The organism is Ralstonia pickettii (assembly GCF_030582395.1).
GTDB lineage: Bacteria > Pseudomonadota > Gammaproteobacteria > Burkholderiales > Burkholderiaceae > Ralstonia > Ralstonia pickettii_D.
The window spans coordinates 1,857,567-1,911,227 of sequence record NZ_CP104381.1 but is presented as its reverse complement, the minus strand read 5'-3'; the positions used below and the strand labels follow the sequence as shown (position 1 = coordinate 1,911,227).

At 62.9% G+C, this 53,661-nt stretch carries 58 protein-coding genes and 1 tRNA gene (2 of these 59 running past the window's edge); 15 read left to right on the top strand and 44 right to left on the bottom strand.

The window, feature by feature from the left end; translation table 11 throughout:
• The 4 genes from N5B55_RS09185 to N5B55_RS09170 form a co-directional block, all read left to right on the top strand.
• Window positions 1-288 carry the end of a hypothetical protein gene (locus N5B55_RS09185; protein ID WP_178960332.1) on the top strand. Its footprint begins 441 nt before the window's first position, so 288 of the gene's 729 nt are visible here — the last part of the coding sequence; its start codon lies off the left edge, out of view; it ends in the stop codon at window positions 286-288.
• 816 nt (window positions 289-1,104) lie between these two features.
• Window positions 1,105-1,503: a zinc ribbon domain-containing protein gene (locus N5B55_RS09180; RefSeq protein WP_304537977.1), complete on the top strand. Its 399-nt coding sequence runs from the start codon at window positions 1,105-1,107 to the stop codon at window positions 1,501-1,503.
• Window positions 1,504-2,003: 500 nt separating this feature from the next.
• Entirely contained in the window at window positions 2,004-2,561 is a 558-nt protein-coding gene (locus tag N5B55_RS09175) for a hypothetical protein (RefSeq protein WP_304537976.1), read from the top strand.
• Window positions 2,562-2,649: 88 nt separating this feature from the next.
• Window positions 2,650-3,105, top strand: a complete 456-nt coding sequence (locus N5B55_RS09170) for an OB-fold protein (protein ID WP_304537975.1) — start codon at window positions 2,650-2,652, stop codon at window positions 3,103-3,105.
• A 68-nt stretch (window positions 3,106-3,173) separates the two neighbouring features.
• Here N5B55_RS09170 and N5B55_RS09165 read toward each other — a convergent pair whose 3' ends face one another.
• From N5B55_RS09165 to N5B55_RS09155, 3 genes are all read right to left on the bottom strand, one after another.
• A complete protein-coding gene (locus tag N5B55_RS09165) occupies window positions 3,174-3,812 on the bottom strand; it encodes a hypothetical protein (RefSeq protein WP_304537974.1) in 639 nt (212 codons plus the stop codon).
• A 116-nt stretch (window positions 3,813-3,928) separates the two neighbouring features.
• Window positions 3,929-4,489 (bottom strand): hypothetical protein, encoded by a 561-nt coding sequence (locus N5B55_RS09160; RefSeq protein ID WP_304537973.1) that lies wholly within the window; start codon window positions 4,487-4,489, stop codon window positions 3,929-3,931.
• A gap of 332 nt (window positions 4,490-4,821) precedes the next feature.
• Complete coding sequence (locus N5B55_RS09155; protein ID WP_304537972.1) at window positions 4,822-5,517, bottom strand: hypothetical protein; 696 nt, start codon at window positions 5,515-5,517, stop codon at window positions 4,822-4,824.
• Window positions 5,518-5,757: 240 nt separating this feature from the next.
• Between N5B55_RS09155 and N5B55_RS09150 the strand changes: the two genes are divergently transcribed.
• Window positions 5,758-7,218 carry a HEPN domain-containing protein gene (locus N5B55_RS09150; RefSeq protein ID WP_304537971.1) on the top strand — a complete coding sequence of 487 codons (1,461 nt, stop codon included), beginning with the start codon at window positions 5,758-5,760 and terminating at the stop codon, window positions 7,216-7,218.
• Between the two features lie 84 nt (window positions 7,219-7,302).
• On the opposite strand, the gene N5B55_RS09145 is transcribed toward N5B55_RS09150, so the two are convergent.
• The 13 genes from N5B55_RS09145 to N5B55_RS09085 form a co-directional block, all read right to left on the bottom strand.
• Window positions 7,303-8,436: a phage late control D family protein gene (locus N5B55_RS09145; protein WP_304537970.1), complete on the bottom strand. Its 1,134-nt coding sequence runs from the start codon at window positions 8,434-8,436 to the stop codon at window positions 7,303-7,305.
• The gene (locus N5B55_RS09140; protein ID WP_304537969.1) at window positions 8,433-8,855 is read right to left on the bottom strand and encodes a phage tail protein; all 423 of its coding nucleotides are present in this window, start codon (window positions 8,853-8,855) and stop codon (window positions 8,433-8,435) included. The genes N5B55_RS09145 and N5B55_RS09140 overlap by 4 nt, the downstream gene beginning before the upstream one ends.
• Window positions 8,856-8,857: 2 nt before the next feature.
• Window positions 8,858-11,659, bottom strand: a complete 2,802-nt coding sequence (locus N5B55_RS09135) for a phage tail tape measure protein (RefSeq protein WP_304537968.1) — start codon at window positions 11,657-11,659, stop codon at window positions 8,858-8,860.
• Entirely contained in the window at window positions 11,656-11,757 is a 102-nt protein-coding gene (locus tag N5B55_RS09130; protein WP_065855593.1) for a GpE family phage tail protein, read from the bottom strand. Before N5B55_RS09130 ends, N5B55_RS09135 begins: the two co-directional genes overlap by 4 nt.
• On the bottom strand, window positions 11,754-12,080 hold the full coding sequence (locus N5B55_RS09125) for a phage tail assembly protein (protein WP_154207047.1): 327 nt from the start codon (window positions 12,078-12,080) through the stop codon (window positions 11,754-11,756). Before N5B55_RS09125 ends, N5B55_RS09130 begins: the two co-directional genes overlap by 4 nt.
• 53 nt (window positions 12,081-12,133) lie before the next feature.
• Window positions 12,134-12,643, bottom strand: a complete 510-nt coding sequence (locus N5B55_RS09120) for a phage major tail tube protein (RefSeq protein ID WP_178960319.1) — start codon at window positions 12,641-12,643, stop codon at window positions 12,134-12,136.
• Window positions 12,644-12,672: 29 nt separating this feature from the next.
• On the bottom strand, window positions 12,673-13,848 hold the full coding sequence (locus N5B55_RS09115; protein WP_304537967.1) for a phage tail sheath protein: 1,176 nt from the start codon (window positions 13,846-13,848) through the stop codon (window positions 12,673-12,675).
• 119 nt (window positions 13,849-13,967) lie between these two features.
• Complete coding sequence (locus N5B55_RS09110) at window positions 13,968-14,570, bottom strand: tail fiber assembly protein (protein ID WP_304537966.1); 603 nt, start codon at window positions 14,568-14,570, stop codon at window positions 13,968-13,970.
• A 17-nt stretch (window positions 14,571-14,587) separates the two neighbouring features.
• The gene (locus N5B55_RS09105) at window positions 14,588-16,138 is read right to left on the bottom strand and encodes a phage tail protein (RefSeq protein ID WP_304537965.1); all 1,551 of its coding nucleotides are present in this window, start codon (window positions 16,136-16,138) and stop codon (window positions 14,588-14,590) included.
• Window position 16,139: 1 nt separating this feature from the next.
• Window positions 16,140-16,694 carry a phage tail protein I gene (locus N5B55_RS09100; protein ID WP_304537964.1) on the bottom strand — a complete coding sequence of 185 codons (555 nt, stop codon included), beginning with the start codon at window positions 16,692-16,694 and terminating at the stop codon, window positions 16,140-16,142.
• Entirely contained in the window at window positions 16,675-17,580 is a 906-nt protein-coding gene (locus N5B55_RS09095) for a baseplate J/gp47 family protein (RefSeq protein ID WP_304537963.1), read from the bottom strand. Before N5B55_RS09095 ends, N5B55_RS09100 begins: the two co-directional genes overlap by 20 nt.
• 2 nt (window positions 17,581-17,582) lie before the next feature.
• Window positions 17,583-17,933: a GPW/gp25 family protein gene (locus N5B55_RS09090; RefSeq protein WP_304537962.1), complete on the bottom strand. Its 351-nt coding sequence runs from the start codon at window positions 17,931-17,933 to the stop codon at window positions 17,583-17,585.
• Window positions 17,930-18,547: a phage baseplate assembly protein V gene (locus N5B55_RS09085; RefSeq protein WP_304537961.1), complete on the bottom strand. Its 618-nt coding sequence runs from the start codon at window positions 18,545-18,547 to the stop codon at window positions 17,930-17,932. The genes N5B55_RS09090 and N5B55_RS09085 overlap by 4 nt, the downstream gene beginning before the upstream one ends.
• Window positions 18,548-18,816: 269 nt before the next feature.
• On the opposite strand from N5B55_RS09085, the gene N5B55_RS09080 reads away from it, so the two are divergent.
• Window positions 18,817-19,152: a hypothetical protein gene (locus tag N5B55_RS09080; RefSeq protein WP_304537960.1), complete on the top strand. Its 336-nt coding sequence runs from the start codon at window positions 18,817-18,819 to the stop codon at window positions 19,150-19,152.
• 7 nt (window positions 19,153-19,159) lie between these two features.
• Here the strand turns inward: N5B55_RS09080 and N5B55_RS09075 are convergent, their stop codons facing one another.
• From N5B55_RS09075 to N5B55_RS09025, 11 genes are all read right to left on the bottom strand, one after another.
• On the bottom strand, window positions 19,160-19,606 hold the full coding sequence (locus tag N5B55_RS09075; RefSeq protein WP_304537959.1) for a phage virion morphogenesis protein: 447 nt from the start codon (window positions 19,604-19,606) through the stop codon (window positions 19,160-19,162).
• Entirely contained in the window at window positions 19,603-20,037 is a 435-nt protein-coding gene (locus tag N5B55_RS09070) for a phage tail protein (RefSeq protein WP_304537958.1), read from the bottom strand. Before N5B55_RS09070 ends, N5B55_RS09075 begins: the two co-directional genes overlap by 4 nt.
• Window positions 20,034-20,534 carry a hypothetical protein gene (locus N5B55_RS09065; protein ID WP_304537957.1) on the bottom strand — a complete coding sequence of 167 codons (501 nt, stop codon included), beginning with the start codon at window positions 20,532-20,534 and terminating at the stop codon, window positions 20,034-20,036. The genes N5B55_RS09070 and N5B55_RS09065 overlap by 4 nt, the downstream gene beginning before the upstream one ends.
• Window positions 20,531-21,337, bottom strand: a complete 807-nt coding sequence (locus tag N5B55_RS09060) for an N-acetylmuramidase family protein (protein WP_304537956.1) — start codon at window positions 21,335-21,337, stop codon at window positions 20,531-20,533. Before N5B55_RS09060 ends, N5B55_RS09065 begins: the two co-directional genes overlap by 4 nt.
• A complete protein-coding gene (locus tag N5B55_RS09055; protein WP_304537955.1) occupies window positions 21,334-21,645 on the bottom strand; it encodes a phage holin family protein in 312 nt (103 codons plus the stop codon). Before N5B55_RS09055 ends, N5B55_RS09060 begins: the two co-directional genes overlap by 4 nt.
• Window positions 21,642-22,037: a phage holin family protein gene (locus tag N5B55_RS09050; protein WP_304537954.1), complete on the bottom strand. Its 396-nt coding sequence runs from the start codon at window positions 22,035-22,037 to the stop codon at window positions 21,642-21,644. The genes N5B55_RS09055 and N5B55_RS09050 overlap by 4 nt, the downstream gene beginning before the upstream one ends.
• 15 nt (window positions 22,038-22,052) lie before the next feature.
• The gene (locus tag N5B55_RS09045) at window positions 22,053-22,256 is read right to left on the bottom strand and encodes a tail protein X (protein ID WP_027681354.1); all 204 of its coding nucleotides are present in this window, start codon (window positions 22,254-22,256) and stop codon (window positions 22,053-22,055) included.
• The gene (locus N5B55_RS09040) at window positions 22,256-22,735 is read right to left on the bottom strand and encodes a head completion/stabilization protein (protein ID WP_304537953.1); all 480 of its coding nucleotides are present in this window, start codon (window positions 22,733-22,735) and stop codon (window positions 22,256-22,258) included. Before N5B55_RS09040 ends, N5B55_RS09045 begins: the two co-directional genes overlap by 1 nt.
• Before the next feature lie 96 nt (window positions 22,736-22,831).
• Window positions 22,832-23,542, bottom strand: coding sequence for a terminase endonuclease subunit (locus N5B55_RS09035; RefSeq protein WP_304537952.1), 711 nt, complete (start codon window positions 23,540-23,542; stop codon window positions 22,832-22,834).
• Window positions 23,539-24,576 (bottom strand): phage major capsid protein, P2 family, encoded by a 1,038-nt coding sequence (locus N5B55_RS09030; protein WP_304537951.1) that lies wholly within the window; start codon window positions 24,574-24,576, stop codon window positions 23,539-23,541. The genes N5B55_RS09035 and N5B55_RS09030 overlap by 4 nt, the downstream gene beginning before the upstream one ends.
• 42 nt (window positions 24,577-24,618) lie before the next feature.
• The gene (locus tag N5B55_RS09025) at window positions 24,619-25,449 is read right to left on the bottom strand and encodes a GPO family capsid scaffolding protein (protein ID WP_304539778.1); all 831 of its coding nucleotides are present in this window, start codon (window positions 25,447-25,449) and stop codon (window positions 24,619-24,621) included.
• Window positions 25,450-25,608: 159 nt separating this feature from the next.
• On the opposite strand from N5B55_RS09025, the gene N5B55_RS09020 reads away from it, so the two are divergent.
• From N5B55_RS09020 to N5B55_RS09010, 3 genes are all read left to right on the top strand, one after another.
• The gene (locus N5B55_RS09020) at window positions 25,609-27,378 is read left to right on the top strand and encodes a terminase ATPase subunit family protein (RefSeq protein ID WP_441295869.1); all 1,770 of its coding nucleotides are present in this window, start codon (window positions 25,609-25,611) and stop codon (window positions 27,376-27,378) included.
• Window positions 27,375-28,418: a phage portal protein gene (locus N5B55_RS09015; protein WP_304537949.1), complete on the top strand. Its 1,044-nt coding sequence runs from the start codon at window positions 27,375-27,377 to the stop codon at window positions 28,416-28,418. The genes N5B55_RS09020 and N5B55_RS09015 overlap by 4 nt, the downstream gene beginning before the upstream one ends.
• Window positions 28,419-28,669: 251 nt before the next feature.
• Entirely contained in the window at window positions 28,670-29,335 is a 666-nt protein-coding gene (locus N5B55_RS09010) for a hypothetical protein (protein ID WP_304537948.1), read from the top strand.
• Window positions 29,336-29,390: 55 nt separating this feature from the next.
• On the opposite strand, the gene N5B55_RS09005 is transcribed toward N5B55_RS09010, so the two are convergent.
• The 5 genes from N5B55_RS09005 to N5B55_RS08985 form a co-directional block, all read right to left on the bottom strand.
• Window positions 29,391-30,326 carry an SOS response-associated peptidase family protein gene (locus tag N5B55_RS09005; protein ID WP_304537947.1) on the bottom strand — a complete coding sequence of 312 codons (936 nt, stop codon included), beginning with the start codon at window positions 30,324-30,326 and terminating at the stop codon, window positions 29,391-29,393.
• 31 nt (window positions 30,327-30,357) lie between these two features.
• A complete protein-coding gene (locus tag N5B55_RS09000; protein ID WP_304537946.1) occupies window positions 30,358-30,888 on the bottom strand; it encodes a hypothetical protein in 531 nt (176 codons plus the stop codon).
• Window positions 30,889-31,301: 413 nt separating this feature from the next.
• Entirely contained in the window at window positions 31,302-32,561 is a 1,260-nt protein-coding gene (locus N5B55_RS08995) for a hypothetical protein (protein WP_304537945.1), read from the bottom strand.
• A 675-nt stretch (window positions 32,562-33,236) separates the two neighbouring features.
• Window positions 33,237-34,472 carry a tyrosine-type recombinase/integrase gene (locus N5B55_RS08990; protein ID WP_304537944.1) on the bottom strand — a complete coding sequence of 412 codons (1,236 nt, stop codon included), beginning with the start codon at window positions 34,470-34,472 and terminating at the stop codon, window positions 33,237-33,239.
• Window positions 34,473-34,616: 144 nt separating this feature from the next.
• Window positions 34,617-34,707, bottom strand: a tRNA-Ser gene (locus N5B55_RS08985).
• Window positions 34,708-34,889: 182 nt separating this feature from the next.
• Here N5B55_RS08985 and N5B55_RS08980 point away from each other — a divergent pair.
• Entirely contained in the window at window positions 34,890-35,357 is a 468-nt protein-coding gene (locus tag N5B55_RS08980; protein WP_065856583.1) for a (2Fe-2S)-binding protein, read from the top strand.
• Entirely contained in the window at window positions 35,354-37,651 is a 2,298-nt protein-coding gene (locus N5B55_RS08975; RefSeq protein ID WP_304537943.1) for a xanthine dehydrogenase family protein molybdopterin-binding subunit, read from the top strand. The genes N5B55_RS08980 and N5B55_RS08975 overlap by 4 nt, the downstream gene beginning before the upstream one ends.
• A 71-nt stretch (window positions 37,652-37,722) precedes the next feature.
• Here N5B55_RS08975 and N5B55_RS08970 read toward each other — a convergent pair whose 3' ends face one another.
• The 11 genes from N5B55_RS08970 to lpxO all read right to left on the bottom strand — a co-directional run bounded on the left by N5B55_RS08970 (window position 37,723) and on the right by lpxO (window position 50,457).
• Window positions 37,723-38,313, bottom strand: a complete 591-nt coding sequence (locus N5B55_RS08970) for a peroxidase-related enzyme (RefSeq protein WP_065856579.1) — start codon at window positions 38,311-38,313, stop codon at window positions 37,723-37,725.
• Complete coding sequence (locus tag N5B55_RS08965; protein ID WP_304537942.1) at window positions 38,310-40,202, bottom strand: CMD domain protein; 1,893 nt, start codon at window positions 40,200-40,202, stop codon at window positions 38,310-38,312. The genes N5B55_RS08970 and N5B55_RS08965 overlap by 4 nt, the downstream gene beginning before the upstream one ends.
• 5 nt (window positions 40,203-40,207) lie before the next feature.
• Window positions 40,208-41,776 (bottom strand): ABC transporter substrate-binding protein, encoded by a 1,569-nt coding sequence (locus N5B55_RS08960; RefSeq protein WP_065856665.1) that lies wholly within the window; start codon window positions 41,774-41,776, stop codon window positions 40,208-40,210.
• Window positions 41,777-41,825: 49 nt separating this feature from the next.
• On the bottom strand, window positions 41,826-42,827 hold the full coding sequence (locus N5B55_RS08955; protein WP_178960288.1) for an ABC transporter ATP-binding protein: 1,002 nt from the start codon (window positions 42,825-42,827) through the stop codon (window positions 41,826-41,828).
• Complete coding sequence (locus N5B55_RS08950; protein WP_304537941.1) at window positions 42,824-43,828, bottom strand: ABC transporter ATP-binding protein; 1,005 nt, start codon at window positions 43,826-43,828, stop codon at window positions 42,824-42,826. Before N5B55_RS08950 ends, N5B55_RS08955 begins: the two co-directional genes overlap by 4 nt.
• A complete protein-coding gene (locus N5B55_RS08945; RefSeq protein WP_304537940.1) occupies window positions 43,825-44,754 on the bottom strand; it encodes an ABC transporter permease in 930 nt (309 codons plus the stop codon). The genes N5B55_RS08950 and N5B55_RS08945 overlap by 4 nt, the downstream gene beginning before the upstream one ends.
• Window positions 44,751-45,734, bottom strand: coding sequence for an ABC transporter permease (locus N5B55_RS08940; RefSeq protein WP_304537939.1), 984 nt, complete (start codon window positions 45,732-45,734; stop codon window positions 44,751-44,753). The genes N5B55_RS08945 and N5B55_RS08940 overlap by 4 nt, the downstream gene beginning before the upstream one ends.
• Complete coding sequence (locus N5B55_RS08935) at window positions 45,731-47,230, bottom strand: NAD(P)-binding domain-containing protein (protein WP_304537938.1); 1,500 nt, start codon at window positions 47,228-47,230, stop codon at window positions 45,731-45,733. The genes N5B55_RS08940 and N5B55_RS08935 overlap by 4 nt, the downstream gene beginning before the upstream one ends.
• On the bottom strand, window positions 47,227-48,201 hold the full coding sequence (locus N5B55_RS08930) for a LysR substrate-binding domain-containing protein (RefSeq protein WP_304537937.1): 975 nt from the start codon (window positions 48,199-48,201) through the stop codon (window positions 47,227-47,229). The genes N5B55_RS08935 and N5B55_RS08930 overlap by 4 nt, the downstream gene beginning before the upstream one ends.
• A gap of 429 nt (window positions 48,202-48,630) precedes the next feature.
• Complete coding sequence (locus N5B55_RS08925; RefSeq protein ID WP_012762212.1) at window positions 48,631-49,248, bottom strand: BPSL1445 family SYLF domain-containing lipoprotein; 618 nt, start codon at window positions 49,246-49,248, stop codon at window positions 48,631-48,633.
• 306 nt (window positions 49,249-49,554) lie between these two features.
• Window positions 49,555-50,457 (bottom strand): lipid A hydroxylase LpxO, encoded by a 903-nt coding sequence (lpxO, locus tag N5B55_RS08920; protein ID WP_065856564.1) that lies wholly within the window; start codon window positions 50,455-50,457, stop codon window positions 49,555-49,557.
• 260 nt (window positions 50,458-50,717) lie between these two features.
• Here lpxO and N5B55_RS08915 point away from each other — a divergent pair, with 260 nt between their 5' ends.
• Window positions 50,718-51,275: a hypothetical protein gene (locus N5B55_RS08915; protein ID WP_304537936.1), complete on the top strand. Its 558-nt coding sequence runs from the start codon at window positions 50,718-50,720 to the stop codon at window positions 51,273-51,275.
• A gap of 28 nt (window positions 51,276-51,303) precedes the next feature.
• On the opposite strand, the gene N5B55_RS08910 is transcribed toward N5B55_RS08915, so the two are convergent.
• Window positions 51,304-51,699: a hypothetical protein gene (locus N5B55_RS08910; RefSeq protein ID WP_009240943.1), complete on the bottom strand. Its 396-nt coding sequence runs from the start codon at window positions 51,697-51,699 to the stop codon at window positions 51,304-51,306.
• Between the two features lie 104 nt (window positions 51,700-51,803).
• Here N5B55_RS08910 and N5B55_RS08905 point away from each other — a divergent pair, with 104 nt between their 5' ends.
• The 3 genes in view from N5B55_RS08905 to dnaQ are tightly spaced (at most 25 nt apart) and all read left to right on the top strand, a layout consistent with a single transcriptional unit that may run on beyond the window.
• A complete protein-coding gene (locus N5B55_RS08905; RefSeq protein ID WP_304537935.1) occupies window positions 51,804-52,658 on the top strand; it encodes an NUDIX hydrolase in 855 nt (284 codons plus the stop codon).
• Window positions 52,659-52,666: 8 nt separating this feature from the next.
• Window positions 52,667-53,533 (top strand): formyltetrahydrofolate deformylase, encoded by an 867-nt coding sequence (gene purU, locus N5B55_RS08900; protein ID WP_009240941.1) that lies wholly within the window; start codon window positions 52,667-52,669, stop codon window positions 53,531-53,533.
• Window positions 53,534-53,558: 25 nt separating this feature from the next.
• Window positions 53,559-53,661 carry the 5' portion of a DNA polymerase III subunit epsilon gene (dnaQ, locus tag N5B55_RS08895; RefSeq protein WP_012762207.1) on the top strand. The gene runs 626 nt beyond the window's last position, so only the first 103 of its 729 coding nucleotides appear in the window; the start codon lies at window positions 53,559-53,561; the stop codon falls past the right edge of the window.

Here is a 53,661-nt window from a genome sequence, read left to right as displayed (position 1 = left end):
GCTCGATTTATCGTTTCTCTATTTTTCTGGGCGGTCCCACTTCTTGCTGCTTACTCGGGCGAAAGTGATGCGCAAAAGATAAAGGAGGGAAGCGCCGCCACGCTTGTGGAAAAGGTCGGCGTTGCTTCGGGGTTGCTTGCTACCGAAGATCACCCGATCGCTTATGTAGGGTTTTTAGCCGGAACATTCGTTGTATTTGAGACTTATACCAAAAGTGTGGTGCTGTTAAAGCAAGTCGATAATGCGCCGCTAGTTTTGAAAAATGCAATCTCAAAAGCAAAGAAGTGATTATTGCGTAAGTTGTGTGAATATTAGCGGTTCTTATTTTATCTAAACGGAGCAAGGGCCGAGCCGTGGTGTGGGCCCGTGCCTTAATAAAAAAACAAGGACGGGGATAAGGGAGTGCGCGATGGCGCTTACAGCATGCACGGAATGCAAGAAAGAAGTTTCAACCAAAGCCAAGGTGTGTCCTCATTGCGGAGTACCCCATCCGACCGTCAAAACGAAGGATGTGATTGCTGGATTGATTGTCTTGCTGTCGGTCGGTGGCATTGTTGCGAGTTGCGTTGGCGGTAAATCGAGCAGCGATGAAGCAGCCACAAGGTCCGTGTGCGTGCAGCGGCCGTGATATGAGCATGACCGTTGAGGTGGCGCGGCATACGGTCATTCCTACGACAGCGCCACAAAGAAGGAGAACTGATTTGAAACGATTGATTGCTCTCGCGGTCGTTACGTCGATGTTCGGCGCCGCGCCAGCCTTTGCAAAAAAGAGCGGCCACCATGCCAGCAAGCCGCACGCGCCTAAGGCAAAGAAGTCGCGCGGTGAGACGTGCTGGCGGACCAATCGCCACACTGGGCAGCGGTTCCGCATCTGCTGATCGAGCGGCACTTTCTGAATCAAACTTAGAGCAGTAGCCGCGCGGGGGCGCGGTATATCGCCATTCCATCAATAAAGAAGCGGGATGGAGCGGGAGATGAGCCGTGGCGCTCACGAAGTGCAAAGAGTGTAAGAAGGAAGTTTCGAGTTCCGCCCCCACGTGTCCTCACTGCGGAGTCAAGAATCCGGGAGTAGGAACGTGGCAGGTATTGGCTGGCTTGGGATGCTTGGCCGTCGGCATCGCCGCTGTAGTGAGTTGCATGGGTGGCGAATCCAAGCCAGGTGCATCTGAGAAAACGCCCGAACAGTTGGCAGCAGAGGAAGCAGCTTGCAAGGCGGACTTGCAATGCTGGGGTGACAAAAACCTGATACGCGCGACATTCGCCTGCGTACCGGAAGTCGAGCGCCAAGCCAAGTACAGCCACAAGTGGATTGATGGCACGCTTGAACCGAAGTTTGAACGATTCCGGTGGGCCAACAAGGAACACTCGGTACTGACTTACCTCGGCGACAAGGTGCAATTCCAAAACGGATTTGGCGCCTATCAGAATGTCAGTTACCAGTGCGACTATGACCCAGTAGCCGGCAAGGTGCTGGCGGTGCGTACTGCGGCGGGCCGCCTCTGACCATGGACAACGACCTCAGCATCATCACTTGGCTGGTTGGCGGTCTGTTCGTAGTCGCGGCCTTGGCTTTTGCGGCGTGGGCGTGGCTATGGTCTCGTCGCCTTCGCAGCTTTTTCGCCAGACGGGCGGCTGCGAAAGCACGGCGCGATGAGCTGCAAGCCTACGCAAGAGCGTTTCGCTCGCAGCGTTGAGCCTCCATGGGCCGGACAATTTCGGCCGGCCCGTCAAGGCGACCAAGCGGTCTCAAGTTATTGTTGGCGGATCGAATAACGTGCAAGTCGGCACTGTACTCAAGCCGGCCAAGAGAAAGGCAAAGCGGGATGGCGAATACCCGGGGCGGCGGACCATTCTCCAATCGCAACTTCTTTCCGGGTGCATGCTTCTCGTGTTCGGTGCGGTGCTTATTCTTCTATGAGAAAAATCTATCCCAGGCTGGCGCGTAACGCAGAAATGGCCAGAGCGCGGCTGCGCATTACTGGAAAAGGGACGAAACAGTGAAAATGAAGAATCTGGGGGCTTGTGTCGTTGCGGCCGCTGCGTTGTTTGTGGCCTTGCCTAGTTCTGCGGCGTGCATCACCACAAAATCAGGAATTCCAGAGAAGGATGCGGCCAGGCCCGGGGTCCTCGGCCTCAGTCTTGAAGACCTGATTCACGGGATGAAAGCGCGAAAGCGTGAGACTTCTCCTGATGACGCCGGGGGAACGTTCACGGAAGTCACCTTTACCCATTCCATGAGCATCATCGCGGAGGGCGACGAAGCCAACCTGTCGCGCTTCAGCATCAGCATGGGCTGGTCGCCGGACCGGGACGATACGCAGAGAGCCGCCGCCACTTCCATGTTCATTGTGGCGCGAGCGTTTGGAGCTCGCACGCAAGAGGAGATCCAGCGGGCGGGCGAGTGGTTTGTGGCCGCGCTCGATGCAATGACGCAGCAGTTCGCGAGCACCGGGCGGAACTCGGTTTTATCCGAGTACGACAAGGACCGCTTTCACATCACGGTCGCGGGCATGCGCGTGCCGGAGGCGGTTCTGCTCTGTTTTGAGCCGCGCGGCAATTGATTCAATTCTAGAGCAGTAGCCACGCGGGGGGCGCGGCATACAGCCTTTTTATCAATCCACACAGACGGGAAGGTAGAAAGGAGCAGTAATGAAAGTAGTGAAGTGGCTGTTTGGTCTTGCGTTTGTCGCCATCATCATCGGCGTACTGAGTGATCTGACTGATCCGAAACCGAAGGCAGCGAGCGCGCCTGCAACGGGTAAGCCGGTGGAGGCCGCAGCAGCGGCCGAGCCACCGTTGCCGGTCAAGGCGCAAGAGCTGTTCGGCGCGTATGAGGACAACGAGGTGGCCGCCGATCAGAAGTACAAGGACAAGAGCCTACTGGTGACCGGCACGGTGCAGAGCATCGACAAGGACTTCACCGACAGCATCGTGGTGAAGCTCGCCTCCGGCAACCCCTTCATGGCGGTGCATGCTTATCTGGATGACCAGCATGCGGCAATGGCGGCTTCGCTGAAGAAGGGGGCGAAGGTTGCTTTGGTGTGTGTGGGGGATGGCAGGATTGTGGGTAGCCCGATGTTGAAGGGGTGTGGGCCGAAGGGGTAAGAATGTGGCGCCCCGCTCAGTGCGGGGTGCTTACTGAAGAGATCCGACATTGCTCGGGCGGTCCTGCACTATGGCTTGACTGCCGGTGCAGGAAGCGGCGCTAATTCGCTGATGAAGGCGCAGCAGAGGCACGTTGCAGCGGCAGTAGCTTCGATGAATTCGTCCAAATGCTTGCCGCGCTCTTTGGCCCGCAGTGCCCACTCTCTTGCGGTCTTCCTGTACACCTCAAGATGTTCCCTTTCCCAACCCTTTCCTGGGCGAGTCTCAGATACGACGCCCGTCATATATATCTGCTCGATAGCTAGGTCTGAGAAGCGCTGGTGATGGTGGATTTGGTTCCGGGCGCGAAGCTCAGAATTGAACTCCCTCTCAAATTGTCGGATGAACTTCCCGAAATCTAGGCCGTGATTTGGTTCAATCGCCCTGATTGCATCGGTGAAGTTCTTAAGGCGCTCCTTGAACTGGTAGAACCTGCCGAAGTACATTTCGCAGATATTGGCGATATGTTCGTGGCGGGCTATTGGCATGCCGCGGAAGGGGTAGCGGCGGAAATAGTACTCGCAAGCCTTGACTGACTCGACAACCTCGATAAGCCCCAAGTATTGGAAGAACACGTCATGCTGCTTGTTGATGGGAGCGGGAAACTCAAATACTTCTGGGCGTTCTTCAGCCAGCAGTTCGTCATCGACATAGAGCGTTTGGGACACATGCGCTGACTTCCAAGCTTTCCAACCGGGGACTGCGTACAAGGTTTTCGTGAATGACGTCAGAGCCCGCCACATCCGATCTCGGCCGCTTTCAGCCTCATGTGTATCAGTCATGGCTATTTTGAGTTACAAGTCTCGGTTGCCCAGTACCCACGCCAGTCTGCAACTGTGACCCACAGAGTGGCCCGAAGTTGATGTTCCGTCAGATCTCCTAGCGAGCTTTTCTGGAACCGTTGCTCGCAGAATTCCATTGTCGCCGCCCGCAATCCACTCCGAATACCCCACATCCGCATGATCTCGCGAATCATGCCGGTACGCGGCAGGCTGTCACCACGGGCGCAGGACAACCAGCCGTCCAGGTAAGACCGAGCCGCCCAATACTGCTCGTGCGACAACTCGGTGTTGTCTCGCACATCCTCCAGGCCGCGCCCGTTGAGGTGGTTGCAAAGGGCCTTCCAAACCGTGCCGGCGTCTACGGCGCCTTCCTCTGCCAATTCGATCTGCAATGCGATGTGAGTGAGTTCTGCCCGCTGCTCGATGGTCATGCGTTCTTTGGCTGGCGCCGGCGGGGTGGGGCAGCGTGAATGGGCGGCCGACCCGCATAGGATGACCTGGCCGATCTGCACGTTGCCATTGCCGGCGGAAATGCTCTGCTTGATGTTTGTCTTGTTGCTCACTTACGTATCTCCCACAGCGGCGCGCGGGCCGCGCGAAGAGGCTACGGCGCGGTGGCGGGGCTGTGGGTCAACGAGTGTGGCAACGCGTTAGACGTTGAGCTTAGTGCGGGGGTGGGCGAAGTTGAAGGGCGGGGGAGGCGGTGTGACGATGATTTGCGATTAGAGGGCGCCGTTTGGCCGTCAACTGCCCAATACCGTTCCCGGGCGTGAGAGTGGGCGTCCTACGCGCGGACATGCTGCCCGGCGTTGCCAGGAGACGTTCGCATAGTGAGAGACGTCGACTGGCTGCCGAAGATTGTGTTTCTTGCAAGATGTCTTGAACTCTTCACACGTCATCTGTTAGAGAGTTTGACGTTGCGCAGCATGCCGGTAGGCCCCTCCCGCTGCCAGATAGCGTACATAGCAAGCAGAGTCCGCTGCTTGCCGTTCCACGCAATGTAGCCACCACCGTAGCGGCTGAAATCTAAGCCCCGCCTCGCGTGGTACTTACTGCAGACGCTTGAAATACTAGGCTTCTCTGGCATTTCTTCAAAGCATGGATGCAGATCGCCTTTTACGCTTTCGGAGCAGAGATAGTCGAGACTGTCCGGGAAGATGAGCGACGCACCATGAAGGGCAGCGAACAAGGCATCGCCGAATGTCGCGATCTCTTCTGTTTTACCCAGGTTTTCGAAGGAATCGATTCCAACGATAGATAGAATCGGAATGTGCACCAGATCCGGAAATTCGGCGCTCTCCACATGGGGAGGTAGGTTCTCCCGTGACTTCGCACTCCCTATAAAAGTGTTGGGTGTGTGGATGACTTCGTCTGAAAAGGGCGCTGGGCCCCATTTCGAATGGACCTCCCCGCATTCGACTTGTCGCAGGTGATCAATGGCTGCGTGCGGGTCCGGGTAATTTTCAAGAAACGGAGCATGAAAACCGGGCATCTCATGCAACTGCCGGCTGTTTCTGCCCCCATGAAGCGTTGGCTCGGACGCTCCCGATGAGAACACTGAGAGAAGCCGCTTTAACGGTTGATTTTTCATTAATCTAGTGTGCCATGAAAACTCGGCTTGGCCTTGTGGGTGAGATCATTTGGGGAAGTCACTGGCCGCCGGGATGCGCGCCAAATGGACAACGCATCGAATGACTCGAAACTGATGCTCAGCGGCGGCTGCTATTGGCCGACAGCCTGCCATTTTTTGTGAGAATTAGCAAACAAGGCAGCCCGAAGTGGGTACGCAAAAAGCGTCCGTCAATCTTCCGGGCGGCATTTGGGGATATGGATGAGTCAAAAAATACTCGAAGAGCGGGGGGTGTTCTGGTGGCACGATACTCCGGTGCCGCCAAATCATTTTGCCCCGGACAGTTGCGTCGTCGGCACACTCACCATTGAAGAGCATGGCGCCGCTTACCTCGAATTGGATGGCTATTTCGCAACGAGCGAAGCTGGTCCCATGTCTGTCCTTTCTGCGAGGGGAGAGGAGTATCCCTGGGAGAAGGGTATTCAAGGAAAGCTCAAGGCGAGTGGCCGGAACGTTTTGCTACTCGGTCTGCGGTCGCATGGCGGGAGATTCAGCTCCAACGGTATCTCCCACGAGGGCTTTGCAGCCTCACATTGCCTGGTAACCGATCGGTCGTTTCCACGTGCAGATCGTGCGCTCAAATTCAGCACGCTTGACGTCGAACTGACTGGCCTTGAAGAGTGGTTGCGCCTTGGTAATATCGAAGTTAAGCGGTATAGGCATCGGATTTCCGCCAAACACCAGCTGCCAAAGGCGGACGTCTACCAGTTGGACGACGGTACCTTAACGATGCGCTACGACATCATGGGGCCCATACCTGGAAGGTTTGTGCATCGGATGGACAAACTCGAACTGACGGAGAGCGTCAGCCTTCAGTTCAAGCCCAATCGTGCTCGCGCTCTCCTAGAGATGCGAGACGAGTATGCGCGGCTGCAGGAGCTGTTCATCTTGCTTACCGGCACAGCGTTTTCGCTGGAGTGGCCTCGACTGAAGATTGGGAAGACAAGGTACATCTACTATTACGAAGGGTTGGATAGGTCGACCACACCGCCGAGTTGGACTGATTGTTGGGTAACTTACCCGCAGGTGAAGAGCAACTTTGGTTCCATCGTCAATACGCTGCGCCGAAAACGGGAGCAATTCGGGCCTGGTTTTTATCTCTACATGGGTATCCGACGCGGCATGAAGATGTATGTCGAGCACCGCTTCGTAAACTTGATATGGGGACTTGAATCTTTGCACCGTCGCAAGAGCAAAGGCAAGGTAAAGGAGTCCAAGTTGGATGCGAAGATCCAGCGGATTCTTGACCAAGTTAGCGAAGGCAAAGACAAAGAGTGGCTTGCTGGCAGGTTGCGGCATGCTGGCGAACCATCATTGCAGGAGCGCTTGGTCGACGTGCTTTCAGTGTTGCCCCTTGGCCTCGAACGTAAGCGGCTGCACGCATTTTGCAAGTCTTGCGCGGATCGCCGGAACGACATATCGCATTTTGGAGGCCAGCGGGAGGATGGCGAGTACGGGGAATTCACGGTCGATCTCGTCCGAAAGTCAGAGGCGCTAGCGTGTCTCTATCACGCGTTGCTGTTGCACGAGATCGGTGTGGACGCAGCCTTCATTAAGGCAAACGTGTTGGACGGAGCGCCAAATGCATATCGCTCAAAGTTTTCCCTCGTGCAGGCAGGGTTGCTGCAACCGCCAGCCTCCGGCGGGCACCAAGGTGGTTAGAGGCCGGGGTATGTGAGTAGGTAGGAGGCCGCTCGCCTCAATGGTTTTCGAGGCCATGCGTACTGATGAGGTCGGGGTGAGCTTCTAACCTTTCGCAAGCACTGTGCCACCCGTACCAACTTCTTCCAGCCGCGTTGGCACAATCTCCAGCTCCAGCGCGGTGGTGAAGCCACTGTCGCTCAAGCTGTGAACGACACGACCAACCGACCACCCCGTCCCATCAATCTGCGGCTTCCACCCGCTCACCTTGGCATGCAGCGAGGGAAACAGCTCCGCCCGCCCACGCGCCAGCGTGATATTGAACGTCGCCACGCCGCGCTGAATCTTCTGCCACTCGGCCCGCGCAGCGCGCTCTGCGTTGGACCGTGACGCGTACGTGTGCCGCAGCACCTTCACGTTGTCGGGGTTCGGGTTGGCCTGCACCGTCTCCTGCTTCTTCTGTTTCCCCTTGCCGGTCCGCTTCTCTTTCGTAGCGACGGCGTTGGAAGCATCGATGACAACCTCGCCGCGCACGCCGGCGCGCGTGTCCTGGTAGTGCGCTTTCACACCGTTGTAGTTCTCCCGATCGGCAACGCTGAACGTGTGCGTATCACCCGTTGCGCGGGTGATGTTGACGGTGGGCAGCGGCAGGCCGGACCCGCTGGTCGGCTCGCCGGCGGGGATGAAAAGCAGCGTGCCGTTCTTGACGGTGGCGATGGCGTCGAACTCTTTCGCCAGGCGCGAGAGGAAGTTGGCATCTGACTCGCCGGTCTGGTCGACGTGGGCGATGACCTGGCCGGCCAGCTTCTTGCCCACCAGCCAAGTGAACTTGTTGCGCAGGGCGATGGCCTGGACGACTTCAGCCACGGTCTTGCCGGCGTAGGAGTCTTCGCGTCTGGTGGTGAGGCCGCCGTCCATGTCGGCGCTGCGGGCGCGGATGATAAGCCGATCCGGCGGGCCGGTGTGCTCCAGCTCGTCGACCTTGTAGGTGCCTTTGTCGACCAGGCCGGCGCCTTCCCAGCCGAGCGAGAGCGACAGGCGTACCCCTTTCTCGGGCAGGTCGAGCTTGCCGTCGCTGTCGTCCAGCTCGATGTCAAGTTGGTCTGCCTCGAAGCCGCTGTTGTCGGTCAGCGTCAGCTCGATGAGCCGGCCCTGGAAGCGGCCGGTGATGTCTTTGTCGCCCACCTTGATGCGGTAGGCCGGGCGCGGTGACAGGTCAGCAGCGGTGTTGTCGCTCATTGCAGCAGCCCCGTGGCGACGCTGGCCACCTTGGAGAGCAGGCCGTCATCCACGCGGGTCAACTTGAGGGTGAAGTCGCATGCGCGGGCGGCGCCGTCCTGGAAGAAGTAGGTACGGGTGGTATCCAGGTTGTTGATGACGTACTGGCCGTAGTAGTGGCCGGTGCCCTCGATGAGGGTGTAGGCGTCGCCGCTGTCGGCCATCTGCTCCAGGGCGGCGAGGGACCATTCGCCGCCGGTCAGCTCGGGGAACAGCTTGCCGGATAGGGTGATGGTTTCCTCGTCCGGCCCGATGAACTGGTGCGACGGCCGGCGGCCGACGCGGTTGTTGCCCGGGTGGCGCCAGCCGACCTGGCGTTGGAATTCGGAGTAGGGCGCCGTGTCCAGGCTGAACACGAACAGGCCCAGGGCCATCATCATGGTCAGTCCCTGTCTGCAAGGCGCGAGCGCTGGCGGGCGGCTCGCTGGTTTTCGATCTGGCGCAGCTCGTCGCGCACCAGGCGAGCGATGGCCTGCGGGTCTGCGCCGGCGGGCGGGTGGATGTGGATGGTGATTTGAGCGGCAGCCGCTGCCGGCGCGGCGGCCACCGCGCTGGTGGTGAGCGCGGGGCGGGTGTCAAAAGAAATGGGTGCGGCCACCGCTGCCGTGCTGCCAATGGCGATGCCGGCGCCGATGCCGGTGAGCTTGGTAGCCAGGGTCTGCACAGCCTTCAGCGGTGCGTCCTGGCCGTCTTCCAGGCCTTGGGTCAGGCCGGCCATAGTGAAGCCGCCCAGCGTGGCAAAAACGCGGCTGGGGCTGTGGATGCCGAGCTTTTCCTTGAACCACGTTGCCACCCCGTCGGCCAACTCGCCCACCTTCTGTTTGAGCGCGGCCCAGCGCTCGGACATGCCAGATAGCAAGCCGTCGACTATGGCGCGGCCGGCGTCGAGCAGCTTGTCTTTAGTGGACGTGAACCAGTCGGCAATGCCGCTGGCCTTTTCTTTAATCCAGTCCCACGCGCGGCCGAAGGCGTCTTTGATGCCTTGCCAGAGGGCGGCGAGCTTTGGGCCGATGGTTTCCCAGTTCTGCCAGATGTACAGGGCGCCGGCGGCGATGATGGCGATGACCGCCAGGAGCGGGTTGGCGAGTGCCAGGCGGCCGATCCAGAGCAGGACCTTGCCAACGCCGCCAAAAACCCTCATCACCAGGTTGAACCCCCGCGCAAGACCGCCTATGCGCGTGCCGAGTATCTGAAAAGCGTAACGGGCAATGACGAGAGGCCCGTGCATGGCTGCCATGGAGAGCGTGAGGCCACCCGCAGCTAGCAGCAGGATGCCCGCCGCCGCTGCGGCCTTCAGAAGCCCCGACACCAGGTCAGGATTGTTCTTTGCGAACGTGTCAAAGCGCTGCAGCAGGCGATCAGCGCTGTCGATCAATTCCATGATGGTGGTGCGCAGCCCGCCGCCGCTTTCACTGCTCGTATTGAAGATGCGGTTCTGCAGGCGCTGCCAATGCGCAGAGATGGTGTCTTGCCGGGCAGAGAACTCGCGCGACATGGAGCCTTGCGCCTGGCTACCGTTGGCCAGCCCGATCTGGCGCTGCAGCTCGTCGGGCTTGTCGACCAGTTTGGCCAGGGTGTCGGAGTGCTCCAGGCCAACCAGCTCCACCATGACACCGATACGCTTTTCTTCTGGCAGGCGTTTTACGGCTTCAATTACACGAAACAGTGTGCCGGTGGCATCGGTTGCCATGCCGCGCTGGACCTGTGCGGAACTCAGGCCGATCTCTTCGAGCGCCGACCGAAACTTGTTTGTGCCTTTGTCGGCAGCGGCGAATTTCTGGACGATGGCGTTAATGGCAGTGCCCGCAGTCTCCGCGCGCTCGCCCAGCGTGAGCAGCGTAGAGCCGAGAGCGGCAGCATCCCGCGCAGACATGGCAACGGTGGAAACCACGCCAGACGTGCGGTTGAGCACGTCGATGATGTCGTTGCCCTTGCTGATGGCGTTGTCGTCCAGGTAGTTGATGGAATCCGCCAGCCCCATGATGGCGTTGGTGGGGATTCGGAAGTTCTTGGCGACCTTGCCCATGCTTTCGGCGATCTCGTCGGGCACCGCATCAAACGCCGTGGCCATCATGGCGACGGTGCGGGTGTAGTCGATCAGCTCCTGACGCGGGACTTCCATGCGCGCGCCGGCGGTGACCATTTCGGCGATCTGCGTTACAGGTATCGGCAGTTCTGCGCCCAGCTGCTTGATCTGTCGGGCCATGTCGTAATAGACAGGGGTGAGCTTGCCGCCCGCATCGCGCGCGCCGTCTACCTGCCGAGCGATGCCCAGCATGGCGTTCTCAAACGCGACGTAATCCTTCACGGTTTTGGCGACCGGCGCGAGCGTAACGGTGCCGGCTCCCATGAGTGAAACGCCCGTGCCAAGCATGGCGTTGCGTGATGCCATGCCCTTTTGGTACTGCGCTTGTACGGCTGCCATGTGGCGCTCTTTTTCGGCAAGGCGGGTGAGCGCTGCCTCTTTCTCGCGCAGTGCCTGCTTGGTGGCGTCAATCCGGGTTTTCAGCTCGGCTTCGTGGCGGCTGAATTCCTTGGTTCGGATACCTGCCTCAAGCAGCTCGCTTCGCATCTGGCGGAACGTGGTCAGCTTGTTCCTGTGGGCCTGCGTCAGCTTGTCGGCTGCGCTTTGGGCGTCCTTGTATTGCCGGCTGAGTTTTCTGACCTGCTCTGTGTTGACAGGCGTCTGTGCGGCCAGAGCCTTCTGTTCTGCTTTGAGCCGATTGATCTGCCGGAGCGTGCGGGCTGTCTCTTCCTGGAGCTTCAGGAAAGCGTCGCGCTCGGCGTCGACATAGGCGGTCTTTCCCGCCAGCCGCGAGCGTTTGTTCATGGCGATGGTGGCCTTGTCCAACTGCGCTTCCACAGCCCGCAGGCTCTTGATCTGATCGTCGATGGCCTTCTTGCGGGTGGCGCCGCCTTGGACGGCATCGAGCTGCTTGCACAGTGCTTCCGCCTTTGCAGTGGCATTGCGCATTTCAATGCCGCTGTCCTTGATACCGCTCTTGAGCTCGCGGAAGCTATCTAGGCGCTTTTGCTCTCGGTTGAGCGCCGTGAGCTGGTCCCGCCCCTGCTTCACAGCGCGGGCGAGGTCCTTGTTGGCATCGAGCAGCCTCTGGACTGGCCGCGTGGCCTTGTCCACGGCCTGCAGCACAACCTCCAGGCGCAGCCGGCGGGCGTCGCTCATTCGCGCGCCTCGCTGCGCTCACGGGCGCGCTCGCGCCACTCCATCAGCTCGGTAATGCTCATCGCGTACAGCTCCTCCAGGCGGAAGCCAAAAATCACTGCAACGTCTGCGGCGGCGTTTTCGACTCGGTCAGGAAGGCTTCTTCCCGGTCCTGCTTCGAGAGCAAAAAACCTGTCACTTCGGTGGCGATCTTGACCAGGTCGGCCAGGTCGAGCTTGCTCACGTCTGCGGTGGTGAGCGTGGGCGCGGTGATGCGCGGCAGCACGGTATGCAGGGCGGTTACGTCCATGCGCATGAGGTCCATGAGGCTGACGCCGCGCAGCTCGCCGCTGCCAGGCTTGCGCAGGGTCAGTACGCTGATGACCTGATCGCCGCGCTTGATGGGGGTGTCGAGGGTGATGTTGGTGGTGAGTTGTTCCATGGTGTTGAAGGTTCAGAGGGTGGAGAGTGCCGCGTTGTGTGGCAGGTGCGGGATCACAGGCCGATGGCCTTGCGCTGCTCGGCCAGGCGGTCGACGCCGAACACGCGCTCGATGAAGTTGACGTGGTCGATTTCGATCCACTCTTCGCCGTTGACGGAGAGCTTGTAGTACGAGAGCGACGACTTGACCTTGAAGGGCTCTTTGCCGCCGGCCTTGGCGTTGCCAAAGTCAACTTCGGTGTGGCGGCCGCGCACGGTGATTTCGACGGCATCAACGCCGCCGGTGTCTTCTGCCTGGTAGGCGCCAGCGAAGCGCACCAGGGCGCCGTCCACAGTGGTGGTGCCGTACTGCTTGAGGATGTCGCGCATCAGGCCGCCGTAGGTGGTTTCCAACTCCAGCTTTTCATTGCCGAGGTCGATGTCGATCGGGCCGTTCATGCCGCCGGCGCGGTATTCCTCCAGCTTGCGGGTCAGCTTGGGCAGGGTAATTTCTTCCACCTCGCCGGCGTGCGAGATGCCGTCTGCGAAGACGTTGAAGTGTTTGAGGATGCGGGGGAGTGCCATCGTGGTTCCTTGTCAGTGTGGTGCGCCGCTCAGGCCGCCTTGACGGCGTCGGCGAACTGCATGAGGTAGCGGTCTGTGATGCGCTGGCGGAAGGTGAGGTCTTCCAGGGGCGGGACGGGCGTGTAGTCGTAGTCGATGGCCAGTTGACCGCTCTTGAGGCTTTCTTTCCCATTTGCCGCCGGGTCGAACCACGCTTCGCCGCCGAGCAGGTAGCCGTTACGCACCAGGCTGCGCAGCTTGGCGTTGACGCCGGCCAGGATGTCGCGCACCAAAGACGGGGTCATGGGCAGGTCATTGGCCCACATGTGCGCCTCGGCCATCGTGTCGGCCAGCACCTGCGCGGTGCGGGTGTAGTTCTCGAACGCGAAGAGCTTGTCGGCGCTGCAGGTGCGCGAGCCCCAGAAGCGGAAGCCGTTCTGGTGGACGAGCGTGGTGACGTCGTGCGAGTTCAGGTAGCCGGCGTCGGTGGCGGGGTTCTGCAGGTCCCAGTACACGTCGCGCGAGAGGCCCGTGACCCCATTGACTGGCACGTTGGACAGCGTCTTGTGCCACCCGACCTCGTTGTCGATCTTGGCGCGCAGGCCTACAGCGCGGGCGGTTGCCCATAGGGTGTGCTCATCGTTGGCGGCGCTGTCCCAGCCGACGAAATCCGGCCAGAGAACCATGAGTTCACGCGCGCCAAAGTTCTGCCGGTAGGCGACGACGTCTTCCTTGGTGATGCAGCCCGCAGCATTGACGTAAGAGAAGGCGCGCAGCTTTTGCGAGATGCTGGCCAGCTCTGAGGCGACGGGCAGCGAGTCGAGCCCGGGCGCGGCGAGGATGCGAGGAGTGATGCCGAAGCGGTTGCGCGCGGCGAGCAGCGCTTTCATGCCGGTGTAGCGGCCTTGGTCGTTGGTGGTGCCGATCAGGTTGCTGGTGGTCTCGCCTTCGGCCTTGGCTTCAGCCACACGCACAACGACAGTCAACGGGCTGGTCTGGTCGGCAATGGCCTGCAGCGTGCGCGCGAGCGTGCCCTTGTCGCCGGCCTTGCCGATGCCGCCTTGCACGTCAGTGAGCAGCACGGGCGTATCGAGCGGGAAGGCGTTCGCATCCGCATCGTTGGCCGTGCACACCACGCCGACGACGGCGGTTTCAATGGTGCGGATGGGGCGTGTGCCTTCGTTGATCTCGATGACACGGACGCCGTGGTGGTAGTCGGTGGGCATGCATTCCTCCGGGATGGGCCGACGTTGAATCGTCCCGGTAGGATGCGGCGCGCGCGCGAGCGTGTCGCGCGCTGGGTGTTGTGGGAGGGAGCCCTACAACAAAGGCAATGACCAGCGGGCTATGGTGCAGGGCGGGGCTGCACATCAGGCGGCACAAAAGGTTCCGGCTCCGCAGGCCATACGACGTCATCGGGAAAGGTCGGATTCTCCAGTACCTGTATCAACTGCATTTGATAGCTCGACCAGGCCTTGAAGTAGTAGACCTCTTCGTCCGTCAGCAAGCCCGCTGCGAGTGCATCGGCCTTGCCAACGTTGTGCGACCGCGCCAGCGCCATGCGTCGCTCAAACTCTGCCATTGCGGCATCGCGTTTTTCTGCCTCAATCGCGGCTGAGTCGACCACCCACCCGCTGTCACCCCACACGTGTTTGTCGGAAGGCCGAGGGGTTGTTGTCAGCCCACTCTCTTCTGGCGATACACCTGCAATGAGAATTTCGGCAGGCTCGCCGGTGTCGCGGCGATACAGCACGCGCCCGCGCCAGTCCGGCAGAAGCGTCCATGCGCCGTCACGGTAGAAGGGCCAGGTCAACGTTCTGCGCTCCGGCAATGGGTCGGAGGTAGAGAACGCCGGCATGATCCAGCGGCCGGCATGGCGGGGGTCCTCATCGGCCAGGCGGCTGGAGAGATACTGGCCGGTGAGGTTGTCGTACTGGTGAATCAACATAATGGTCTCCGGAGAATTTAGAACGCGCGGATCATGGCGAGCATTGCGACGGTGCGCACCCGCACCTCGGGGCCGCCGGCCGCATTGACTGTGATTGCGTGGGTGTGATTTCCGGGGCCGTGCATGCCGATGTTGTGGCCGTGATTGCCTGCTCCGTCGGTGTCAAACACGTGTGCGTGGTCACCTACCGGGTCGGTCGCATGGTTGTAGCCAGTTCCCGGAACCCAGGCCCCTACCGGCGAACCCGTGCCCGCGAACGTGGTTGCATGTGTGATGCCGTGTGCGTGAGACCCAGCCCCGGCGGTCGCGCCATGGTGGCCGTGCCAGCCTTGTACGTCCGTCCAAGCGGGGTGTACGTGGTCACCAGCTGCGCCAGACGAAGCGGTGTGATCATGGCTTCGGTTCTGACTGTCTTGCCAGGAGCCTATGGTGCGGCCCAGATCAACACCTCGACCATCGTCCCAGCAGCGGATATGTTCGCCGCGCAACTCTGGAATGCGGAACGTTGTTGCACCGTCGCCCGAAGAGAAGCAACCGAAACTGCCCGCGTTCCACTGGGCCTCGGTAACCAGCGCACCGCTTGCCTTGGCGTAGGCCCACAGGGCTGGATAGTCGGCGCGCATGAGCAGAGCGCCGTTCAGCTTGAGGCATCCAGCGCGGGCAGATACACGTGGCTCGAAAATGATCTGGCCCACGGTGGCCCTTGAAACCACCGACAGAACCCACTCCGTGGTTGCCACTCTGGTGGAGTTGTCGCCAGCAGGTGGAGTCGCAGCAGTGGCAATGCCAGCGACCTGCAGAAGCGCCGAGTCGTCGTCATCGCTTTGGCTCTTTCCGATCAGCACGCGGCCACCCGAAGGCGCCAACAGGATTGCCCTCTTGTTTGCGGCATTGGCCTTGTCGTAGGCCTCGATGGACAAGCCGTCGACATGGGCGGTGGTGAGAGTTGCGCCTGAGCGCCCCGAGAGGGCCAACTCGCCATCGACTTCCAGCTCGGGTGCTCGAATCGGGCCGGAGAACGTTGCACCGGACAAGGCCGCGTAACGCGCCGCAGCCGTCTTGGCCGTCATCACACGGACTGGGTCCGATCCCGCATCCACTTCGGCCTGCGTCGCCAGTTCAACAACCCCCTGCCGTTCTGTTGATGCGGGCGGGTTGGTAAAGGTGGCGTCGCCGAACGACAGGGCGGTGACGTCCAGCTGCTTGAACACCATGTCGACCGCCATCAGGAGGATGGCCACGGGCGATTTTTCCATGATGGGCGTGGGCTGGCAGTAGGTGCCCAAGAGGACGCCGTTGTCCAGGTACAGACCGAAGCCGTAGGTCGTGTACTGGTCGGCGCTGTCGTCTTGAATTGTGGCGTGGACCGTGTCTGCGGCGATGGTCTCGCCAGCGATGGTAGTGAGCCGCTTGTGCTCGTTTGGCAGCGCCTGCAGGCCTGTGTCGAACGCGAACGGCGCGGTGGCGATGCCGGCCTGGACGATCTTGCGGGCAGCGGCGCCGGTGTGGTCTGCGTTGACCAGGGCGGCGCGGCCGGCGCTAGTGATGTTGATGGTGGTTCCAGCCATGTCAAACGTCCGAAAGTGAAAGGCGGATGAAGAGCGCGGGGCGGATGGCGGCAGCGATGCCGATGCCGCCGGCCTGGTTGAAGCCTTGGGTGAAGGTGTAGTGCGCGCGTACGGGCTTGGTGCGGTCGATCTCGGCAACGATGTCGCCGATGAATTCCGCGGTCGGCGGGTTGCCGTCGCGCCCGCTGACGGTCATGACCAGGTCGAAGGTGCCCGGCGGTCCCGGGGGATCCTTCTGCCACCACTCACGCAGGGCGATGTTGGCGCCGAAGGATGCGACCACGGCGCGCACGGCGGCTGCGGTGCCCTTCTTACGCGCGATGGGGATGGCGGCCTTCACGCGGGCGCGCTTGATCTGCTCGGGCCAGTAGTCCTTCCACGTGTCGATGCCGAGATGCCACGCGAGCCAGGGCAGCAGGTGAGCGGGGATCGCGTCCGGGTCGATCAGGGTGCGCAGCGGGACAGGCAGATCGCTGATGGCGCTGTTGGTATCCGCCAGCCGGCGCTCCAGCTCGGTGGCATTGGGCGGCAGCAGGTTAGCCACGGATGCCCCCATGCTTGATGTCGGCCGCCGTGCAATACGGCGCCTGTGTGGCATCGGCGGTGATGTTGGCGGTGGGCGACCGCAGCTCGACGCGCTCCACGCCTTCCACGTGCAACGCGGCATAGACGCCGGAGATGGTCACTTCCCGGCCGAGGCGATGGCAGGCCTCGACGTAGGCGGCCAGGCGTTTGAGCGCGAGCTGCAGCACGACGCCCGAATCGGGGCCGGGGAAGGTGTAGATGGTGGCGTCGACCTGGTAGCGCAGGATCCCGGCGCCGCGCACGGTGACCAAGTCGGTGAGCGGGCGCACGTCGTCTGCGCGCAGGCTGGCGGCCACACGGTCGAGGAGGTCCGGTGGCGCGCTGCCGTCGCCTTCGCGCGAAAGCACGGTGACAAGCACTTCGCACGGGCGCGGACTGGTGGCGGAGGCGTCGAGCACGCGGCCATCTGAGTTGAGCGCGTGCGAGCGGTAGGCGCCTTCCGGCCCTGCCACGGAGAGCGACTGCGGCGCGAGCTGGACGCGCATGCGCAGGTCGGCGTCGTCTTCCATGACGGCCGGGGTGCCTGTGTCTGGGTCGGCCGGCTTGACGACCAGGCGCTGCAGTTGGAAGAGGGCGGCGATGTGTTCCAGGTCGTTGCCCTTGGCGTAGGCCAGCATCACCGCCTGCGCTGCCTCGTTGATGCGCTGACGCAGTACGAGCTCGCGGTAGGCGTTTTCCTGCAGGGCCTTGGTCAAGGGCTCGGATTCGAGTTGCAGCACGGCCGCAATGGCTTCTCGCTGTTCGGGCGGGTGCAGCTCGATGAGCCGCGCCTTGCGCTGGGCAAACAGCCTCTCGAAATCCAGGCTTTCCACCACGTCGGGCGGTGGCAGTTGCGACAGGTCAATCAGACTGGCCATGCTCACACGCTCCGCAGAGGCACGCTCAACGTGCCAAGCGCTTCGCCGCGCGGGCCGTCGACGCGGTCTGCCTCGATGTCGAGCGCGGCGCTGCCATCAGCGCCGACCGAGAAGCGAACGGAGGCGATGCGGATGCGCGGCTCCCAGCGGACGAGGGCCGAGACCGATGCCGACATGAGGCGCAGGCGGGTGGCCGGGTTCGCGGGCTGGTCGATCAGCTCAGGGATCAGCGAGCCGTAATCGCGGCGCATCAGGCGCGAGCCGATGGGCGTTGTGAGGATGTCGCGCACGGATTGGAGGATGTGGGCCACGTCGCTGACGGCGCGACCGGTGGTGCTGTTCATGCCGCTCATTTCGGGCCGTCCGTGTCGCTGCCGCCGTGCTGGACGCCGCCGTGCCTGTGCGTGTCGAGCACGACGCCGTTCGACGACAGCTTGCCGTCTTGGTGCGTCAGGTCGCCGGTGATGACGTTGCCGTTGTTGCCGCCCTGGCCGGCAATGCCGTTCATGAAGGACAGCAGGCCTTTGACCGTGACCGAGCCGTCGAAGGTGGTGTCGGGGCACTTCACCAGCACGCTGGTGGCGGCTTCCAGGAAGACGGTTTTGACGCCCTGGACGGTCAGCAGGCCTGCGGCGTGGTCGTACTTGGTGAGGGCGCCGTCCGGGTACAGCGTCACCGTCTCGTTGGGCGAATGGCTCGGCACGTCATTGGCGTCCGATGGGATGGCGCACAGGATGATGCCGTTGGATGGGTCGCCGCTGGGGCAGAGCAGCACGACCTGTTCGCCCTTGGTGGGCGGGTTCCAGGTGCGCGTGCCGCCGGCGCGGCGTTCGCACCACGGGCGCCAGGTGGTGGTGATGCCGCCGGTGCGCACGCGTACGGCAGGCGGGTTGCCGTGGCGCACTTCGGCCACGGTGCCGATGCGGATCAGGTTTTCGATGAGGCGGGCGAGTTCTGCGAGGTCCATGCCTGCAGAGTGCCGTGCGCGCGCGTGGGGGTCACGGCATCGATGTTGTGGCTTCGCGTTGTACAACAAGAGCGTGACGATCAAGGGTCTCGTCAGACTGCCGTTTAAAGATGGAGCAATCTCAACCTGAGCAACAAATCTTTTGAACCGCTATGCAAATTAAGACCAGCAAGAGCTCGAAGCCGAAACGTACCCGGTTGCGAAAACCACGGGGTACGTCAAAGGTTTCCCGAGCGGATAACCCCCACCAGCCCAAGCCTCCGACCCCGATGCAACGGTTCCTGGCCGTACCCGCCGCAGATTTCAAGTTCCTAAGTGACCACCTGAAAAACTACTTCACTGTCGGTGGTCTCTGCATTCTCGCCGGGTACTTGATAAAAAAGGGGGCGAACTACGACAAGATGGTTCCCTGGTTGGGATTCACGCTTGGCGCGGCGATCCTGGCAGGAGCGTTGCTATACGGCGTGATGAATTCAATCCAGATGGGCGGGGTGTTAATGAAGGCGAGGAAAGGGCGCCTATGGGTCATCGCTTACAGCTCGGCGATCGTGCTGATGAGCTTCGTTCTAGGCGCTGTCATCGCTCAAGGACTCGAAAGAGTCTGATCGCGATTCATGTCGTCAGGTGAAGCAACACTAAGTCGGTGATTTGCTCGACGTCCTGTTCTTCGATGCCGAGCAGAGCGCGCGCGGGGTACTGTGCTTTCAAACCGTTCTTGTTCACGCGATCGCGTAGGCCAAAGTGATGCACCGACGCAATACGCCGCACTTTGCCGGCGAACGAAATGACGGCTGCGTGTGGACTCGCCTCGATGCGCATGTACTTCGCCATCCGCAGCCGCGTGAACATCGAACGCCGGATGCCGCCGCGCTTGTGCCGCAACTGCGGCTTGCGCGGCTCGTAGGCGGTGCCATCCGGGTTGCGCTGCGCGGCGATGCGGGCCGACTGCCGGCGGCGCAGCTCCACCGCAATGGCGCGGGCCAGAGCCCGGCGCTGCGGTGCTTCCAATTTCCCCAGCAGGCCGACCAGGTAGGCGTCCAGCTCGTGCAGGTTGCTCACGCAGCCCTCCACGTGGCGGGGTCATCGTCTTCGTTGATCGGCTCCGGGTGGTGCTCCACCTGGTAACCCTTGCCGTCCACCTTTACTGTCACGCGCTCGGTCAGCTTCAGCTTGATGGAGATATCGACGGTGGTGTGGTTCAGGATTTCGGCCTCGAACTTGAAGGCGTCTTCCCGCCTGTCGGGGTTGGTGAAGGCGTCGGGCTGATTGGTGCGCAGCCAGGCCAGGACGGGCACGACGACGGTGTCGGAGCTGTCCGGGTAGTCGGTCACGATCAGGGTAAGCGTGTACCGGTATTCGAAGCCGAGCGACCGCGCGCCGGTGGCGACCACGTTCCCCTCATCGACAAAGACATGCAACGCATCAGGGTACGCGGCCAGATAGGGCACGGCGGCGGTTAAGGCCTCGCGCAGGCTGTTGGCTTTCATCATGGCGCGGTGGGCTCCCCAATGATGGTCACGCCCTGATCGCGTAGCGTCTGCTGCAGGCTGCTCAGTCGCGCGGCGTCGACGTGGCAGACGGTGTAGTTGGCTGCGACGGTGCCGGCGACGGTAGAGAGCGCAACGCCCGAGGGGGCCGCATCAGCATTTCCGGTATCTGGATTTGGCACGGTGCCGGCGGCTGCTGCGTCGTGCAGGCGCACAAAGCCGCGAGGGACAACGCAGGCAGCGTCAGCTTGAGCGGGGACATAGCGAGGGACTTCCTTGATGATGGTGTCGCCTTTGACGCGGATGACGCGCTCGCGGTCGACGTATTGCGTGACGGTCACGGTGGCGCGCTGCGCGTTGTCGAGCTGCTTGCGCAGGCTGGCGGCGGTGGTCTCTGCCTGGTCGGCGCGCTGGACTGCGGCGTGGTAGCGGGCGGTGGCCCACCAGGCGAGGCTGGCGACGCTGGCCAGCAGCGCGACGATGACGGCAGCGCGCTTCATGCCGCGACCTCGTCTTCGGCCTGGTAGCGGTCAAAGGCGCGGGCGAGCTTGACGTCGTACAGGTTGGCTTTGTACGCAGGGCCGTTGTAGAGCTGGGCGAAGGTGGCCCACTTGCCGGCGCGCAGCGCCTTCAGCATCGTGGGGTCGGCCTTCACAAAGCGCACAAACGCATCGAGCTGTGCGGCTTCGCTGGTGCGCATGGCGGCCACGAAGTGCTGCACGCTCGGATAGTCGAGCAGCTTCCAGTGAAAGCCCATGACCTGGAAGGCGCCCCAGCTTGCCGACGCGAGGGCGCAGTCTTCATCGATCTGGACGGCACGCGCGAGGCGCATGTGCTCGCCGGCGTTGCCGACGTAGCCGCCGCGCTTGGGGTTGACCAGGTTGGGGAACTGGCGTGCGAGGGCGTCGGCATCTTTGCCGGCGCGTTGGAGCTGGCGGTGCATGATGTGCCGCTCGAACAGGATGACCGGCCGGCCGTCGGACAGGAAGCCCCTGCCGAGGCTTTCCACTTCATTGACGGCGCGGATGGCAGCCAAGGGCACGTTGAGCGCTTCGGCAGCCGTCTGCAGGTCTGCGGCGGTCAGGTGTCGGACGTTGCGCGCACCGGACTGCAGGGCGGCCAGGGTCTTGGGGCCAGCAATGCCGTCGACGACCAGGCCGAAACGGATCTGTGCCGCGCGCACGGCAGCCGTGGTGTCCGCGCAGTACACGCACGAATCGGGGGCATTGAAGCCGTTGGCGATGAGCAGGCGCTGCAGCTCCAGCACTGCGGCGCCGACCATGCCTTCACGCAGGACGGTCATGCTGACCTCCGCAGAAGACGAACAAACCAGCACTGCCGCGCGCCGCCCATGCGGAACAGCTCGACCACGTTGCCGCGCACGGCGTAGACGGCGACACACAGCACGGCGGTGATGCCGTTCTGTGCGGCGAGCGCCCAGTCATACCGGCCGAAGAGCACGCCGATGGTGACGGCGCCTGCCAGCACGACCAGGCCGTACGCCAGGCGGGATGCCCACGGTCGGTGCGTGGCGCCGCTGCGCTTGAACAGCAGCAGCCGCAGCGCGATGAGCGCGCACAACGCGGCCTGCACGATGAAGAGCGTTTTCATGGTTGTTTGCCCCCCTTGTCTGCACCGCCCTTGAGCGCGGTGAACAGGCGGTCGCTGTTGTCTGCCAGGCGGATGAGCGCCAGGAGCAGCTTGACCACGACGGTGGAGGCGACCAGGGCGCCCACGGCGTGGCTGACTTCGGTGTTGGTGGGCAGGGCCTTGGCGATGAGCGCGGCGGCCAGTGGCGCGGACAGCAGGCCGGCGACGATGGACGCGGCCAGGAAGCCGAGCTTTTTGATGGTGCCCAGCTCGCCGCTGTTGAGCACGAACACGGCGGCGCCAGCGAAGGCGCCCAGCACGGTGCCGGGGTCGACGCCTGGCAGCAGGGACAGCGCGCCCACGCCCGTGACGGCGAGGGTGGCGGTCGAGCCGGTGGAGATGGGTTCAGCCATTGGGTTCCTTGGAGGTCAGTCCCAGAGCTGGACCATTTGCATGGCCGGCTGCGGGGAGATGTCGGGCATGACCAGCTCGGTACCGTGCGGCAGCACGGGGCCAAGGTCGGCAATGCCCGGGTTGGCGGCCAGGACGGCTTCTGTGACGCCTGCGGTGCGGCCGTAGACGCGGTGGCAGATGGCGTCGACGGTGTCGCCCTGAATGGCCCGTACGCGCATCAGATGAGCTCGACGGTGGTGCGGGCGACGCCCTGGATGTCGTTGATGGCCCAGCGGGCGTCGCGGCGCAGGTCTTCAACGCCGAGGTTTTCGGCTTCGGACTTGCGGTCGCCGGCGGCGGTGGCGTCGATGGTGCGGTAGCGCTCGATGAGCCAGGCGGCGGCCAGGCAGTGGACGGCGCGCTCGTACCGGTGGAGGTGCGCGCTGCGGCCGTCGATCTTGGGCGCCGGCACGTCGGCCAGCGTGTTGCGACCAAACGAGACCTGCGCCACCTTCCAGGCCTGCAGCTCGTCATTGACGGAAATGACGGCCTCGACCAACGCGGCGCGCATGCGCTGCTGCGTGACGGTGCCGTCCAGGCGCATGGCGGCGTAGGCCTGGTCGACGCTGATATCGGGGAAGAAGCCGTCGTTGCCGATCGGCTCCCCGCCGGGTTGTGCCTGCGCGGGCACGGATGCGGCTGCGATGAAGGAAGACATAGATTCAGTAGGCTGGGAGGCGGTGGACGGGGCGAGGCTTCGCGGCACGCCGGAAGACTGCCCCGTGCCGCCTGATGCGCGGGGTCACGCTCGGTGTCAGCTCTTCCCGTCGCCGGGCTTGGCTGCGTTCTTGATGTCGCGCTCGATGCGCTCGATGTCTTTTTTCACGCCGGATTTGTCGTGCAGCTCCAGCGCGCGGCGCAGGTGCGCGAGGGCTTCTTCGCGGCAGGCGTTGGCGGTGTCCCGGTCGTGCCCGGTCGCCATCTCTGCAATGACGTAGCCGAGCGCCTTATGCAGCTTGGCGCGGACTTCATCGGGCATGTCCTGGTCGCGCACGAGGGCTTCCACTTCCACCAGAGCTTCAACGTCGGCCGATTTGATGGCGGCCGGGTCTTTGAGGACCATGTTTGCGAACTCTTCTGCGATCAGGCAGGCGGTGGTGCGCTGGTACTGGTCTGGCATCGCCAGCTTGTGGCGAATGGCGTAGCCGGCCAGGGGCAGGGCGCCGGCGAAGTCGCCCACGTCGATGCGCCAGACCAGCACGGTCATGAAGATGTCGTCTTGCGTGCCGTTGTCGGCCTGCAGCACGCCTTCCACCCACGCCGCGTACTCGGGGAGCATGCGGCGCTTGGTTTCGGCCTTGCGCTCGACGGACTGCACCTGTTTGAGCTGGCGCTTGTGCTCGGCGAGCTGCGCGAGCATCAGCTCGTAGCCGGTGGCGTGGCGCAGCGGATTGGCTTCTTGCTGGGCCTGCGCCGCGAGGGCGGCGGAGACCCGCAGGAAGTGGTTGCGGGCGGGGCTGCTCACTTTTCCTCCACCTTGGTTTTTTCTTCCACCACCATGATGTTCTCCGCCATCGCCAGGCAGCCGAGGTCTTCGACCACATAGGCGTCGTTGCTCGACTCATAGTTTTCAATGCGGTCGCGCTTGGCGTTGTCGACGATGGTGCGACGGCGGCTGCCTTCCTGGTAGTAGATGGACAGGTTGTCCAGGCGCGTGACCAGCAGGCCGTTGGGCGGGAAGTAGGGCACCCGAACGGCAGGTAGGTTGCCGATACGCTTTTGGCTGATGATCATGTCGGCCGCCATCATGTCGGTCGGCCGATGGTTGGTATTGACGATGGGGAAGTACTTGTCCGCCAGCAGTTGCCGGCCGCACACGACGACCAGCTCGGGATCTTCGGCGTACCACGGCTCAATGAGCTGGCCGACCAGGTCAAACACCAGCGCGTCGAGGTTTTCGTATCCGGCGCCGCTGCCGCCGACCACGATCTTGTCGGTGTGCTTCTCGTCGTGCGCCATGATTCGCTGCGGGGCCTGCTCGCGGATTTGTTGCAGCCAGCCTTTGTTCACGTCTTGAAGCAACGGGTTCGCGACGATGTTGGAAGTGGCGGCGCGTTGAATGCCGTTGAAGCCGATCATCATGCGGTCCAGTGCCTGGCGCTTGATGATGGCGTCGCGGATGCGCGTCTGGAAGTCTTTGAACTTCGCCCAGACGTCCAGCTTTTGATACGTGATGTGCGTATCGGAGTTAGTCTGCTCGCAGCGGTAGCGGCGTGCGTCCAGCGTCGAGATGTCGACGGTCTGGCGGTCCCGCTTGGTCGTGTCCGTCGTGCTGGCGACCGGGCCAGAGACGCCCAAGCCGACCTTTTCTCCCTCCAACTCGCCAACGCCGTAGACGTTCACTTTGGACAGGAACTGGCTGGATTCCTGGATCTTCGTTTCCAAGCGCTGCTGCACCGTCGGGTCGACTGAAAACTTCGTGTCGACGCGATCAACGCCGTTCAGTTTTGCAACTTCGGCTGCATAGGCTTCGTAGAGGCGGCGGGTATCGTTACGCATGTGGTGCTCCGGGTGTTGTCGGGGTGTGCGGCTTTCGCGGTATCAGCAGTCGGTCTTGATGTCGGCGGTGCCATCGCCGCCGGTGGCAGGCGGGCGCGCGGTGAAGGCCGGTGTGTTTTCCAGCCCGTGTTTGAGCGAGTTGAAGGCCTTGTCGCGCTCGTCGGCCTGTGCCGTGAGCTGCGCCACTTGGTCGTTGATCGTCTTGAGGCCTGCGGTGAACTGGTCGCCCAGCGATTGCACCTGCGTGGCGATGATCTGCACGGCGTCCTGCACGTCGGAGAAGCGGGCGTCGTTGCCGGTCTCGGCTTTGGCTTGGCGCGAGAACAGGCGCTTGATGCTGTCGGCCAGGCCTGCGGTGGCGCTGGCCTGCTCGGGCGTGAAGTCGAAGTCGACTTCCACGGCTTCAGTGAAGAGGTTGTCGGGGTCTTGCTTGCGCGCGGCCAGCGGGTTGACCTTGGCGGTGGCGCTGAACTGCAGGACTTCACAGCCGAGGCTTGCGGGGTTGTCCGTCACAGCCAGGCCGACCAGGTAGGCCTCTTTGGTGTCGGCGAAGCTCGGCTGCACCTCCATCGACGAAAAAATCTTTTGGCGTGCCTTGGTGAGTGCGATCAGCTCATCGGTGGGATCGAGCTGCGCGTACAGGCCCATCTTGCCGTCTTGCTCTTCCGCCTTGAGTGCAACGACATCGCCGTAGGCCTTGAAGGGGCCGGCCGCCGAGTAGCCGCGGATGTGCTCCATGTTGATGCGCGCGGTGTACGTCTTCGGATCGTAGTTCTTCGCCATCTGCACGAGCGTGTTGCGATCAATGACGCGGCCGTCGCTGGTGGCGCCTTCAGTGGCGATGCGGAAGAACTTGTTGGCCTTGGTGCCCATGTTGTCCTCGGTGGTCTGTGGTTCGTTGGTGCTGTCATCTTCAGCGCCGTGCATCGCGCGGGCAACGCGTTGGTGTTGTGCGAACCGGCGCTACAACAGGCAGCGCGTGGCACGCGCGCGCGCGGCCGGTAGCGTTGCGGCATGACTACGTTGCCGCCTATCGCTTCTCTCTCAATCGACCCGGAAATGGACCCGCGCCGCGTGGCGCGTTCGCTCTACTGGCAGGGCTACCGCGTTGCGCGCATCGCGGAAATGCTCAAGGTGAAGCCGGTGACGGTGCATAGCTGGAAGCGCCGCGACGGGTGGGCGGACACGACGCCGGATGAGCGCGTGGCGCTGACGATTGAAGAGCGCTTGATGCGCCTGGTGGCGAAGGAGCAGAAAGAAGGGCGCGACTTCAAAGAGATCGACCTGCTGAACCGGCAGCTCAACAACATCGCGCGGCGCGAGCGTTACCGCGATGGCGGCAACGAGACGGACCTCAACCCCAAGGTGGCAAACCGCAATGCGGGGCCGCGCAAGAAGCCGGAGCGCAACGCGGTCAGCCCGGAGGAGCAGGAGCAGTTGCTGGATGCGTTCCGCGATTCGCTGTTCGGGTATCAGCAGGTGTGGCATCGCGCGGGCGAGGCGGAGCGCATTCGCAACATCTTGAAGTCGCGCCAGATTGGGGCGACCTGGTATTTCGCGCGCGAGGCGTTTATTGATGCGCTGACGACGGGACGCAATCAGATCTTCCTGTCGGCCAGCAAGGCACAGGCGCACGTGTTCAAGCAGTACATGACGCAGTTTGCGAAGGACGCTGCCGGCGTGGAGCTGAAGGGCGATCCCATCGTGCTGCCGAACGGTGCGACGCTGTACTTCCTGGGCACGAACGCGCGCACCGCGCAGAGCTATCACGGCAACCTGTATTTCGATGAGTACTTCTGGGTGCCGCGCTTCCAGGAGCTACGCAAGGTTGCCTCTGGTATGGCGATCCACAAGCACTGGCGACAGACGTATTTCTCGACGCCTTCCAGCCTGGCGCATGAGGCGTATCCGTTCTGGTCGGGCGCGCTGTTCAACAGGGGGAAGGCGAAGGACCGGCAGGTCAAGATTGACGTGAGTCACGCGGCGCTGCGCGACGGCCTACGCTGCGCAGATGGGCAGTGGCGGCAGATCGTGTCGGTGGAGGACGCGCTGCGTGGTGGCTGCAATCTGTTCGACCTGGACCAGTTGCGGCTGGAGTACAGCGAGCCCGAGTACGCCAACCTGCTGATGTGTCAGTTTGTGGATGACACGGCGTCGGTCTTCCCGCTGTCGATGCTGTCTCGCGGGATGGTCGATAGCTGGGAGGAGTGGGCGGACTTTCGGCCGTTTGCACCGCGTCCGTTTGGTACGCGGGAGGTGTGGTTGGGCTATGACCCTAACGGGGGTGGGCCAACGGGCGACAGTGCGGCCATTGTGGTGGTAGCGCCGCCGACGGTGCCTGATGGCAAGTTCCGCGTGCTGGAGAAACACCAGTTCAAGGGCATCGATTTTGAGGAGCAGGCGCGCGCCATTCTGCGAATGTGCGAACGCTACACCGTGGCCTTCATCGGGATCGACCGCACAGGGGTCGGGGATGCCGTGTACCAGCTCGTAACGAGGTGCAGGCCTGACGCGCACGGGTTCTCGTATTCCGTCGATGTGAAGACGAACCTGGTGCTGAAGGCGTACGACGTCATCAGCAAAGGCCGGCTGGAGTTCGACGCCGGTTGGACGGACTTCGCCGCGTCGTTTATGTCCATCAAGAAAACCGTTACCGCCTCCGGCGCGCGCGTTACCTATCAGGCAGGGCGCTCGGAGGACACCAGCCACGCCGATCTGGCGTGGGCCTGCATGCATGCGCTTTCGTACGAACCACTCGAAGGCGCGACCTCGACCAATACCAGCTTTATGGAGTTCTTATGAGCCGCAAGAAGAATCGGCGCGCCGCTGGCACAGCGACGCCCGCTGCGCACCCCAACGACCAGGCGGCGCGCCCGGAGGTCTTCTCGTTTGGTGACCCGATGGAGGTGCTCGACCGGCGCGAGCTGCTCGACTATCTGGAGTGCATGCGCATGGGGAAGTGGTTTGAGCCGCCGCTGCCGTGGGATGGCCTGGCGAAGTCGTTCCGGGCCGCTGCGCATCACAGTTCGGCGATCTATGTGAAGCGCAACATCCTGGTCAGCACGTTTATTCCGCATCGGTTGTTCCCGCGCGCCGCCTTCGAGCGCTTTGTGCTTGACTGGCAGGTGTTTGGCAATGCGTATTTGGAAAACCGCTTGAGCTGGGCGGGCTCCAGTATGGGATTGGTGCCTGCGATGGCGAAGTACATGCGGCGGGGTGTCGATTTGTCGACGTATTACTTCGTGCACGGTGCAGGCGAGCCGCATGAGTTCGCGCGCGGCACCGTGTTTCATTTGCAGGAGCCGGACATTAATCAGGAGGTGTATGGGTTGCCGGAATACCTGTCGTCGTTGAATGCGACCTGGTTGAACGAGTCAGCCACGCTGTTTCGTCGGAAGTATTACAAGAACGGCTCACACGCAGGCTTCATCCTGTACATGACCGACGAGGCGCAACGGATGGAGGATGTGAAGGGGCTGCGCGACGCGATCGCGTCGTCGAAGGGGCCGGGGAATTTCCGCAACGTGTTCATGTATGCGCCGAAGGGCAAGAAGGACGGGATTCAGCTTCTGCCCGTGTCAGAAGTGGCCGCGAAGGACGAGTTCTGGAACATCAAGAACGTGACGCGCGATGACCAACTCGCGTCGCACCGGGTGCCGCCGCAGCTCATGGGGATCATTCCGTCGAATACCGGGGGCTTTGGTGATGTGGAAAAGGCTGCCTTGGTGTTCGCGCGGAATGAGGTTAAGCCGCTGCAGGATCGGCTGTTGGCAATTAATGAGTGGGTGGGGGAAGAGGTGGTGCGGTTTGAGGAGTATGGGCTTGGTGCATCGTCGGTATGAAATGGGTAATGTTTGCAAAATCGCAAAACCGCGTACCCCTCCTCGAGAGGGTATTGCCCGCCTGACGTGAAGGCCTTTCAATATCAGGGATCGGTGGATTGCTCTTTCGGCCATGCCGCTCCGTGGGGTTGCTGACACGAAAGCTTTGCTTCTGAAAATATTCACGCGCAAGAAAGCTGCTCGACTGACTGTTGGGTGTAAGACCGTGTAACAGGGCAGAGTCGGGACGTTAAACTACAAGTAGGAATGACATGACATTTGAAACGACGGTTAAAGATCAAATCACCAAATACATCAGTGCGCACGTTGCCACTGAGGATTGGCATGTCTCGTACTTCGACTTCATTAGTGACGATGCGTTGGCCAAGCGACTCGGCGAAGAATTTATTTCAACGAGATATATCTACAAGCTGTTAGAAGGATTGGAGGCAGATGATTGGCTTTTGCGTGCACAAATACGAATTCAAATTCTATCGTACGCTTCAATCTATGAGGCTGTAATCCACCATATCTTATTTGAAACGCTTTCAACAGAACCGGAAGTGAAGAAACTCACCGAGTTCCCGACGAAGAAGCAAATATCGATACCGCCCGCCAGCATGCAGCTGCTTGAGAAGCATCTTGAGCACGACGGTAAGAAAATTATCCCGACGTTCGAGGCCATAGGACGAACAGACGAATCGAAGGTCCGTTTCGATAAGAAGGCGGAGTGTGCAGCTTCATTGGGACTAATAGAGCCAGCCCTGCGAGATGACCTGATTGAGTTCTATGAGGCACGCAACGCAATTCATATTCATGCGGAAATCCGCAAGTCTCTCGACTACCAAATCGATCTTTCCAAGCGCGCCTACTTGCGCATGAAGCCGTTCAAAGAACAAGTTACGGCAGGATTGGCTAATCGTGTCCCCGTCGTCTGACTCTTAGTCCGGTCCGCACGCCAAGCCTCACGAGGTCTTTCGGCCAAAGCGGATGTCACGGCGCACGCCGATGGACGTAATACGGCCGCAGCTTGTTCTCAAGAATCGCGTCTACCGCATCGAGGCTGCGCGGCTCCGGGTTCAACCACGCATCAATGTTCTCCGGCTTGATCGCAATCGGGCAGCGATCGTGCCCGGCCTCGGCAATCTCCGGCGGCGGATCGTCGGTGATGATGGCGAACGACAGCAGATCCTTTTCCCCGGGCTTGGTCGCGCGCCAGTGTGACCACACGCAGGCGACGAGCAGCGTCTGCGGCGGGTCGGGGCGGAATTCGAGCACGACGTTTTTGCCGTCTGGGCCGGTCACGTTCTCATAGAAGGCGTCGATCAGGACAAGGCCGTGCGTGTGGCCGTACTGGCCTTTCCAGAAGCCGCGTAGGTTGTCGCGGCGCGCGTTGTAGGTGCCGGGGTACTGTTCGTCGTAGAAGGCCGGTTTGCCGGCGGGGCGACACTGGTAGCGCATCGGTTTGACGACGCGCCGGCCGTTCTCCATCACCATCACGGGCGCGTACCAGCCGGGGTAGATGCGCGAGTCGCGCGGCTTGAGCTCGGTACTCTTGAGCTCTTCGAGTTTGCCCTTGGCTGCCGCGATCTTGTTGGTGGCGATGCGGACGTCTTCAGCAGCCTTCTTGGTGGCCTTGGCGGCGAGGGCCTGCTGGGCTTTCTCCAGCCGTTCCGTCTGCTTGGCCAGCTCCTGCAGCAGCGCGATCTCGTCTGCGGCCATGCGCGCGCGGATGACCTCGGCGATTTTCTTTTCTTCGTTCGTCTCGGGCGATTCGAGGAAGTGCGCGGTCATTGCCCGCGGCACGCGCATCTTCGGGTTGGCGAAGTACTCCATCACCATCCGCGTGAATTCGTCGAGCGACATGATCGCGCCGTACTCGTGTACGAACCGTCGATAGTCGGCTTCGATTTGGGCGGAGTAGCACATGGGCGGCTCCCGTGGGTGAGGTCATGATAGATCAGCGGCGCGCTTTGGCGAGTCGCTTCAGGAGAACGATCTCGGCGCTGCTCCATTCCAGGTCGGCCGAAGAAGGGTGGCTGGTAAGCGCCATCTGCAGCGCTGTGACCCGCCGGTCAAACGGTGGGTCGATATCGATGTTTTCCACCCACGCGGCGACGTAACGGGCGTAGTCAACCGTGCTGCGGAGATACCAGATCTCCCAGATCAAGCGCCTTACGTCTTGGCACTTGTTCCGCTCCCATATCGCGCGAACCTCCTCGACCTTCAGCCTGGGCGGCGGAGGCGGGGCGCTCTTGGGCGGATGGCAGTCGATGCCCTTTCCCTGCATTGGATGGCCGCTCCCCCGATCCTCCCGTGTGGCTTCCACCGGCTCCCATTTCTCCGCCCTGAAGTGTGTCGAAGCGCCGGGCGCAAAAAACTGCTCGGCCGCCTCTGCGCTCATGTGGTGCCGAGTCATTTTCCAGCGACCAGTCTTGGCGTCCAGGTAGCGGTATTTGTGGACGATGTGCGGAGGTGCGGGCGATTCCATGGCTGCAAATACTGTATGAATATACAGTATCCGAGGCACGATCCTACGAGTCAACGTAGACAATGCAGACGTGGACCGATAGGCACGTATTGGGGCGCTGGAGAGCTTCTTTGCGCACAGCTTGCCCCAGCGCTATCCCCTTCGTGATCGGGCCACCACGCGCGCTCTACGCGTGCTGGAGGGGCTGCAGCGCGGTGGGGAGGGGCAGGGAAGAGGCAGGCAGGCTGGTGTCGCGACCTGGCGCGCGCCGTTGGGACCCCGCCTCACCCGCACGCTTCATCGGATGGAATCTTTGCAGTCGCACGTGGCCAAGCCGCCTTTGGGCCCAGTGGTGCAGCGTGACTCAGTGAGCATGAAGACCGCATGCGAATTTATGCAGCAGAACTATGCAGCGTGCCAATACGATCTACAACTCACGCCAGCTTGACCAAGGTATCCGACCATCGCATATAAAAGAGGAGGTATGGCTCGCGGATGTCCAAGATTTCGCTCACGGCGTCCCACTCAATCAATACCTTGGGCTGGCCGTCGTTTGCGAGGTTCGCGATGTGCAAGCAAGCGCCCGTAGTGCTTGAGCCTGAGGGCGTGTCTTTCTCACAGACTTCCTTGATTCGCCCAAGTAGTTGCGAGTAACGGAAGCGGAGTTGCGGAGGATCAAGCGCAACAGCTCTAAGGACGATCGTGTAGACATCACCGGTATCTCCGGCGCGCAGCCTGTACGTGATGCGGTCCGTGCCCCGAGTTTTTGGACCTTCGCGCAACTTCTCAAGGGTGCTTGAAAAGTCTGTGCTGGATGTCCTGTTGCAGACGCGAGAGAGAAATTCTTTGTTGTTTGTTGCTTTAAGTGGTGTACCCAATTTTTCGCGCACACCGAGTTCGTAACAAGCGTTTAGACAGATTGACTGCATGAGTTGGGGAGATCCCGCCGCTTCCTTGGCGAAGGCCAGAAGAAGGAGCGGGTCCGGTTCGATGCCCAGTTCACCAAATCCTTGGGAGCCAATTTTCTTCAGCGTTTCCGTGTCCCAGTAGTCAAAGTCAATTGGCACAAATCGACCCTGAAGATCCGGATTTGCTCTCAACAAATCTTCGGAGTGATAGGGTACCGAGGCACAAACAATTTCCACCCCCTTGTCGATAGCTTCTTTTATTTGCTCGGCAACGGATTTTTGGACCTCTGGCGGGATGTAGTGAAAGTCATCGATAAACACCACAAAGCCCGTCTTGGCCAACTCCCGAATCAGCAGTTGCAGATAGTCTACCGGTTGGCTTGTCGACGAGGTTGTCTTATCCCCGAGTGTTCCAGCTGCTTGGCCACTGATCTCACCCTTTGCGATCAGTGCGTCCATAGAGCCTTTTCCGCCAACACTGACCGAGGCTGATCGATTCACTTCTGACGAGCTGCCGGTTGGAATCTCTGTCCCGATCTGATGGAAAACCTTCAGCCAAAGCTGGTCTGGAGCAGTAACGCCAGCGCCTGTCACGGGCACCAAATAGTCCGGGCCAACGACGTTCTTCACGAAGACTGTCTTGCCCGACTTCGACGGACCAGAGATTGTGATGAGAAGCCCTTGCTCTCGGGCGTCTTTGAAGGTCTGCTCGCGGCTTTCGAGATGCTCGCGTACGAATGTAATTGTGGGGTTCTTACCAGGGGTAAAGACCTCTGTTGCTCGCATGGACCTTCCTCTCGGGTCGTGGGTTACGGATGATCATATATCACCGCATGCATCTCACAAACCGCAGATTTGCGCTGACGAACATTGGCACGGTAGGTGAAAGTCGTACGCTCTGCTTCAAGTAGGGCTAGCCCCTTAGAAGTGTCTGTCGCCAGTGCATTCGCATACATCGTTTGGTTGGGCGGCAGTACCGGCCGAGTACGTCTGGCAGCAAGCGCCTGCATCTCTTCGCCCCAATTGGCCGCCCTACCTTTGTTTTGACGAACACAATCTCGGGCGAGCATCGGAAAAAGGTAACTTCCGTAACCCCACCCCCAAAAGCAACGCATCTCTTTGATTTATCAACACTTTTCGGATTACCCCGACAAGGTAATGTTGAGTAATCGAAAAGGTAATCCCCTCGTAAGTCCTTGATTCTTATAGATCAGCGCAAGGGAAGAGGTGACTCTCTACAAAGGTAACGAGATTACCTACAGGTTACCAAGAAATTACCTCTACTCGAATCCCTGCAAAGCCTTGTCCCACAAAGGTTTGCGGCCGAACCGGCCTGGGAGATTACCGAGATTACCTTTTTCCGATGGTCAACTGTAGGAGCGGGAAGGGACCAGGTGCCCGGTCGGTGGCGCGAGTGTCGACGCTCTCATGCTGTTCTTCGTTCGACCTATCAGCTTCGGGTTACGCCGCCGCCTGGTCACCCCTCAGCTGCAGGACAACGCCCGTTCGCCCGCTGCAGTACCTGGCCCAGTCCTCCATCATCTTCCGCCGGCGCTCCAGCATGTCGCCGCGACGGTAGGCGCCTTCCACCTTGCTCTCGACGGCATGGGCGAGCGCCATCTCGGCCAGCGAGTCGGGGTATTCGGTGCATTCGGCCACCCAGTCGCGGAACGTCGACCGGAAACCGTGGACGGTGACGTCGCTGTAGCCCATGCGGTCGAGCATGTTGAGCATGGCCATGTTCGACAGCGGTTTTCCCTTCTTCTGGCCGGGGAACAGGTAGTCGGTGGCCGTCGTCATCGCTTCCTGCACCAGGCGTACAGCGTCGGCGCAGAGGGGCACGCGCAGCTCCTTTTCCATCTTCATGCGGTCGGGCGGCACGGTCCACACGCGGCGCTCCAGGTCGAATTCTTCCGGTCGAGCGTGCAGCGCTTCGGTCGTCCGCACACAGGTCAGGATGAGCAGATGCAGCACGCGGGCCGCCGGCGCGTCGCGCGCCGTGAGCTGCGGCATGAACTCCGGAATCTGTTGCCAGGGAAGGGCCGGGTGGTGCTTCACCTTCTTAGACCGCTCGCGCTTTGGCAGCAGCTTGTCCAGGTGGCCGCGCCACCGCGCGGGGTTCTCGCCGGATCGCTTACCCAGGACTTTGGCCGCGTCGAGCACGCATTCAATGCGGCCGCGCACCCGGCTGGCCGTCTCGGCCTTCTTCGTCCAGATCGGCTGCAGCACGCGCAGGACCATCGCCGTGTCTACGTCCCGGACGTCGACGTCGCCCAAGATGGGGTAGGCGTAGGTGGTGAGTGTGTTCTCCCACTGCTGCGCGTGCTTCGCGTTCTTCCAGCCCTCGCGCTGCGACTCGATGTACATGCGCGCGGCTTCGCGGAAAGGCATCGAATTGGGGGTAGCTTCGGCGGCGCGCTGGCGCTCTTTGCGCTCCTCGATGGGATCGATGCCGCAGGCCACCAGCTTGCGGCAGCGGGCCGCCTCGGCCCGGGCCTCCGCCAGGGAAATGGCGGATAGCGGGCCAAGCCCCATCTCGCGCGCACGCTTGGCCAGCGAGTAGCGGTAGATCCATGACCGCGAGCCACTATCGGAAATCTGGAGATACAGGCCGCCGCCGTCGGCGTGGTAGCCAGGCGTCAGCAGTTTGGCGACGCGCAGAGCATTGAGGCGGTGTATCTGTCTGGAGGAAGCCATACCCACAATCCTACCCACAATTGAGGGTGGGATTATTTGGGAGGCCCTGGGACGAGGCAAGAACGCTTTTACCCACGGAACCCGCTATTTAGCGGGGACTGCGAGAGCGTCTGGGACACAGCGAGAGTCGCTGAGAATGAATCCTGGCGGAGAGAGGGGGATTCGAACCCCCGATAGGCTATTAACCTATACACGCTTTCCAGGCGTGCGACTTAAACCGCTCATCCATCTCTCCGGAAGCCCGCGATTGTAGCACACCGGGCGAGCTAGCCAACCCCTCCAGCCTTGGTCTGGCCCGGTTTGCCGGATCTCCTGCGCAGCCCCCGACCGAGGGTGTCCACTATTGCCGCTGCAAGCCGTTTGAACGTACGCTTGCCCAGCAAAGAAAAATCACAAGGACAAGGAGACCACCGCCCCATGGATCTGGACGTCAACCACAAGCCGGTCAGTGTTGAGTGCGACCCGGCCACGCCCCTGCTATGGGTGCTGCGTGATCACCTGAACCTGACAGGTACGAAGTTCGGCTGCGGCGTCGCGGCGTGCGGCGCATGCACCGTACACGTGGACGGTGCGGCCGTGCGGTCCTGTGTGCTGCCGGTGGCGGCTGTGGCCGGCAAGCACATCACCACCATCGAAGGACTAGCCGGCGGCGAGGGCAAACGCCACGCGCTGCAGCAAGCCTGGATTGACGAGCAGGTGCCCCAGTGCGGCTATTGCCAGTCCGGCATGCTCATGGCCGCGGCGGATTTGCTGGCCCAACACCCTGACCCGACGGATGCCGACATCGACGCGGCCATGACCAACATCTGCCGTTGTGGCACATATCCGCGCATGCGCGCCGCTATCAAGCGCGCTGCCAAGGCGTTGCGGGAGGGCCGCGCATGAACGCGAAGACTACAAAACCGCGCAGCGGACGCCGCCGTTTCCTGCTCGGCGCCCTCGGCATCGGTGGCGCACTCGTCGTCGGTTGGGGCGTGATGCCGCCGCGCAGCCGCGTGGGCGATCCGGACATCTTCCCCGAGCACAAGGGCGAGATTGCCCTGAACGGCTGGATCAAGATCAAACCCGAAGGCGACGTCGTGCTCGCCATGCCGCGTGTGGAGATGGGTCAGGGCATCCACACCGCGCTGTCGATGCTGGCGGCCGAAGAGCTGGACATTCCGCTCGCGCGCGTGCGCATCGAAAGCGCGCCGGTGGAGCGCATCTACGGCAACGTCGTCGCCATGGGCGACAGCTCATTGCCGCTGCATCCCGATAGCGCAGACAAGACCTGGGCACGCGCACTGCACTGGATCATGGCCAAGAGCGCGCGTGAGATCGGGCTCATCATCACCGGCGGCAGCAGCAGCACCGCCGATGGCTGGCAGCCCGTGCGCGAGGCCGCCGCCACGGCGCGTGCAGCGTTGGTGCAAGCCGCCGCGCGCGAATGGAACGTGCCGGCTGCAGACGTCAGCATCCGTGAAGGCCAGTTGATCGGGCCCGGCGGCAAACAGTCTACGTTCGGCGAGATGGCCAAGTCGGCGCGCGGTATTTCTGCACCGTCCAACGTGACGCTCAAGCCGGCTTCGCAATTCCGGTTGATCGGCAAACCGGCGCCGCGCAACGATCTCGCTGCGAAGACGGATGGCAGCGCGCGTTTCTCCATCGACACGCGCCTGCCCGGCATGCTGTATGCCGCGGTCGTGATGTGTCCGGTGTTTGGCGGCAAGCTCAAGACGTTCCAGTCGAAAGCGGCGCTTGGCATGCCGGGCGTGCGTTACGTGGTGCCGTTCGAGGGCGCAGGCGGCGGCGCGCCGGGCGTGGCCGTCGTGGCAGACCATTACTGGCAGGCCCGGCAGGCGCTCGCAACGCTCGAACCCGTGTGGGACAACGGCCCGCATGCCAAGCTCGATTCCGCAGGCATTCGGCAGCAGCTCGTCAGCGCGCTAGACAGCGACAAGGGCGGCTTCACGTATCGATCGACGGGCGACGGCCTGAAAGCCTTCGACAAGACCGATGGCGCCACCATCGTCGAGGCCGAGTACACCGCGCCGTATCTTGCGCACGCCACGATGGAGCCGATCAACTGCACCGCGCAGGTGACGTCGGAGGGCGTGCATCTCTGGGCACCGACGCAGGTCGCCACGCTGGCACAGCTGGTGGCGGCGCGCGCGGCCGGCGTGAGCGGCGACAAGGTCCATATCGACATCCCCCTCATCGGAGGCGGTTTCGGGCGACGGCTGGAATCGGACTTCATCGGCCAGGCCGTGACCATCGCCACCAAGACCGAAGGCAAGCCCGTGCAGGTGATCTGGTCGCGCGAGGAAGACGTCCGCCACGACTTCTATCGCCCGCACGCCATCGCCCGGCTCAAGGCGCGTGTCCAGAACGGCAAGGTCACCGCGATTGCTTCGCGCAGCGCCGGCCAATCGATTCTTGCGGGCGAGCTGGATCGACTGTTCGGTGCGCCATCAGCAGGCATCGATCGCTACACCGCCGAAGGCCTGTTCGACCTGCCGTACGAAATCGAACACGAGCACATCGCGCATCTGGCGGTCGATCTGCCGGTTCCCGTGGGCTTCTGGCGCAGCGTGGGGCACTCGTACAACGGGTTCTTCATGGAGGGCTTTCTCAACGAGGTGGCGGCCCAGGCCAAGCTTGACCCGCTGGCGATCCGGCGCGAGTTGCTGAAGGACCATCCGCGTGAGTTGAAGGTGTTGGACACGGCGGCGCAGGCAGCCGGTTGGGGACAACCGCTGGCCCCCGCCGCTGACGGCGCACCGCGTGCGCGCGGCATTGCGCTGCACCCGAGCTTCGGCTCCGTGGTCGCGCAGGTCGTGGAGGTGTCGATGAAGGACGGCAAGCCGCGTGTGCATCGCGTTGTCTGTGCTGTCGATTGCGGCACGGTGGTCAACCCGGGCATCGTTGCGCAGCAGATGGAAAGCGCGGTCATCTTTGGTCTGTCGGCGGCGCTGTACGGCCGGATCGACATCAAGGACGGCCAGGTCGTGCAGTCGAACTTCACAGACTACCCGGCGCTCAAGATGGCCGAGACACCCGTCATCGAAACGCACATCGTGCCGAGCACGGCGGAGCCCAGCGGCATGGGTGAGGTGGGAGTCCCCCCCATCGCGCCGGCTGTGGCGCACGCCGTGGCGCAGTTGACCGGTAAGCCGGTGCGGCAGTTGCCAATGGTGTGATGCTGCTGCACTGAACGAAAAAGCCGCAGGCGCAAACCTGCGGCTTTCTTTTTGGAGCGATGCCGCCTGGCTCAGGCCGCGCCCGGAAACACCGGCTCGCCCAGATTCAGCATCAGCCGATTCGCCCAGGCAAAGATGGCCACGGCGTGTATCAAGTCGAGAATTTCTGCGTCGGTCAGGCCAGCGTCCTTGAGCGGTTTCAGGTCTTCGCCGCGCACGTCGCCGGGGCGCAGTGTCAGGTCGATCGAGAACAGCACGATGGCACGCTCGCGCGCGTTCGTGCCCGCGATGTGCGGGTCTTCAAAGACCTGCTTGATCACGTCGTTGCGCCTGGCAAGCTGCTCGAAGCGCTGTGCGTGGACGGATGCGCAATACACGCAGCCGTTGACGCGCGACACCACTGCGCTGGCGAGTTCGCGTTCAGCGCGCGACAGGCCGCCCGGGGCATACATGATCGCGTTGAACGCCGCCGAGCGCTGACGCAGGATCTCGGGCTGGTGAACGAGAAACCGGTAGTAGTCGGACGTTTTCGCCTTCGGATGGCTCTCTTCGAGTACGGCGATCTGCTCGGGCGTGGCACGGTCGAGGTCGACCACATCGAGCCACGCTTGCCACTCGAGCGATTCGTTGGTGAAGCCGTGGGCGCGGATGATCTCGGTCATGCTGCGGTCTCCGTGGAGGCGGTGGCGTTGCCGCTGCCGGCGGCTTCGCGAAGGGCGCGCAAGCCGGCGACGAGCCGCGTCTGATACGACAGAAAGGCGATGAGCTGCGCGAGCGTCACGACGTCGGCCGTGGCCAGGCCCGCCGCGGGCAATCGCAACAGCGCATCGCGGTCGCCCTCGATGGGGCGTTCGACGAGCGTGCGCGTGAAGGCGAGGATGGCACGCAGGCGGGCGTCGGTCAGCGTGTCGATATCGCCGTGGTCGACGGCTTGCAGGGCATCTGCGTCGACCGGCGTATTCGCGAGGCGCGCGCGGTAGTGTTCGGCCAGTTCGGGCGCCGGGGTGAGGCGGCAGGCATAGAGCGCGACGAGCAGGCGTTCGCCCAACGGCAGGCCGGGCAGGTCTGCATCGAACAATGCGTCGTAGCTGCCCTGCGTGGCCGTGGCGACCTTTTCGCGGGCATGGCGCAGCGCATGCGTGGCGCTGCCGTCTTCCAGGCCGGCAATCTGGTCGACCACATCGTGTGCGGGCGTGAAATCCATTGATGAAAGGCTCCGGGAATCGGGTACGGACGCGCCGCGCGCGGCCACCGCGCTGGCGAGGAAGCGAAGCACTGCTGCCCACGACTGGGCGTCGGCGCGAGCGTTGGCGCGCGGCTCGCCGCCGCCGGTGCTGATGCGGCCCGACACCGGGTGCGCATAGACGAGCTGCGTGGTCGGCACGTATGGGAAGACGATGGCGTGACCCGCGCCTTCATAGTCGAAATGTTGGACGGGGTAGGGGTGGCGTACCTCGGCCAATTTGGTCGTCACCATGCGCGAGTAGTCGCTCGAGGGCCACGAGCCGTCATCGGTGGCGGAGAGCAGGAGGACCGGTCCACGCGCGCGCTCAATGCGGATGCGAGCGCGCGCCACCGCGTCTGCATCCTGCAGCGCGGTGCGGATGGCGCGTTCATGCCGATGCGGCGCGGGGCCTTCGTCGAACGGTGCCCAGGTCGCCGTGCGGTTGCCTTCCCACAGATGCGGCAGCGGCTGACCTCGATACAGCCACGTGGGGCCTTCGCGGCCGACAGCGGGGTCGGCGGCGTTCTGCCCGCTGTGCACGACGGCGCCCGGCACGTAACCGATGACCGCAGATACCGCTTCCGGGAACGTCGCGCCCAGCAGCAATGCCAGTTCACCCCCGCGCGACTGGCCGCTCACGGCAACGAAGTCGTGCAGCGGCTCCACGCGTTTGCGCAGCCAGGCAAGCGCGCGCTCGAAATATTCGAGTGGCGTATTCGAGATGTAGTCCGACAGCCCCGGCGCCTTGAAGTAGGCCAGCGCAAACGCCGCATAGCCGTGCGAGGCATACAGCGCCGCGCGTGGCTCGTTGATGCCGCCGCCCGAGCCGTTGAGGATCAGCACGGCAGGGCGGGGCCCCGGGTGCGCATACGGATCGGGCAGGTACAGCGTGCCGACCAGACCGTGCTCATTCTCCGGTGCGCGCACATCGTGGCGCGTCACGCCAGGTGCGGCCAGCCGTTGGACGAAGCGCGCATGGATCGACTCGCCATTGGCCGTGGCCGTGAGCGTGGTCGTCAACGGCTCAGTGGCAGCCAGCGGAAACACCTCGCGCGCCTTGCCGTCTTCCGGCCGCTGGCTCCAGATGACGCCCATCGCGCTGACGCCGGTGTAGTCACCCGAGACAGGCGCGTCGCGCGTGAGGTCGACGGTGCCTTGCGCATCCGCAACGAATGCGGCACGGCTGTGCCACAACACGCCATTGCCGCGACGCGTTTGCGCCACGATGCCGACCTGCGCGCCGGGCGCAAGCCCCGTCACGACGATGCTGCGCGATACGTCGATCAGGTCATCTGTTGGCGTGACGCCGAGCGCGAACGTTCCCATGGCGCTTACTTGCCGTCCTTGGTGACCATTTGGGCTGCTGTGCGATCGCTCGTCATCGGCGTCACCTTCAGGCCCTTCTTGGCGGCCCATACGTTCTGGTAGTGGTACAGCGGCATCACGCCCACGTCATCCGAGACCAGCTTGACCGAGTGGCGAAGAATGGCCGCACGCTTTTCGACGTTGAATTCCTCGGTGGAGGCGTTCAATGCGTTGTCGACAGCCGCGTTGCTGTAGTGGCCCCAGTTGGACGCACCCAGACCCTTCTTGGTGTCGACCGTGGCGAGCACGTTGACCAGCGCGTAGCTCGCCTCGCCCGTACCGTTGCCCCAGGCCAGCATGCTCATCGCATATTCGTTCTTGTTGGCGCGGCCGGAGTAGACGGACCAGGGCACCACTTCCACACGCGCCTTTACGCCGATGCGGGTCCAGAACTGCGCCACCGCCTGCGCCGTTTCGGGGCCTTGCGGATAGCGGTCGTTCGGCACGTGGATCACCAGGTTGAAGCCCTGCGGAAAGCCAGCGTCAGCCAGCAGCTTCTTGGCCTGCGCGGGGTCGTAAGCGATGTCCTTCACATCGGGGTTGTAGCCGTACGTGTCGGACGGCATCCACTGGTTGGCGACGGTGGCGGCGCCCTGCAGGATGCGGTCGACGATCGCTTTCCGGTCGATCGCGAGCGACAGCGCGCGGCGTACGCGCACATCCAGCAGCGGATTGTTCGGCAGCGGCTTGCCGTCGTTGCCGGTGATGTAGTCGTTCGGCCCCTTGCGGAAGCTTGGTTGCAGCAGCATCACGCGCAGGCCCGGATAGGCGAACACCTTCACGTTGGGCGACTGACGCAGGCGCGCCAGGTCAGACACCGACACCTTGTCGATGACATCGACTTCGCCTGAAAGCAGGTTGGCCGTGCGAGCGGCAGCGTTGTTGATGTAGCGGTAGTTGACCTTCTCCCAGAGCTGCTTGTCGCCCCAGTAGTTGTCGTTGCGCGCCATCACCACGCGATCGCCCGGCACATACGAGACGAACTTATAGGGGCCGGTACCCACCACGGCACGGCCGGCGTTGTAATCCTCGGTGGAAGACTTCTCACCCACGTGCTTGCTGACGATGTGCACGGATGCCAGGTTCAGCGGCAAGTCGGGGCTCGGGATGGTCGTCTTGATGATGAGCGTGAGCGGGTCTTTGGCCGTGACGGACTCCACGGTGCGCAGATAGCCCGCGAACGTTGCCACGCTGCCCGGCACGCTGCGCGCGCGCTGGTACGAGAAGATGACGTCGTCCGCCGTGAACGGCTGGCCGTCGTGCCATTTCACGTTCGGGCGCAGCTTGAATTCCCACGTCTTCGGGTCCAGCGTCTTCCATGACAGGGCCAAACCGGGCTGCAGCTTGTTCCACTTGTTCTCGACCAGCAGATCCCAGAAGTGCACGTCGACGGAGCGGTCGCCTGCGTGATTGTTCAACTGCGGGTCGAGCGATGAGAGCGGATCGGCAAAGGCGATGTTCAGGGTTTGCGCGCTGACAGCGCCGGCAGCTGCAAACAGTGCAACAGCAAGCGACGAGGCAAGGAGGCGTTTCACGTGGGTTCCCATTTCCTGTTTTTGGAATCGTTGGCTTATTGAATGTCGTTCAGGTCGCGTCGTTCAAATGACAGGCGCTGACATGGTTGACCGCAATGCCGCGCAGCGTCGGCGTCTCGGTCTTGCAGCGGGGCATGGCGTGCGGGCAGCGCGGGTGGAAATGGCAGCCCGTTGGCGGATGCAGCGGGCTCGGCATCTCGCCTTGAATGGCTGTAAACGTCTTGTGCCGGGCCGACAGGCGCGGAATCTCCGCCAGCAAGGTCTGCGTGTAAGGATGGTTCGGGCGGCGGAAGACTTCCTCCGCCGGAGCCGATTCCACCACGCGGCCGAGGTACATGATCACCACCCGGTCGGACAGGTGTTCCACCACACCCAGGTCGTGGCTGATGAACAGGTAGGTCAGGTTGAGCTGCTCGCGCAGATCCATGAACAGGTTCAGGATCTGCGCCTGGATCGACACGTCCAACGCTGCCACCGCTTCGTCGCAAACCAGCATCGAAGGCTGCACCGCCAGCGCACGCGCAATGCCGATGCGCTGGCGCTGGCCGCCGCTGAACTGATGCGGGTAGCGGTCGCGCAGGGCGGGGTCCAGGCCGGCGCGTTGCATCTGCGCGGCCACATAATCGGCAAAGTTGGCGCGGTCGGTCAGGCCATGCACGCGCGCCGCTTCGCCAACGATTTCTTCCACACGCAGGCGGGGGTTGAGGCTGGCGTACGGGTCCTGGAAGATCATCTGGATCTTCAGGCGGGCCGCGCGGGCTTCCTCGGCGGAGAGCGCGTCGACAGCCTTGCCGTCCACGCGCACCTCACCGGCCGAAGGCGGCATCAGGCCCGCAGCAATGCGGCCGAGGGTGGATTTGCCGCAGCCCGATTCGCCGACGAGGCCGACAACTTCACCTGGTTGGATCGCAAGGTCGACGCCATCAACAGCACGAACGATTGCAGGCGGATGCGCCAGGCCAAAGCGTTGCAAGACGCGATCACCCGCACCGACCTTGCGATCGCCAAAGCGTTTGCTGACCTGCTTGAGTTCAACGAGCGGCGTACTCACGCGACCTCCCGCGAGGACGCGTGCTGCGCGCCGGGATGGAAGCAGCGGACGAGGCGCCCCGGCAGCGGTTGCGTGATTTCCGGCGTGACGCCGCAGACCTCGGTGGCGCGCGGGCAGCGTGCTGCAAACGCGCAGCCTGCCGGCAGCGACAGCAGGTTCGGCGTCATCCCGGGAATTTGGCGCAGGCGCTGGCCGCGGCGGTTCTCGCTGGGCAGGCTGTCGATCAGGCCCATGGTGTAGGGGTGCAGCGGGGCATCGAGCACGGCATCAACCGGACCGTGTTCGACGATGCGCCCGGCGTACATCACAGCCACCTCGTCTGCCAGGCCGGCCACGACAGACAGGTCATGCGTGATCCAGATCAGCGCCGTGCCGTGCATGCGCGCGAGCTTCTGCACTTCGGACAGGATCTGCGCCTGGATGGTCACGTCCAGCGCCGTGGTCGGTTCGTCGGCAATGATCAGGTCGGGCCGATGCAGCATCGCAATGGCAATCGCCACGCGCTGGCGCATGCCGCCCGAAAGCTGATGCGGGTACGCCCGCAGCCGTTCTTCGGGGCTCGGAATGCCCATCAGGCCGAGCGTGTCGCGCGCGTGGTCCCACGCCTGCTTGTGGCTCATGCTGCTGTGCGCGCGCACGGCCTCGATCATCTGGGCATCGATGCGCAGCACGGGGTTGAGCGTCATCATCGGGTCCTGGAAGACCATGGCGATGCGGTTGCCCTGCAGCTTGCGCAATTCGCGCGGGGCGAGCTTGGTGAGATCGCGACCCTGGTAGAGGATCTCGCCGCCGACCACACGGCCGGGCGGGTCCACCAGGCCCATGATCGAGAAGCCGGTGACGGACTTGCCTGAGCCGGATTCGCCCACCAGCCCGAGGATGCGCCCGCGCGCGAGCGAGAACGACACATCGTCCACCGCCGGCAGTACGCCTTCACGTGTGAAGAAATGCGTGCGCAGGTTGCGGACTTCGAGGGTGGTCGCGTTGGTGGACGCCGTCATCGTTGCGTCCTCGGGTTCAGCACTTCCCGCAGGCGGTCGCCCACCAGGTTGATGGCCACCAGCGCCAGCAACAGCGCAATGCCAGGATAGAAACTGATCCAGTACTGGCCTGAGAGCATGTATTGGTATCCGTTGGAAATCAGCAGGCCCAGAGACGGCTCGGTAATCGGCACGCCCAGGCCCAGAAACGACAGCGTTGCCTCCAGCGTGATCGCGCGCGCCACCTGCAGCGTGCCTACGACGATCAGCGGCGGCAGGCAGTTTGGCAGGATGTGCCTGAGCGCAATGCGCCAACCGGGCAGGGCGAGCGAGCGGGCGGCTTCCACGTATTCGCGGCGACGCTCGACCAGCGCTTGCCCGCGCACCGTCCGCGCGTAATACGCCCACTCCAGCACCACCAGCGTCAGCACGACATTGGTGATGCTCTTGCCCAGATAGGCGAGGATCATCATCGCCACCAGCACCGACGGGAACGACAGCAGCAGGTCGACCGTGCGCATGATGATGCTGTCGACGCGGCCGCCGGCATACGCCGCAATGAGGCCGAGCAGCGTGCCGATCACGGCGGCCACGGCGGCCGAACCGATCCCCACGCCCAGGCTGATGCGCAGGCCATAGAGGATGCCGGAATACAGGTCACGCCCCTGGCCATCGGTGCCGAGCCAGTACGTGAACGTCCCCAAGCCATTCGGCGAACCCGGTGGCAGGCGCGAATCCAGCACGTCGAGCTGCATCAGGTCGTATGGGTTCTGGGGCGTGATCCACGGTGCGGCCAGCGCGGCCAGCATCAGGATCACGACCACGGCGAGCCCAAAGACGGCGGTCTTGGATGCCAGAAAATCGGACGCCACGCGGCGCCACGGCGATTGCTTGCGCGGGGCGGCCACCGTCGCTGCGGTGGTGGGTTGCGGAGTTGTATTCATCATGCAGCCTCCGCGCTGTCCGCTGCGCGCACGCGCGGGTCCAGCAGCCGATACAGGATGTCGACGATCAGGTTGAGCGACACGAACAGGCACACCACGACGATGAGGTACGACACGATGACCGGCCGGTCCAGCGAGTTGATGCTATCCAGAATGAGCTTGCCCGCGCCGGGCCACGCAAAGATGCTTTCCGTCACCACCGCAAAGGCGATGGTCGAGCCCAGCTCCAGGCCCAGCACCGTCACCAGCGGGATCAGCGTATTGCGCAGCACGTGCGCCAGCACCACGCGCAGCGGCGACAGGCCCTTGGCACGCGCGAACTTCACGAAATCCAGTGGCAGCACCTCGCGCACGCCGGCAGACGTCAGCCGCAGCACCAGAGAGAGCTTGAACAGCGACAGGTTGACCGCCGGCAGCACTAGGTGCCGCAGGCCATCCACTGTCAGCCACGACCATTCGATGCCGAACAGACGCGCCGTTTCGCCGCGCCCGCTGGCGGGCAACCAGCCGAGGCTCACGCTGAACGCCATGATCAGCATCAGGCCCACCCAGAAGGTCGGCAGCGAAAATCCCACCACGCTGCCCGTCATCAGCAGGCGCGACACCGGATGACGCGGATACAGCCCCGCGAACAGCCCCAGCGGCACCCCGATCACCACCGCGATGATCAGCGCAGAAAACGCCAGCTCCAGCGTAGCCGGCAGGCGTTGCAGGATCAGTTGGATGGCCGGTTCGTTGTAGACAAAGCTCTTGCCGAGATTGCCGTGCAGCGCGCCTTTCAGGAAGGCGAGGTACTGCTCCCAGAGCGGTTTGTCGAGGCCCAGTTCGGCAATGATGCGCGCGCGGTCGATCTGGTCTACGTCCTGGCCGATCAGAATGTCGACCGGGTTGCCGATGGCGTGCAAGCCGATGAAGACGATCACCGTCATCACCAGCACGACCAGCAGCGCCTGGCCCATGCGGCGGATGAGCCAGCCTGTCATCGTGCAGCCTCCTGGCCGGAAGTGGCATTCGCCTCCGCACCGGGCGGCGGCGCGGGCGTCCATTCATCGCCAAAGATTTCCGGCTCGGCATAGGCCTGGATGGCGGCGTAGTGTCCGTCGATGTCTTCCTGGTACAGCAAGCCGGCAATGCCTTGCGCCAAGCGCTTCGCACCCTCGCTGATGGCGGGGATGTCGCCCGAGACGCTGCCGTGCGTGACGGACGCGGGATAACAGAAGCAATGCACGCGCGACAGGCCGGGCAGCGTGCCGGGCGTTTTCTCGCGAAACTCGAACGCGTGGCCGAGGTCGGGCGAATCGGCCAGTTCCGCGTCTTCCTCGCCTGGGCGCGGCGTGTAGCGGTCGCGCCATTGGCGAATGTGCGGTGCCAGTGCGCTGAACTCGGGGCGCGAGGCCCAATCGGTGCGAAAGCCCGTCGAGAAGATCAGGAAGTCCAGTTGGAATACGCCCTTGGTCGTGGCCACGTGCAGCACGCCGTCGTGCTCGTCCACGCCCAGGATGCCGCAACCCAGGTTGAAGCGCGCATTCGGGTGCCGAGACACACGCAGCGTGCTGCCGCGCGGCGGCGGGACCTGCTCGACATTGATGTAATGACGGATGCGCCATTTCCAGGCATCGGTCAGGTGCAGGTGACCATGCACGAGGCCTGGGCACCCGGCGCCCTTGCCCTTGTTCACGCGTGGCAGGTCGGGCCGGCGGATCAGCATGTCCACGCTGGCGGCGCCGGCCTCGAGCGCCGTCGCTGCCGAATCCATCGCGGATGCGCCTGCACCGATCACGCCCACGCGCTTGCCGGCCAGCGTGCCGTAGTCCATCTCGTCAGACGAATGCGCCCACCAGCGGCGCGGCAGCCGATGCGCAAAATCGGGCACGGATGCGCCGCCAAGCCCGTCCCGGCCGGTAGCGAGCACCACGCGGCGCGCAAACACGCGCTGCGTCGGTTGGCACGGCGCGTCGATCAGCAATTCAACGGCGCCATCCACGCGCGGGTGGATGGCCTTCACGTGCTGTTCGTTGCGCACGTCAAGCTGCAGCACGCGGCGGTACCAGCGCAGGTAGTCCATCCATTGCAGTCTCGGGATCTTGTCGAGCACCTCCCACGCTTCGGTGCCGAACTGCGCTTCAAACCATGCGCGAAACGTCAAGGCCGGCAGGCCGAGCGCAGGGCCGGTCAACTGCTTTGGCGAGCGCAGCGTTTCCATGCGCGCCGTCGTTGCCCATGGGCCTTCGAAGCCGGCGGGCGAGCGGTCGAACACCACCACGCCGATACCGAGATGCTTGAGCGATGCCGAGGCCGCCAGGCCTGCCATGCCGCCACCGATGACGGCCACATCCAGCACGGATTGGCCCTCCAACGTGTGCGGCAGCGTCCAGTTCTTCGCGGGCAGCTCCAACCACGACAGGTCCTGGTGCAAACGCGCTTCGAGCGCCGCGAGCCCGGTCACTTGCAGCGCATTGTCTTCTTGTGCAGCGGTCATGCGGACGCGCCTTCGGTTTCGTTGATGGGTTCGCCGTACAGCACCTGCAGCATGTTGGCGTGGCGCGCCGGGTCGTGCAGCTTGCAGTCCGGCAGCAGGCGCTGGGCTGCCCGCGCGAGGGCGTCGGTCAATGAGGTCACCCCCGCCGATGGCCGCCTGGCCTCGGGGGTGATCACGCCAAAGAAGAAAGGGATATCGGCGTCGATCGGGCGCACTGTCACGCCGTCGATCGGCACGCCGTATGCCGTCACAGGCTCCAGCAACGCGACGCCCAGGCCCGCGCGCACGGCGGTCAGCGCATTCAGCGAGGCGTTGGTCTCGATGAGGGCGGTGGGCTCTACGCCGGCCTTCGCCAGCGCCTGGTCCAGACGGCGGCGCAGGCGATACGGGTTGTGCATCGTGATGATGCGATGTCCCGCGCAATCGGCCAGCGCAACACGGCTGCCGGCGGCCAGCGGGTCCTGGGTCTGCAGGGCAGCCACGCACGCGGCTTCGCCGATCCAATGCACCGTGACGCCGCGATGTTCCAGCGGCAGGCTGCTGATGCCCAGGTCGGCCGCGCCGGTCAGCACGGCGTGCACCACCTGCTCGGGCGAGGCACTGCGAATCTGGACGTGTTGCGCGAGTTCCGGCTCGTCGGCCAAGGCGGCGGGCAACAAACCGGCGGCCAATGCCGACGTGGCCGCAAGGCGCAGCGGGCGTGCCTCGCCACGCGCGATTTCTTCGGCGCGCGTGCGAATCTGACGTAAGCTGATCAGCGTATGCTCAACGTCTTCGTACAGCAGGAAACCCTGCTCCGTGGGCGATACGCGGGGCCCGGCTCGTGTGAACAAGGCGTAGCCAATCTCGGCTTCCAGATCCTGGATGAGCCGGCTGATGGCAGGCTGCGAGCGTCCCAGCAGCTTGCCCGCCGCGGTGACGCTGCCGGTCGACATGACCGCGGCAAACGCTTCGAGTTGTCGGAGTTCCATCCGCCTGTTTGATCCCAGTCATGCATGTGGTTCCTGCATTCTGGTAGAGGCAGTATGCGAATTCCAAATAGTATTTTCTTATGTACTCATGCGTTTTGCGCTGGCAACCGCTATTTCGTGCGGTACAGCAACTGCCCAGGCAGGCCCGCGCACCAGCGTCCACACTTTATCTGACGAACGTGCCGTGCGGCCCGATCACCGTCGACCCGCCATCGTTCGGTCCTTTGCGCAGGTTGGGGCCGTAGCGAATGTCCAACCCACCGATGTCAATCTTGCCGGCTGATCCCAGTCCTGCGCCACAGACGGCGCGTGTCGAGGACTTTTCAATTTCCCTAGGGCTGCAACCTTGCCGCACCGCTTCCTGCCGGGTTCTGCCCAAAAAAAAACCGCCGTACGAGACGGCGGCATGGCTGGTCAGCGAAACGTCGATCAGTTGTTCTGCTTCGTGATCTTCGTGCCTTCGACCGATGCGCCGGCCATCAGGCCTGCGTTGGTCAGGTTGAAGCCGATGATCGGCTGCTGGGCGGTATTGGTATCGACCGCGCCGTTCGCACCGATCTTTGCCAGTGCCACGGTGGCATCCACGCCGGCCGTCCAGCCCTGGCTCGCCTGAAATTTCTGCAGCGCTTCGTCCGTCATGAACAGGATGATCAGCGCACGCGACTGCGCGCCGGCCTGGAAGCCCACCGACGCCGAGGCGATGTTGTAATAGCCCAGCGGACGGCCGCCGCCGGTGCGCAGCACGCCTTCGCCGTACTGGCCGCCTACGACGAAGCCGGCGTTCAGCACCGACGGGAACACCAGGACGCCCTTGGCGCGTGCCACCAGCTCACGCGAACCGCTGGCCGTGGTGTACAGGCGGGACAGCACGGAATCGGCTTGCGAGTTGGTGGTGGCGTGCTTGTTGGTGGACGACATCACGTCGGAGCCCTGCGCATTCGGGCTGGTCGTGGTACACGCGGCGAGCTGGGTACCGAGCAGTGCGACAGCAGCAAGCGCGGCGGCGCGGGTGACGATGGTCTGGCGGCTAATGAGGTTCTTTTTCATGGCGATTGATCTCACTGTCTTTGTTGTTGACGAGGGACACAGGCACACGCGTCCCGGCTCTGACTCGGTCCCATGCAAAGCGCAAGGGTTGTCGAAAGAGGAGAGAGCAAGCGGCGTGCCCGCCATATCGAATAAGCGCCGGAGCGCTCAGTTCCTGACATTAGGCGAGATTTGTGCCCCATGTGGCGCTTTTCCTTCACTGCTTTGTAAAAACGCAAGCCGACCGCAATACAGGTAGCTTTTTCACCTGCAACAAAAAACCGGCGCGTGGGCCGGTTCTTTGTGCGAAGCGGAAGGGGGGGGCGCTCAGATCCAGATGATCAACGCCGCCACGCCAATGATCAGACCGAACTTCACTACGTAGTAGACCTTGCGGTTCCAGGCCTTGAAGCGGCGGCGGTACTGGCCCATCACCCATACATAACGAAACAGCTTGTTGATGCCGCCGGTCTGGTCGCCGTCGTCGTTGGGCGAGCTGGCGGCAGTCATGACCTTGCGGCCCAGCCATTTATTGATGCGCTGCGCCCAGCCGAATTTCATCGGGCGTTCGATATCGCAGAAGAGGATCAGGCGGTCCTTGTCGGAGGCGTTTTCGGCCCAGTGCAGATAGGTCTCGTCAAAGACCACGCCTTGGCCGTCGCGCCAGCTGTGGCGCTGGCCGTCGACCTCAATGAAGCAGCGGTCGTCGTTGGGCGTAGACAGGCCCAGGTGGTAGCGCAGCGAACCGGCAAACGGATCGCGGTGCGGGTTCAGCTTGCCACCCGGCGGCAGCTCGGCAAACATCGCCGCCTTCACGCTGGGCAGATCGCGCAGGAGCGCGACGGTCTGCGGGCAGAGCTGTTCGGCAGAGGGGTGATGCGCCTCATACCACTTCAGATAAAAACGCTTCCAGCCATTCTTGAAGAACGAGTTGAAGCCGGCATCGTCGTTTTTCTCGGCGGCCTTGATCTTGCGCAGGTTGATGAGCGCCAGGCCTTCGTCGCGAATCTGCGGCCACGCGGCCTGCAGTTTTTCCAGATCCGGAAAGCGCTCCACCGGCACATACGGCGTTTGAGGCACGCCCGAAAACGCGTACATGAAGCAGTTGATCGGCGCCACGACGGCCGAGTGGTCGAACATCTGGCGCCAGAACTTCAGGCGCACCTTGCCGCGAAAGTGCACGTACAGAATGGAGCCCAGATAGAGGGCCACGATAATCCACTTGATCAAGGCGATTTCCTTGCCGCGCGAAGGCGGTCAGCTATTGAATGCATGCGCAGATGGCGCAAACCGGCATTTTACCCGGGGCCGAGCTGCGCCGCGTTGACTTCGGCCAACAATGCACCGTGGTTTTGTGACCCCACGTTAACGTTTGCGCGCACTTCGTAATGTGGAACGTCGGTGTCGATTTGTCGCGAAATGTGCGCCGCGTTCTACAATTCCGTTTTCGTCCGGCGGCATCTGGTCGCGGACGATCACCGGAGGGAGCGATGGACGTCAACAAACGCGACGGAGAATCCAGCGATATGCCGACCACTATTGGCGTGGAGCCGGGCGATGCGCAATCGCTGGAAGCGTCCATGCGCCGTGCGCAGGAAGCGCTGTCTGCGGTGTCGGCGCGGCTGGCAAATCGGCCGCCGATGCCGCGGCCAGACCCTGCAACTGAGCGCTTCGTCGAGACGGACCACACCATGTCACCCGCGGAGGCGCGGGCCGTCGCCGAACGTTGCATCGCCGGCGAGACCGCGGAGCCGGCGAGCCTCGCGCGGGCGTTTTCTGTGCTGCTCGGACAAATCGATGGATTCGAGGCCGACCATGCCGGCCGGCGCCGCGTGCTGCGGCAGTGGATGGTGAGCCAACTCACCTACAAGATGCTGTATCTGCACCACACCGGTCAGGATTCGACCGTGCCGCCACGTGCGTTGCGCGCCCAGAAGGAGCGGGTGAAGGCGCAGGTTTCGGCCTTGCTCGATGCCGGGCGTTCCTACACCGATGTGCGCCTGGCCGACCTGCGCTTTGCCGAAGACGGCGCTACCGGTCAGGGCTGAATGATCTCGCGCGGTCAAGCGATGAGGCTCAATCGTCCTCGTCGTCGTCCGGTTCGGAGTCGAGAAACTCGCGGCGGGTGAGCCAGTCCGCGATGGCTTGATCGCAGGCGTCCTTCAGCTTCGCCTTGTTATCCACCTTGTCGAACAGGGTGAAGTTCATCAGGGCCAGGCCCAGATCGGTGATGTAGAACATCCGCTTCGGGTTGTCGAAGTGGACGATGCGGCCATCGATGTCGCCTTCGTCTTCGGGCTCGGCGGGCGCGTCTTCGAGTTCGACCACGCGGCAGGTGAAGCGCGGTGTGCGGGTGTGCGTCAGATATTCGAATTCATCGTGCGACACTTCGCCGGACGGTGTGACGGCAATGGCGAAGCCCCAAATAAAGCGTGGGGTCGGCAGATCCGACAGCTCGTCGATTTCATCCATCCTTGTTTCTCCAGTCTGATGACGGCTTGTATTAACGGCGCATTATCGCGCGACCCGTGCTGCACGGAAAGCACAATGCACGCCCGACATTGTGGGGTCCCGACATGACGGATCCGCGCATTCAGCGCATTCGGGACGGGCTGGCCGCCCGGCAGGCGTTCGATGCCGACGCGCTGATCCCGTGGATTGTTGCGGGGCAACGTGTCGGCTGGTTGAGTCGAGAGCGCGCATCGTTGCTTGCGCGCTGGCCGCACTGGTTCGATGTGTCGACGCAGCGGGTCGATCTGCGGGAAACCGTCGCCACCGAGGCGCAGCGCACCGCGGCACTGGCCGAAGTCATCATGCGCCTGGCCGAAGAAGGCCACGTGCGGGGCTGGCGCGACGAGCGTTTCGCCGTCAACACCGGCTGGGGCACGCCCACGCTGGCGCTGATCGAACGCGCCGCCGCGCGATTTTTCGGCATTCGCACCTATGCTGCACACATGAACGTCCTGATCGACGGCGCAGATGGTGCCGGGCCGGCGCTCTGGCTAGCCCGCCGCGCCGAGACAAAACCGATCGACCCCGGCATGTGGGACAACCTCGTCGCCGGCGGCATCGGCCACGGCTTCGATGCACGTGGTGCGCTGGAGAAGGAATGCTGGGAAGAGGCGGGCATCGGCGCCGATCTGGCAGCGTCGCTGACGCCCCGCGGCACGCTGGATGTGCTGCGCGAAGTGCCGGAAGGCATCCAGTGCGAAACGCTTTTCGCGTTCGACCTGACACTGCCAGACAGCTTCGTCCCCGCCAATCAGGACGGGGAGGTTGCAGGCCACCTGCGCGCCAGCCCCGACACAGTGCTTGATATCATGGCGGACTTCGCGATGACGGTCGACGCCACGCTCGTTACTCTCGACGCCCTGGCGCGCCTGAGATTGCCCCGGGCGCCGCAGCGGTTTGCGTCCGACAACAACACATAAAACGCTTCATGAGTCACTCCGGTTTCATTCTTACCCTGTCGTGCCCAGACCAGCCCGGCATTGTCCACGCCGTGTCGGGCCTGCTGTTCGAACAGGGCTGCAACATTCTCGATTCGGACCAGTTCGGCGACGAATTCACGGGCCGGTTTTTCATGCGCGTGCATTTTGTGCCGCAGGGGCAACCGCTTGATCTCGCTACGCTGCGCGACTGCTTTGCGCCCATCGGCGAACGTTTCTCCATGCAGTGGGGCATGTTCGACGCCGCAGCCAAGCCGCGCGTGATGATTCTCGTCTCGAAGATCGGCCACTGCCTGAACGACCTGCTGTTCCGTGCCCGCGCCGGGCAACTGCCGATCGAGATTGCGGCCATCGTGTCGAACCACCGTGATTTTTACCAGCTGGCCGCGTCCTACGACGTGCCGTTCATGCACCTGCCTTTGCTGCAGGCGACAGACGCGCAGAAGGCCCAGCAGGAAGCGCGCATCTGGGAGATCGCGCAGGAGCAGCAGATCGACCTCGTCGTGCTCGCGCGCTATATGCAGATTCTTTCCGACGACCTGTGCCGCAAGCTCGAAGGCCGCGCCATCAATATTCACCACTCATTCCTGCCCAGTTTCAAGGGCGCCAAGCCGTATTACCAGGCGCATGAGCGCGGCGTGAAGCTGATCGGCGCGACGGCTCACTACGTCACGGCCGATCTCGACGAAGGCCCCATCATCGAACAGGAAATCGAGCGCGTGGACCACAGCATGGACCCGGAGCAGCTCACCGCCGTGGGCCGCGACGTGGAGTGCGTGGCGCTGGCCCGCGCCGTGAAGTGGCATGCGGAACACCGCATCTTGCTCAACGGCCACAAGACCGTCGTCTTCAAGTAATCCAGTCAGAGTAGGGGAGCGCGCGATGCGACAGATCATTCTCGATACCGAAACCACCGGCCTGAATGCCGCCACCGGCGACCGCGTGATCGAAATCGGTTGCGTGGAGATGGTCAACCGCCGCCTGA

Coding starts and splice junctions, on each gene's coding strand:
- N5B55_RS09175 (WP_304537976.1), top strand. CDS start 2,004: ATGAAGAATCTGGGGGCTTGTGTCGTTGCGGCCGCTGCGTTGTTTGTG.
- N5B55_RS09170 (WP_304537975.1), top strand. CDS start 2,650: ATGAAAGTAGTGAAGTGGCTGTTTGGTCTTGCGTTTGTCGCCATCATC.
- N5B55_RS09155 (WP_304537972.1), bottom strand. CDS start 5,517: ATGAAAAATCAACCGTTAAAGCGGCTTCTCTCAGTGTTCTCATCGGGA.
- N5B55_RS09150 (WP_304537971.1), top strand. CDS start 5,758: ATGAGTCAAAAAATACTCGAAGAGCGGGGGGTGTTCTGGTGGCACGAT.
- N5B55_RS09145 (WP_304537970.1), bottom strand. CDS start 8,436: ATGAGCGACAACACCGCTGCTGACCTGTCACCGCGCCCGGCCTACCGC.
- N5B55_RS09140 (WP_304537969.1), bottom strand. CDS start 8,855: ATGATGATGGCCCTGGGCCTGTTCGTGTTCAGCCTGGACACGGCGCCC.
- N5B55_RS09135 (WP_304537968.1), bottom strand. CDS start 11,659: ATGAGCGACGCCCGCCGGCTGCGCCTGGAGGTTGTGCTGCAGGCCGTG.
- N5B55_RS09125 (WP_154207047.1), bottom strand. CDS start 12,080: ATGGAACAACTCACCACCAACATCACCCTCGACACCCCCATCAAGCGC.
- N5B55_RS09120 (WP_178960319.1), bottom strand. CDS start 12,643: ATGGCACTCCCCCGCATCCTCAAACACTTCAACGTCTTCGCAGACGGC.
- N5B55_RS09115 (WP_304537967.1), bottom strand. CDS start 13,848: ATGCCCACCGACTACCACCACGGCGTCCGTGTCATCGAGATCAACGAA.
- N5B55_RS09110 (WP_304537966.1), bottom strand. CDS start 14,570: ATGTTGATTCACCAGTACGACAACCTCACCGGCCAGTATCTCTCCAGC.
- N5B55_RS09105 (WP_304537965.1), bottom strand. CDS start 16,138: ATGGCTGGAACCACCATCAACATCACTAGCGCCGGCCGCGCCGCCCTG.
- N5B55_RS09100 (WP_304537964.1), bottom strand. CDS start 16,694: ATGGGGGCATCCGTGGCTAACCTGCTGCCGCCCAATGCCACCGAGCTG.
- N5B55_RS09095 (WP_304537963.1), bottom strand. CDS start 17,580: ATGGCCAGTCTGATTGACCTGTCGCAACTGCCACCGCCCGACGTGGTG.
- N5B55_RS09090 (WP_304537962.1), bottom strand. CDS start 17,933: ATGAGCGGCATGAACAGCACCACCGGTCGCGCCGTCAGCGACGTGGCC.
- N5B55_RS09085 (WP_304537961.1), bottom strand. CDS start 18,547: ATGGACCTCGCAGAACTCGCCCGCCTCATCGAAAACCTGATCCGCATC.
- N5B55_RS09080 (WP_304537960.1), top strand. CDS start 18,817: ATGCAACGGTTCCTGGCCGTACCCGCCGCAGATTTCAAGTTCCTAAGT.
- N5B55_RS09070 (WP_304537958.1), bottom strand. CDS start 20,037: ATGATGAAAGCCAACAGCCTGCGCGAGGCCTTAACCGCCGCCGTGCCC.
- N5B55_RS09065 (WP_304537957.1), bottom strand. CDS start 20,534: ATGAAGCGCGCTGCCGTCATCGTCGCGCTGCTGGCCAGCGTCGCCAGC.
- N5B55_RS09060 (WP_304537956.1), bottom strand. CDS start 21,337: ATGACCGTCCTGCGTGAAGGCATGGTCGGCGCCGCAGTGCTGGAGCTG.
- N5B55_RS09055 (WP_304537955.1), bottom strand. CDS start 21,645: ATGAAAACGCTCTTCATCGTGCAGGCCGCGTTGTGCGCGCTCATCGCG.
- N5B55_RS09050 (WP_304537954.1), bottom strand. CDS start 22,037: ATGGCTGAACCCATCTCCACCGGCTCGACCGCCACCCTCGCCGTCACG.
- N5B55_RS09045 (WP_027681354.1), bottom strand. CDS start 22,256: ATGCGCGTACGGGCCATTCAGGGCGACACCGTCGACGCCATCTGCCAC.
- N5B55_RS09040 (WP_304537953.1), bottom strand. CDS start 22,735: ATGTCTTCCTTCATCGCAGCCGCATCCGTGCCCGCGCAGGCACAACCC.
- N5B55_RS09030 (WP_304537951.1), bottom strand. CDS start 24,576: ATGCGTAACGATACCCGCCGCCTCTACGAAGCCTATGCAGCCGAAGTT.
- N5B55_RS09025 (WP_304539778.1), bottom strand. CDS start 25,449: ATGGGCACCAAGGCCAACAAGTTCTTCCGCATCGCCACTGAAGGCGCC.
- N5B55_RS09015 (WP_304537949.1), top strand. CDS start 27,375: ATGAGCCGCAAGAAGAATCGGCGCGCCGCTGGCACAGCGACGCCCGCT.
- N5B55_RS09010 (WP_304537948.1), top strand. CDS start 28,670: ATGACATTTGAAACGACGGTTAAAGATCAAATCACCAAATACATCAGT.
- N5B55_RS09005 (WP_304537947.1), bottom strand. CDS start 30,326: ATGTGCTACTCCGCCCAAATCGAAGCCGACTATCGACGGTTCGTACAC.
- N5B55_RS09000 (WP_304537946.1), bottom strand. CDS start 30,888: ATGGAATCGCCCGCACCTCCGCACATCGTCCACAAATACCGCTACCTG.
- N5B55_RS08995 (WP_304537945.1), bottom strand. CDS start 32,561: ATGCGAGCAACAGAGGTCTTTACCCCTGGTAAGAACCCCACAATTACA.
- N5B55_RS08990 (WP_304537944.1), bottom strand. CDS start 34,472: ATGGCTTCCTCCAGACAGATACACCGCCTCAATGCTCTGCGCGTCGCC.
- N5B55_RS08980 (WP_065856583.1), top strand. CDS start 34,890: ATGGATCTGGACGTCAACCACAAGCCGGTCAGTGTTGAGTGCGACCCG.
- N5B55_RS08975 (WP_304537943.1), top strand. CDS start 35,354: ATGAACGCGAAGACTACAAAACCGCGCAGCGGACGCCGCCGTTTCCTG.
- N5B55_RS08970 (WP_065856579.1), bottom strand. CDS start 38,313: ATGACCGAGATCATCCGCGCCCACGGCTTCACCAACGAATCGCTCGAG.
- N5B55_RS08965 (WP_304537942.1), bottom strand. CDS start 40,202: ATGGGAACGTTCGCGCTCGGCGTCACGCCAACAGATGACCTGATCGAC.
- N5B55_RS08950 (WP_304537941.1), bottom strand. CDS start 43,828: ATGACGGCGTCCACCAACGCGACCACCCTCGAAGTCCGCAACCTGCGC.
- N5B55_RS08945 (WP_304537940.1), bottom strand. CDS start 44,754: ATGATGAATACAACTCCGCAACCCACCACCGCAGCGACGGTGGCCGCC.
- N5B55_RS08940 (WP_304537939.1), bottom strand. CDS start 45,734: ATGACAGGCTGGCTCATCCGCCGCATGGGCCAGGCGCTGCTGGTCGTG.
- N5B55_RS08935 (WP_304537938.1), bottom strand. CDS start 47,230: ATGACCGCTGCACAAGAAGACAATGCGCTGCAAGTGACCGGGCTCGCG.
- N5B55_RS08930 (WP_304537937.1), bottom strand. CDS start 48,201: ATGGAACTCCGACAACTCGAAGCGTTTGCCGCGGTCATGTCGACCGGC.
- N5B55_RS08925 (WP_012762212.1), bottom strand. CDS start 49,248: ATGAAAAAGAACCTCATTAGCCGCCAGACCATCGTCACCCGCGCCGCC.
- N5B55_RS08915 (WP_304537936.1), top strand. CDS start 50,718: ATGGACGTCAACAAACGCGACGGAGAATCCAGCGATATGCCGACCACT.
- N5B55_RS08910 (WP_009240943.1), bottom strand. CDS start 51,699: ATGGATGAAATCGACGAGCTGTCGGATCTGCCGACCCCACGCTTTATT.
- N5B55_RS08905 (WP_304537935.1), top strand. CDS start 51,804: ATGACGGATCCGCGCATTCAGCGCATTCGGGACGGGCTGGCCGCCCGG.
- purU (WP_009240941.1), top strand. CDS start 52,667: ATGAGTCACTCCGGTTTCATTCTTACCCTGTCGTGCCCAGACCAGCCC.